The sequence below is a fragment of the Mesorhizobium sp. B2-6-4 genome, from assembly GCF_006441495.1.
Taxonomy (GTDB): Bacteria; Pseudomonadota; Alphaproteobacteria; order Rhizobiales; family Rhizobiaceae; genus Mesorhizobium.
Genome location: NZ_VFUE01000002.1, coordinates 281519 through 337663 on the forward strand (window position 1 = coordinate 281519; position 56145 = coordinate 337663).

Below are 56145 nucleotides of genomic sequence, written 5' to 3' on the forward strand. Positions count from 1 at the left end.
GTCGCGGAACACGGCCATCATGCTATCGGTCAGCGGCGTGCGCGCTCGCACGCCATCATGGGCAAGCAGGGTCTGTTCGAGCAGGTCGCGGCCGATGCGGGCGCCGCTGCCCTGGTCGCCGACCTGGAAGCCCCAGCCGCCGATGGCACGCGACTTGCCGTTCTTGCGCGCCATGTAGGCGGTGCCGGTGCCGAGGATCGCCATGGCGCCGTCGCCGGAACCGACTGCGCCTTCCAGCGCGATTTCGGCATCGGTTTCGACGCGGCTGGTGCTGAACGGCAGGATCGCCTCGAGCTGCTGCCGGTAGGTGCCGACATTGGCGCCGGCGAGGCCGAGAATGGCCGGTGTTTGCGGGATCAGGTCCGAATCCTGGCCAGCCGCGACAAAGGCTTGCCGCGCCGCCTCGACGATGTTCGACCGGGCGCCGGTCAGGTCGGTGCGGATGTTGGCGGCGCCGCTTTTGGCGCGGCCGAGCACCGTGCCGTCCGCCATTGCCAGGGCCGCCCTGCAGCTGGTGCCGCCGCCATCGATGCCAAGCACGAATTTCACGTGATTTCTCCTCCAGGCCGATAATACCAATAAAATACCAATAGCCAAGGGTTAATTTCCGCTGCAAAAAGGTTAGAGCGTATTTCACTGAAAACTTGGCCATTTACCTGCGCCAGCGATTTCGGTACCGCGAATTCGTTAATGCGTGTGGACAAGTGGTATTTTTTTGGTATTGTTTTTCGAATTGGAGGAATTGGGATGGCGGAAACGCGCACCGAAGCGCTGCACAGGAATGCCGAGGGGCTGGATATCCAGGCTCCCGAAGCCATCCTTGCTTCGCTGGCCGATGCGCAGGTCGAGGCGGCGAAGACCGTGCACAACGCCATTCCCTCCATTGCCAAAGCGGCCGAGATTATCGCCGGCAGCCTGAAGGGCGGCGGCAAGCTCGCCTATGCCGCGGCCGGCAGCTCCGGCCTGATGGCGCTTGCCGATGCGCTGGAGCTGCCCGGCACCTTCGGCATCCGTCGCGACCGCATCGCCATCCTGATCGCCGGCGGCGATGGGGCCTTCAGAGCCCTGGCCGGCGGCCCCGAAGACGATACCGAGGAGGCCGCGACAGCGGTCGCCAACGCCGGCATCGGCAAGGGCGACTGCCTGATCGCAATCTCGGCCAGTGGCACCACGCCCTATGCGCTACGGGCGATCGAGGAAGCCGCCCGTCGCGGTGCGGCCACCATCGGCATCGCCAACAACCGGGACTCGGCTCTGCTGCGTCTGTCCGGAACCGCCATCCTGCTCGAAACGCCGCCGGAAGTGATCGCCGGCTCGACGCGCATGGGCGCCGGCACGGCCCAGAAGATCGCCCTCAACATGCTGTCGACGCTCGCCGCTATCCATCTCGGCCATGTCCATGACGGCTACATGGTCAATCTCATGGCCGACAACAGCAAGCTGCGCGACCGCGCGGCGCGGATCGTCGCGGCCATCAGCGGCGGCAGCCGCGACGACGCGGCCCGTTTGCTCGAAAAGAGCGGCGGTGCGGTCAAGACCGCCATTCTGCTTGCCGCCGGCGCCGACAGCGCCGACACGGCGCAGAAGATACTGGAAGAGGCCGGCCAGAAGCTGCGGCCGGCCCTTTCCGCGCTGGGGCATGATCCCGAAAAGTGGAGACCGCTTCTCGGAAAAGATCATGCTCGAACAAAGAAATAGAGCCTGTTTCATCCCGGTGTCCATCGGGGTGAAGCAGGCTTGCGAGGGGAGCAAGGGGCGCAACGCCTCTGTTCTCATCAAAACCGAACCTGAAAAAGGTCAACAGGGAGACTGAGCATGACAACGAAACTACTGATGGCACTGCTTCTGGGCACCAGCATTCTCGGCTCCGCCGGGATGGCTTACGCCGAGGACGTAACGCTCAACATCGAAAGCTGGCGCGGCGACGACCTTGCCATCTGGAAGGACAAGCTGATCCCCGCTTTCGAAGCCAAGAACCCCGGCATCAAGGTGGTGTTCGCGCCCTCGGCGCCGACCGAATATGACGCGGCTCTCGGCGCCAAGCTCGCCGCCGGTTCGGCGGGCGACCTGATCACCTGCCGCCCGTTCGACAAGTCGCTCGAGCTGTTCAAGAAGGGCAATCTCGCGGACCTCTCCTCGCTGCCGGGCATGGACAACTTCTCGCCGGTGGCCAAGTCCGCCTGGCAGACCGACGACGGCAAGGCGACCTTCTGCGTGCCGATGGCGTCGGTCATCCATGGCTTCATCTACAACAAGGACGCCTTCGACAAGCTCGGCATCAAGGTGCCGGAGACCCGTGACGAGTTCTTCGCCGCGCTCGACAAGATCAAGGCCGACGGCACTTACATCCCGATGGCGATGGGCACCAAGGATCTCTGGGAAGCCGCGACCATGGGCTACCAGAACATCGGCCCCAACTACTGGAAGGGCGAGGAAGGCCGCGCGGCCCTCATCAAGGGCGAGCAGAAGCTGACCGACAAGGACTGGGTCGCGCCCTATGAGGAACTGGCCAAGTGGAAGCCCTATCTCGGCGACGGCTTCGAGGCGCAGACCTATCCGGACAGCCAGAACCTGTTCACGCTCGGCCGCGCCGCCATCTACCCGGCCGGCTCGTGGGAAATCGGCCTGTTCAACACTCAGGCCCAGTTCAAGATGGGTGCCTTCCCGCCGCCGGTCGAGAAGGCCGGCGACACCTGCTACATCTCCGACCATACCGACATCGGCATGGGTCTGAATGCGGGCTCCAAGCATGCGGATGCGGCCAAGACCTTCCTGTCCTGGGTCGCCTCGCCGGATTTCGCCACCATCTACGCCAACGCGCTGCCGGGCTTCTTCAGCCTGAACTCCTCGCCGGTGAAGATGGAGGACCCGCTGGCGCAGGAATTCGTCTCCTGGCGCGGCAAGTGCAAGTCGACGATTCGCTCGACCTACCAGATCCTGTCGCGCGGCACGCCGAACCTCGAGAACGAGACCTGGGTCGAATCGGCCAATGTCATCAACGGCACCGATACGCCGGAAGCCGCTGCCAAGAAGCTGCAGGACGGCCTCGACAGTTGGTACAAGCCCGCCAAGTAAGGCTCGGGCAATGAGCTGGGCCGTTCCAAGTGGACGGCCCAGCGTTTTTCGATAGCATCGACTGCGAAGGACGGCGCCGCCCCTTATCCGCCTGCCGGCACCTTCTCCCCGTACAGTGACGGTGAGAAAGGGAGTTGCCGCAACGCTGGCGACCTCCTCTCTCCGTTCTTCACCGGGAGAGGGTAAGGATGAGGGGCACCGCTGTTGTCGAAAGCATTTTCCCAGACCTGATCGGTGGGGACCGAACTCATGGCCGCACAAGCACGACCGAAAAGACCGATCCGCTGGCATATCGCCGTCTTCCTGGCGCCGGCGGTGCTCGTCTATACGGCGATCATGATCCTGCCGCTCGCCGGCACTTTGCAGCTGTCGCTGTTCCGCAACATCGAGCAATCCCAGGTCTTCGTCGGGCTGGCAAACTTCCGCACCCTGTTCGGCGATCCAAACTGGTCGGTGAATTTCTGGAACGCGCTGCGCAACAATGTCTGGTTCTTCATCATCCACATGCTGGTGCAGAACCCGATCGGCGTACTGCTGGCCGCACTTCTGTCCAGCCCCAGGCTGCGCTTTTCGGCCTTCTACCGCACGGCGATCTTCGTGCCGACCATCCTGTCCTTCGTCATCGTCGGCTTCGCCTGGAAGCTCATCCTGTCGCCGCTATGGGGCGTGGCACCGCACATGATGGACCTGGTCGGCCTTAAAAGCCTGTTCACGCCATGGCTCGGCAAGGAGCAGTATGCGCTGACCGCGCTTAGCCTGGTCTCGGTGTGGCAGTTCGTCGGCATCCCCATGATGCTGATCTACGCCGCGCTGCTGTCGATCCCCAATGAGGTCATAGAGGCGGCGGAATGCGATGGCATCACCGGCCTGTCGCAGTTCTGGAAGATCAAGCTGCCGCTGATCCTGCCCTCGATCGGCATCATCTCGATCCTGACCTTCGTCGGCAATTTCAACGCCTTCGACCTGATCTACACCGCGCAGGGCGCGCTCGCCGGGCCGAATTATTCGACCGACATTCTCGGCACCTTCCTCTACCGCGCATTCTTCGGCTTCCAGCTGCAGGTCGGCGACCCCAACATGGGCGCGACCATCGCCACGATCATGTTCCTGATCATCCTCGGCGGTGTCTGCGTCTACCTCTTCCTCATCCAGACGCGCCTGCGTCGATATCAGTTTTAGGGGGCGATATGTCGAGCTTGAGCACCCCCCTCTGTCCTGCCGGACATCTCCCCCGCAAGGGGGGAGATCAGCTGTTGTCACGGCCTTCGCCAGCCACCAGCGATGCAGGAGATGTGTCGGCGCCAAAGCTGCCAATCTCCCCCCTTGCGGGGGAGATGGCCGGCAGGCCAGAGGGGGGTGGCTGGGTGCTGTTCCTCGGCAAAGTAGCTCCTCAGGAGACCATCCAATGAGCACCGCCACCCGTTCGCTGCCCCGCACGATCGGCGCCCATGCGGTCCTGTTGACCTACACGGCGATCGCGCTGTTCCCGGTGATCCTGGTCATCATGAATTCGTTTAAATCCCGCGCCGGCATATTCGGCGCGCCGCTGACACCGCCGACGCCAAAGACCTTCGACCTGATCGGCTATACCACGGTGATCGGCCAGGGCGATTTCATCCACTACTTCCAGAACAGCCTCGTCGTCACGGTCGCCTCGCTGTTCTTCGTGCTGCTGTTCGGCGCCATGGCTGCCTTTGCGCTGTCGGAATACCGCTTTCGCGGCAATACGCTGATGGGCCTCTATCTGGCGCTGGGCATCATGATCCCGATCCGGCTGGCCACCGTCGCCATCCTGCAATTGATGGTGGCGAGCGGGCTGGTCAACACGCTGACGGCGCTGATCCTGGTCTACACCGCGCAAGGCCTGCCGCTGGCTGTCTTCATCCTTTCGGAATTCATGAAGCAGGTGTCCGACGACCTGAAGAACGCCGGCCGCATCGACGGCCTGTCGGAATACACCATCTTCTTCCGGCTGGTGCTGCCGCTGGTGCGGCCATCGATGGCGACAGTCGCAGTGTTCACCATGATCCCGATCTGGAACGATCTGTGGTTCCCGCTGATCCTGGCGCCGTCGGAAGAGACCAAGACTGTGACCCTCGGCGCGCAGCTCTTCCTCGGCCAGTTCGTCACCAACTGGAACGCCATCCTGGCCGCGCTCTCGCTGGCGATCATGCCGGTGCTGATCCTCTACGTCATCTTCTCGCGGCAGTTGATCCGCGGCATCACGTCAGGAGCCGTCAAGTGAATTCGCAATCGCCCCTTCGCGTCGTCGCCGCCGGCCTCGGCAATATGGGCCGCAGCCATGCGCTCGCCTATCACACCAATCCGGGCTTCGAGATCGCCGCGTTGATCAACCGCTCCGACGTGCCGCTGCCGGATGGGCTGTCGGGCTACGGCATCAGGCGCTCCTTCGACGATGCGCTGCGCGACGAAAAGCCCGATGTCGCCTGCATAGCCACTTATTCCGACAGCCACGCCGACTATGCGGTGAGGGCGTTCGAGGCCGGCTGCCATGTCTTCGTCGAAAAGCCCCTGGCGACGACGGTGGCCGACGCCAGGCGCGTCGTCGCGGCCGCCAAGGCCAATGGCAGGAAACTGGTGATCGGCTACATACTGCGCCACCACCCGTCCTGGATCAGGCTGATCGCCGAGGCGCGCAAGCTCGGCGGCCCTTATGTCTTCCGCATGAACCTCAACCAGCAGTCCTCTGGCCATACCTGGGAGACGCACAAGCAATTGATGCGCACGACCTCGCCGATCGTGGACTGCGGCGTGCATTATCTCGACGTCATGCTGCAGATCACCGACGCCAGGCCGGTCGAGGTGCGCGGCATGGGCGTGCGGCTGACCGAGGAGGTGGCGCCCACGATGTACAACTACGGCCACCTCCAGGTGCTGTTCGATGACGGCTCGGTCGGCTGGTACGAGGCCGGCTGGGGACCGATGATTTCGGAGACCGCGTTCTTTGTCAAAGATGTCATCTCGCCGACGGGCTGCGTGTCGATTGTCATGAAGGAAGGCGTTAAGTCCGACGACATCGACACTCACACCAAGACGTCGACCATCCGCCTGCACAGTGCGAAAACCGGCGCGGACGGCAAGTTCGCCAAGCCAGACGAGATGCTGTCGATGGAGGGCGAACCCGGCCACCAGGATCTCTGCGATCTCGAACAGGCTTTTGTCCTCAAGGCGATCCGCGAGGATATCGATCTCACCCGCCATATGGACGACGCCGTGAAATCGCTCGCCGTCTGCCTTGCCGCCGACGAGAGCGTGCGCAGCGGGAAGGCGGTGCGATTGTGAAAACGAGGCTAGCGGTAGGGGTTGCGGCCTACGGCGCCCCCCTCTGGCCTGCCGGCCATCTCCCCCTCAAGGAGGGAGATCAGCTGTCGGCATGGCCTTCGCCAATCACAAACGTCAACAAGAGTGTTTCAGCGTCAAAGCTGCCAATCTCCCCCCTTGAGGGGGAGATGTCCGGCAGGACAGAGGGGGGTGCCCTGGCGCCCACTCATCAATTTGGAGGACTGCCGTGGGCTCGCTGAAGATCGAGAATGTGAAGAAGGCCTTCGGCCCGGTCGAGGTGCTGAAGGGCATCGACCTCGAGGTGACGGATGGCGAATTCGTCGTCTTCGTCGGCCCCTCGGGCTGCGGCAAGTCGACTTTGCTGAGGGTGATCGCCGGGCTGGAGGATTTGACCTCGGGCCGGGTGGTCATCGATGGCGCGGATGTCTCGGCCACGCCGCCGGCCAAGCGCGGCATCGCCATGGTGTTCCAGACCTATGCGCTCTATCCGCACCTGACGGTGAAGAACAATATGGGCCTTGGCCTCAAGCAGGCCGGCACGCCGGCGCCCGAGATCGAGCGCCGCATCGGCATCGCCTCGTCCATGCTGTCGCTTGAGCCCTATCTGGAAAGGCGTCCCGCGGAACTCTCCGGCGGCCAGCGCCAGCGCGTCGCCATCGGCCGCGCCGTGGTGCGCGAGCCAAAGCTGTTCCTGTTCGACGAGCCTTTGTCCAATCTCGACGCGGCACTGCGCGTCAACACGCGGTTGGAAATCGCGCAGCTGCATCGCCGCCTCAAGGCGACGATGATCTACGTCACCCACGACCAGGTCGAGGCGATGACGCTGGCAGACAAGATCGTGGTGCTCAATGCCGGGAAAATCGAGCAGATCGGCGGACCGATGGAACTCTACAATTCGCCGGCGAACGAATTTGTCGCGGGCTTCATCGGCTCGCCGAAGATGAACTTCATCGACGGCGCCAGGCTTGGGGAAACCGCCAAGAGCATCGGCGTGCGGCCGGAGCATCTGACTGTCGACCCGAAATCCGGCGCCTGGAAAGGCACGGTCGTGCATGCCGAGCACCTCGGCGCCGACACCAATCTCTATCTCGACTGCGAGAAGGCCGGGCTGATCACCGTGCGCATTTTCGGTGTTTATGACGCCGAGCCGGGGGCGACACTTTATGCAACGCCGGATCCGGCGAAGACCTATCGGTTTGGCGCGGATGGGAAGGTGCTGAAGTAGTATCGCAACATAGTTGGCGCTGCCCCTCATTCGCCTGCCGGCACCTTCTCCCCGTATAGTGACGGGGAGAAGGAAGATAGCTCCAGCGCCGGCGATTGGCGAAAGCAGCAACGACAGCGTCCTTCTCCCCGTTCTACGGGGAGAAGATGGCGGCAGCCAGATGAGGGGCGGCGCGACTCGTGAAAGTTATGCGTCAGCCCTGAACGTCTGCTTCTGCTGGCCCAACCCTTCGATGCCCAGCTCCACCACGTCGCCGGCCTTCAAGAACACCGGCGGCTTCATGCCCAGGCCGACACCGGGCGGCGTGCCTGTCGAAATGATGTCGCCAGGATGCAGCGACATGAACTGGCTGAGATAGGACACAAGATAGGCGACGCCGTAGACCATGGTCTTCGTCGAGCCGTTCTGCATGGTCTTGCCGTTGACGGTCAGCCACATCTTCAGGTTCTGCGGATCCGAGACCTCGTCCTTGGTCACCAGCCATGGGCCGGTCGGGCCGAACGTGTCGCAGCTCTTGCCCTTGGTCCATTGGCCCTGGCGCTCGGCCTGGAAGGCGCGCTCGGAGACATCGTGCGCGACGCAGTAGCCGGCGACGTATTCGAGCGCATCGGCCTGGCTGACATATTTTGCCGTTTTGCCGATGACGACGCCGAGCTCGACCTCCCAGTCGGTCTTCTCCGAGCCGCGCGGGATCAGCACGTCATCGTCCGGTCCGACGATGGCCGAGCTGGCCTTCATGAAGATGATCGGCTCCGGCGGCACGGTGGCGCCGGTCTCGGCGGCGTGGTCGGAATAGTTGAGGCCGATGCAGATGAACTTGCCGGTGCCGGCAACGCAGGCGCCGAGCCGCGGCTTGCCGGAAACCGCCGGCAGCGACTTTGCGTCGAGCTTGGACAGCATCTCCAGCGAGGCCGGGTGAAGCGTGGTGCCGGCAATGTCGGCGACATGGGCGGAGAGGTCGCGGATCGTCCCATCCGCATCGAGCAGGCCGGGACGTTCGCTCCCCACCTCGCCATAGCGCAGCAGTTTCATTTAGACCCTTCTCCTGGTTGCGGCCTCGCGGCCTTTTGCAAACTCTTCACCGAAACGAATGGCTCCCGTTTGGGAAGCCGGCGGACCGTACCACCGGCCTGATCCAGGGCAAGCGCGGACACCATATAGTGATCGCCGGTGAGCGGGATTTTCAGACTCCTCGATCCGGTCAGATCGACCAGCCACCATCGATATTGTAGGCCTGCCCGGATGTGTAGGTGGCGCCGGCCAGATAGACGGCCAGATCGGCGATTTCCTCCGGCGTGCCGAGCCGGCCCATCGGCTGGCGCGCGATGAAGGCGGCGCGCGCGGCTTCATAATCGCCCTGCGCGTGCATGCGATCCTGCAGCGACGGGCTTTCCACCGTACCGGGGCAGATGGCGTTGCAGCGTATGCCCTTGCCGACATAGTCGGCCGCGACTGCCTTGGTCAGGCCGATCACCGCAGCCTTGGTGACACCATAGGCGAAACGGTTCGGCACGCCCTTCTGCGAACTCGCCAGCGAGGCCATGTTGATAATCGACCCGTCTGCGCGCTCCAGCATGCCGGGCAGCACGGCGCGGATGGTGCGGATCATGGCGCGAACGTTGAGGTTGAGAGCGAAATCGAGATCGCTGTCCTTCATCTCCAGGATCGAGCCGGAGTGGACGAAACCGGCGCAGTTGAACAGCACGTCGACGCGGCCGATCCCGGCGAAGGCGGTGTTGACCGCCTCGTCATTGAGCACGTCGACCTTGCGTGTCTTGATCCCGGCAGTCTTGGCGAGTTCCGCCAGCAGCGTTTCGTTGATGTCGGTGGCATGGACGGTAGCTCCTGCCTTGGCGAAGGCGAGCGCGCTTGCCTTGCCGATGCCTTGCGCCGCTGCCGTGATGACGACGACCTTGCCTGCCAGATCCGCCATGCTGTTCTCCTCCTGGGTTAACTGCCTTTATCGGCGGCCTGCGAAGGCGTCATGTGCCAGTCACAGGCCATGATGTGGCCTGCTCTGTCAGTTCACAGATAAAGATGTTTTTTCTCGTTAAAGAACATAAGCCCGAGCGTCAAGCCCGAACCCGATCTCCATCGTGACAGCATGGAACGTCAGTCGCCGTAGGGCACCCAGACGTTCTTCACCTCGACGGCGCGGCGCAGCAAAACATCGCCAGCGGCTTCTTCCGAGGCCCAGTCGAGGCTACGGCCATTGCCGCTCCAGATACGTTTGAGGTTGCCGACGGACTCGACCTCCGCCTTGGCGCAGGTGTCGGCATCGGCGAACAGCCAGAGCCCATCGACATCGTCATGCTTGGCCAGCACGCCGGCAAGTTCGGCCGTGCGTCCGGTGACGATGTTGATGGCGCCGGCAGGCACGTCGGAATATTCGATGACCTGATAGAGATCGGTGGCGAGCAGCGGATGGCGCTCCGAAGGCACCGCGACCACCGTGTTGCCCATTGCCAGCGCCGGCGCGACCAGTGAGATGAACCCGAGCAGCGGCTGATTGTCGGGCGCGACGATGCCGACGACGCCAACCGGCTCATGCAGCGCCAGCGTCACCGCCCGTGCCGGTGGCTGGTGCACGCGCCCCTCGAACTTGTCGGCAAGTCCGGCATAGAGAAACAACCGCTCGATCGACTGGTCGACCTCCTCGCGTGCCGCCTTGGCGGTCGCGCCCGTGAGCTGGACGAGACGGGCGGCGAACTCCTCCGCCCGGCCGGAGAGGTTTTCCGCCAGATAGTAGAGCACCTGTGAGCGGTTGTAGGCGGTCGCCTCCGGCCAGCTCTTGCAGGCCCGCGCCGCGGAGACGGCATCGCGTATATCCTTGCGGTTGCCCAAGCCGACTTCGCCGGCAAGCTTGCCCTTGGCGGTGACAACCGCCAGCGAGTAGTTGCCATCGGGCCGAACCTGTTTGCCGCCGATGAACAGTTTTGCCGTCCGGTCGATTGCTGCGCCATCGGCCTGTTCAACGGGTTGTGCCGAGACTGTCGCCGGCTTGATGACCGGGCCGAGCGGCAGCTTTGCCGTGAGATATTCGAACATGCCTTCGCGCCCGCCCTCGCGGCCGAAACCGCTCTCGCGGTAGCCGCCGAAGCCGCAGGCGGCGTCGAACATATTGGTGCCGTTGACCCAGATCACGCCGGCCTTCAATTGCGGTGCGACGTGCAAAGCGAGGTTGACGTTTTCGCTCCACACCGAAGCGGCAAGGCCATAGCGGGTGTTGTTGGCGAGCTCGATCGCTTCCTCGGTGTTGCGGAACGTCATGGTCGCCAGAACGGGGCCGAATACTTCTTCCTGGGCGAGAATATTAGCCGGCGAAACGCCGGTAGCGAGGGTCGGCAGATGGTAATAGCCGGATGAGGGCAGCGCCGCATCCGGCTGCCAGCAGACCGCCCCCTGTTTTGCGCCCTCGGCGACCAGGCCCTTGACGCGATCGAGCTGCGTCAGATCGACCAGCGGGCCGATATCGGTGTTCTTGTCCAGCGGGCTGCCGACGCGCAGCCGGCTCATCCTGACCTTGACCTTGGCGAAGAACGCTTCGGCGATGCCTTCCTGCACCAGCAGCCGCGAACCGGCGCAGCAGACCTGTCCCTGGTTGAACCAGATGCCGTCGACCAGGCCTTCGACGGCGCTGTCGAGATCGGCATCCTCGAACACGATGAAGGCCGACTTGCCGCCAAGCTCCAGCGACAGCTTCTTGCCCGAGCCGGCGGTAGCCTTGCGGATGATCTTGCCGACTTCGGAAGACCCGGTGAAGGCGATCTTCTGGATGCCGGGGTGTTTGACGATGGCCGCACCCGCTTCCGGGCCGCCCTGCACGATGTTGACGACGCCTTTCGGCACGCCGGCGCGTTCGCAGATTTCGGCGAACAGGATGGCTGTCAGCGGCGTGAACTCGGCCGGCTTCAGCACCACCGTGCAGCCGGCGGCCAGCGCCGGCGCGATCTTCCAGGCCAGCATCAAGAGCGGAAAGTTCCACGGGATGATCTGGCCGACGACGCCGACGCCCTTGTGGCCGGGGAAATCCCTGTCCAGCGCCTGCGCCCAGCCGGCATGATGGATGAAGTGGCGGATCGCCAGCGGCACGTCGATGTCGCGGCTCTCGCGGATCGGCTTGCCATTGTCGATTGTCTCAAGCACCGCGAGCAGGCGCTGGTGGCGCTGCATGGCGCGGCCGATGGCATAGAGCACTTTTGCCCTGGTATAGCCCGAGGAGGCCGACCATTTCGGCAGCGCCTTGGTGGCCGCCGCGACCGCCGCGTCGATGTCGGCGGCGCCCGCGTCCGAAACCTTGGCCAGCAGCTTGCCGGAAGAAGGCTCGCTGGTCTCGAAGGTCTTGCCGCCCCCAGCCGCCTTCCAGGTGCCGTCGATGAACAATGCCTTGGAAAAATCGCGCACGGCAAGCCAGGCGTCGGCCTCGTTGCGGGCTTCCGGCGCCGGACCGTATTCCATGGCGTGATAGCGTTCGAGAATGTTCATGGGGCCCTCCAGATAATTGCCTCGGCAAGCGCTCTGTCGCGCCCCCCTCTGTCCTGCCGGACATCTCCCCCACAAGGGGGGAGATTGGCAGTTTCAGCGTGTCGCTGCCCTTGCGACGTTGAAAATGGACGAAAACAAGGAAGCGCGTGATCTCCCCCCGTATGGGGGAGATGTCCGGTAGGACAGAGGGGGGCGCCGTAGGGCTCCACGTTCGAGCCCTGACTCAAGCCATCGCGTGGCGATGATTGGCCGAATAATGCCCGGTCAGGTGATGCTCGAGCTGCCTCTCGATATCGGTGAGAAGGCTCGAGGCGCCGAAGCGGAACAGATCCGGTTCCAGCCATGGCCGGCCGAGTTCTTCCTTCATCAGCACCAGCCAGTCGAGCGACACCTTGGCGGTAGAAATGCCGCCGGCCGGCTTGAAGCCGATGAGATAGCCGGTCTCCTCGAAATAGGCCCTGATGGCGCGCACCATGGCAAGGCCGACGGGCAGCGTGGCGTTGACGCTTTCCTTGCCGGTCGAGGTCTTGATGAAATCGGCGCCCGCCATCATTGCCAGCATAGAGGCCAGCATCACATTGCGCAGCGTGGCGAGGTCGCCGGTGCCGAGAATGACCTTCAGATGCGCATCGCCGCAGGCAGCGCGCATCGAGACGATCTCATTGTAGAGCTCGCGCCATTTGGCCCCGAATACCAGGCCGCGCGGGATGACGACATCGATCTCGTCGGCGCCGTCGCGCACCGAGGCCTCGATCTCCTGGAGGCGGGTCGACAGTGGCGCAAGACCATGCGGGAAGGCAGTGGAGACGGCGGCGACATGGATGCCGGTGCCGCGCACGGCGTCGACCGCGGTGGCGACGAACGGATGGTACACGCAGACGGCGGCCGGGCGGATGGGTTCGCCCGCAATGCCCAGGCCCTCGGCGATGTCGCGGCGCAGCGGATTGATCGCTTTGGCGCAAAGCCGGCGCACGCGCTCTTCCGTGTCGTTCGAGTTGAGCGTCGTCAGGTCCATGCAGGCTATCGCCCGCAGCAGCCAGGCCGCCTGGTTGTCGGCCTTGATCGAGCGCCGCTTGGTCAGGCTGGCGACGCGCCGTTCCAGCGCCGAGCGGTTGACGCTGCGCACCGACTCCAGAAAGCCGAGGTCGAGCTTCATGCCGGGATTGCGCGCGATGCGATGATCCAGCGGGAGGGCGGTGTTGGCGGCGGCGCGCGCCGGCAGCGGCATCACCTTGGCCTCGGCCTCGCGGATTGTGCTGCTCATCTCCTGCCCTTTCACTCAGCGACTGCGCTTATGTCTAGGTGTGTATCGTCTTCCCAAACCGCTCGGCACTTTTGGGCGACACGCACGAAGATAGCCCGCGAAGCCGCGCTTCACGAGTCCTCAAGCGAGGATAGCTGAAAAAGGCCGCGAAAGCAGCTAATTTTTGACCAGAAGGTCAAAAGCTCGATCGCCGGAGAAGAGCAGGCCTCAGCCGACGAAGGCGCGCTCGACGACAAAAGTCGAGGGATGGCTGAGCGAGCCTTCCTGGAAACCGAGGCTCTCGGCCATCTCCTTGACGTCCTTGAGCATATGCATCGAGCCGCAGATCATGATGCGGTCGGTCTCGGGATTGAGCTTCTCTATGCCGAGGTCGGCGTAGAATTTGCCGGAGCCGATCAGCGCGGTGATACGGCCCATGCGGGCCGACTCCTCGCGGGTCGTGGAGTTGTAGAGCGTGACACGGCCGCCGGTCAGTTCGCCGATCAGCGGGTCGCTTTCGAGCGCCGCCACCAGTTCCTGGCCATAGGTCAGCTCGGCATTGTCACGGCAGGTGTGGGTCAGGACCAGCTGCTCGAATTTTTCATAAGTGTCAGGGTCACGCAGCAGGCTGGCGAAGGGCGCGATGCCGGTGCCGGTGGAGATCATGAACAGCCGCTTGGCCGGCGTCAGCGCGTCGACCACCAGCGTGCCGGTCGACTTCTGGCGCATGATGACGGTGTCGCCGACCTGGATCTTCTGCAACTCCGAGGTCAGGGGGCCGTCCGGTACCTTGATGGAAAAGAATTCCAGCTCTTCGTCCCAGGCCGGGCTGGCCACCGAATAGGCGCGGAACACCGGCTTCTCGGCATTGGGCAGGCCGATCATGACGAATTCGCCGGAACGGAAGCGCAGCGACTGCGGACGGGTGATGCGGAACGAGAACAGCCGGTCGGTGTAGTGCTTCACCGAGACCACGGTTTCGGCATAGACATTGGCTGGAATCGGAAATTGCAGCGGGCGGGCGCCGGCGGTGTTGAACGCGGATGTGGTGTTCATCAAATCCAACCTTCTGGCCCAACTCACGAACGCGGGCGCCAAACCTTATTCCTGCGCGCCCGGACCGTTCAGGTTCCGGCGTGCTGCTCGCACACTCCAAAGCGGTAAGCTCTTGTGTCCGGAATTTATTAGTATACAAACGATATTTGCGTCAAGATGCCGCCGTAAAACACCTTTCCAAACTGTGACATATCCGTAGTCCCAGCATTTCGGGTTTCGACAATGAAAGAGAATTTTTCAGTGCAGCCGCCGGATTCCCTGGGCAGTGTCGTCGCCGGCATCGACGTCGGCGGAACCTTCACCGATCTGCTTCTGATTGATGGCAAGGATGGCGGGCGGGTACATATCGCCAAGACGCCCACGACCGTCGACAACCAGGCCTTCGGCGTCGTTTCGGCGCTCGATACCACCGGCTTTCCGATCGACGGCATCGATCTTATCGTGCATGGCACGACGACAACCACCAACGCGGTGCTCGAACGCCGGCTGGCGAAGACCGGCATGATCACCACGCGCGGCTTTCGCGACGTGATCGAGCTCGGCCGGCGCACGCGGCCGCAGCCCTATGGCATGACCGGCACCTTTGTTCCGGTCATCCCGCGCAACCTGCGGCTCGAAGTGTCCGAGCGCGTCGAGGCGTCGGGAGCGGTACGCATGCCACTCGACGAAGCCGAAATGCGCGAGGCGGTGAAGGCGCTGATCGATGCCGGCTGCGAATCCCTGGTCATCCACTTCCTGCATTCCTACGCTAACCCTTCGCACGAGCGGCGCGCCGCCGAGATCGCCGCCGAACTCTGGCCGAACGACTACATCACCGCGGGTCATGCGCTGCTGTCGGAAGCGCGCGAATTCGAGCGCGGCGTCACCGCCTCGGTCAACGCTTCGGTGCAGCCGATCCTCGAGCGCTATGTCGAGCGGCTGCGCAAGGAACTCGCCGACAAAGGCTACGCCCGCGACTTCCTGATCATGAACGGCAATGGCGGTATGATCTCGGCCCGCTTCGTCACACGTGAATCGGCCAAGACCGTGATGTCCGGCCCGGCCTCGGGCGTCATCGCCGCCGCCTACACGGGCAAGCGCGCCGGCTTCGAAAATCTCGTCACCTACGACATGGGCGGCACCTCGACCGACGTGGCGCTGATCCGCAACGCCGAACCGGCGGTTTCAAACGAGATCGAGATCGAATACGCCATGCCCATCCATGTGCCGATGGTGGCGGTGCACACGGTCGGGGCCGGCGGCGGCTCGATCGCGCGCGTCGACGCGGCAGGCCTGATCCAGATCGGCCCGGAAAGTGCCGGCGCCAATCCAGGCCCGATCTGCTACGGCCGCGGCGGCCTGCAGCCGACCATCACCGACGCCAATCTGGTGCTCGGCCGGCTGGCGTCGAAGAAGCTGCTTGCCGTCGACAATCCGGCCACATCAGAGCGTGTCACCGGCATTTTCGCCGACAGGATCGGCAAGGCGACGGGCTTGTCCGGCGTCGAAGCAGCCGGCGCGGTGCTCAGGCTCGGCAACATGAAGATGGCCGGCGCCATCCGCATGGTGTCGGTGTCGCGCGGTCACGATCCGCGCGATTTCGCGCTGTTCGCCTTCGGCGGCGCCGGCCCGCTGCACGCCACCGCTCTGGCGCGCGAACTTGGACTGCCCCGGGTGCTGGTGCCGGCACGGCCCGGCATCACCAATGCGCTCGGCTGCGTCGTCGCCGATCTGCGCCATGATTTCGTCAACACCATCAACCGGCCGGTAGGCGTTCTTGATGAAAGCCAGCTCCATCGGGTTTTGGAACGGCATCGAAACGAAGGCGAGGAGCTGATCGCCAAGGAGGCGGTGAAACCGCAGACCATCCGCGTCACCCATTCCGCCGACATGCAGTTCGTCGGCCAGACCCACATCATCAACGTGCCGCTGCCGTCCTCGTCGGTGACCCGGCAGGAGCTGCAGGCGCTGTTCGAAAAGGCCTATTTCGCGCGCTTCAAGGTCGAGCTGCCGGAAATCCGCGCCAATCTGGTCAACTTGAACACCTCGGTGACGGGTGTCAGGCCGGCGATCGATCTGTCGCGGCTGATCGACCCCGCCGGGCGGGCAAAGACGCTCGACGAGGCCCGGCGCGAGATCCGGCCGGTCTGGTACAGCGGGCGCTGGCATGACACGCCCGTATACGCACGCGAAGAACTGCCGCTCGATGTGATCATCGAAGGGCCCGCGATCCTCGAACAGATGGACGCTACCACGGTGCTCGAACCCGGCGACCGTGCCCGCTCGGACGCCGACGGCAACATCATCATCGACATTGGCGAGGCCTGAGATGCAAAAGCTCGACGCCATCACGCTCTCGGTTCTCCAGGCAGCCCTGCAGCAGGTCTGCGATGAGATGGACCTGACCTTTTCCCGCGCCGCCTTCTCACCTGTCATCGCCGAGGCCAATGACCGCTCCGACGGCATCTATTCGGCCGTCGACGGCTCGCTGATCGCGCAAGGCAGCCAGGGCCTGCCGGTATTCGTCGGCGTCATGCAATATTCGACCAGGACGGTGATCGAGATGATCGCCGACGGCCGCTGCCTGGCCCCGGAGCCGGGCGATATCTACATCGTCAACGACCCGTATCTCGGCGGCACGCATCTGATGGACGTGCGCTTCGTCATGCCGGTCTACCGGGACGGCAAGATTTTCTGTTGGCTGTCCAACACCGGTCATTGGCCCGACATTGGCGGTTCGGTGCCCGGCGGCTTCTCGGCTTCGGCGACGGCGGTCGAGCAGGAAGGCTTGCGGCTGCCGCCGGTCAAACTGTTCAAGAAAGGCGTACTCGACCCGGAGATCTACGCCATCATCTGTTCGAACATCCGCGTCGCCGACCAGCGCATCGGCGACATCAGGGCGCAGGCTGCCGCACTGCTGATCGGCCAGGATCGGCTCAATGGAATTCTGGATCGTTACGGAGACGAAACTGTTGTCGAGGCGATCGCAGAACTGCGCCGCCGCGCCGCCGAGCAGATGCGCGCCAACATAGCGGCCATTCCCGACGGGACCTACCGCTCGAAGGCCTTCGTCGATTCCGACGGCGTGGTCAACGAGCCGCTGACCATCGCGCTCGCCGTCGAGAAGAAGGGCGACACCCTGATTTTCGATTTCGCCGGCTCGTCAAAGCCCTGCGCGGGGCCGATGAACAGCGTGCTGGCGACCACCTTGTCCTCGGTTTATCTCGCCATGCGCCATATCTTCCCCGATGTGCCGATCAGCGCCGGCGCCTTCGAGCCGCTCGAGGTCAAGCGGCCGGAGGGTACCTTCCTGGATGCCAGATATCCCCGCCCGGTCTCGGGCTGCGCCGCGGAAGTGTCGCAGCGCATCGCCGAGGCGGTGTTCGCGGCCATGGTGCAGGCGCTGCCCGACAAGGTAACGGCGGCGCCCGCCGGCTCCAGCGGCAATTTCGCGCTCGGCGGCAACGATCCGGCGCGCGGCCGCGACTATGTCATGTACCAGATCTCTGGTGGCGGCTATGGCGGCAATGCCGGCCATGACGGGCTGACCAATGGCTGCTCGACCATCGGCATCTCCAAGTCGCCGCCGGTCGAGATCATGGAGCAGGCCTTTCCGGTGCTTTACCGTCACTATGCGTTGCGCGAGGGCTCGGGCGGCGCCGGCAAACATCGCGGCGGCTTTGGCCTTGCCTACGAGGTCGAGATCCTGCGTGGAGAAGCCCGCGCCTCCTTTGTCATGGACCATGGCCGCTTCGGCCCGCAAGGCGCGCTCGGCGGCCGGGATGGCGAGCCCAACACGGTGGCCGTCATCCGCGACGGGAAGGAACATGTGCCGCCGCACCTCTCCAAGGAGCAGGACATCGCGCTCAAGGCCGGTGACCGCGTCCGCGTCGGTACGCCGGGTGGTGGCGGCTACGGCGATCCGCGTGAGCGCGATCCGGAACTGGTGGCTCAGGACGTCAGGCTTGGTTATTATACGGCTGAACAGGCCAGGGATTTGTTCGGCGCCGCATGAACTCGCTGGCGCCTTGTTCGACCCGGAGGAGTAAGGCCGCGGCCTGGTCCGGCTTGCTCGGAAATCGTTTTGGCCTCTCCTGCGGGTCCATGATATGATTTGCGAATGAAGTATCTTAATTCAAGAACCGGCCGCTCAGCCAAGACGGGTCATTTCGTGCTGACGAGAGCGCATGGCGAGAAAATCAGCGCTGTCGAAGGTATGAAGTTGTCGTCCCGCATGGCGAAGATACTCAACCATAGTGTGCGGCAAGGGTTGTCCGGTGACGAGCGGCGCTCGCTGATCAAAGAAGAAATCCGCAAAAAGAAATAGGCCGTTGGTCTACGCTGCCGAGTTCGATCCACTCTGCTACCCCGGCACGACCGTGCTTATGAATCTGCTTGATATCCGCGAGCAGGCAGAGCTCGATGAGGTCGAGCTCGCCTTGTTCCTGACTCGCGCGGACGAGCCCCTTCCGGCAGGCGAACTCGACTACCGTCACTATCTCCACCTGCATCGGCACCTGTTCCAAGACGTGTATGCTTGGGCCGGTCAGCCGCGCACCATTCGGATCGGCAAGGGTGGCAGCTGGTTTTGCTATCCCGAGCACATCGCCAGCGAGATGGTTCGGGTGTTCCGTGAACTTGGCGACCCCGACTCCTTGGCAGACCTAGACAGCCTCGGTTTTGCGAGGCACGTGGCCCACGTCGTTGCGGAGGTCAATGCCGTTCATCCTTTTCGCGAAGGCAACGGCCGTACCCAACTCACCTTCCTTGCAATGCTTGCTGAACATGCGGGCTTCACATTCAACGCCGATATCCTGGAGCGAGATCGCGTTATTCAGGCGATGATTGACAGCTTCGGTGGTTCCGAGGCGCCGCTTCAAACGCTTATCGAAGACATCATCGCGTAGCTCAGCCGCTCACCCCCTCCGGTCCAGCTTCGCCACCAGCCGGTCGCCCACCCACTGGATGCCGCAGACCAGGATGATCAGCACGATCACCACGGCGATCATCACTGACGTCTCGAACCGCTGGTAGCCGTAGCGGATGGCGAGGTCTCCGAGGCCGCCGGCGCCGATCGCGCCGGCCATGGCGGAGGCGCCGACCAGCGTCACCAGCGTCACGGTGAAGCCCGCGACGATGCCTGGCAGCGCTTCCGGCACCAGCACCTCGCGGATGATCGTCCAGCGGTTGCCGCCCATGGCGCGCGCCGCCTCGATCAGGCCATGGTCCACCTCGCGCAGCGACACTTCGGCGATGCGCGCGTAGTAGGGCGTGGCGGCGATCGACAGCGGCACGATCGCCGCCCAGGTGCCGATCGAGGTACCGACGATCAGCCGCGTCACCGGGATCAGCGCCACCAAAAGGATGATGAACGGCACCGACCGGAAGCCGTTGATGACTGCGCCGAGCACGCGGTTGACCCACAGGCTTTCGGCGATGCCGCCGCGTTCGGTGGCGATCAAGGCGAGACCAAGCGGCAGGCCGAAAACCAGCGAGATGAGGCCGGAAGCGGCCGTCATCAGCACCGTCTCCCAGATCGACCGCAGCAGAAGCTCAAACAGGATCGGCGACATGGCCAAGCACCTCCACCCGCGCCTGGCGCGATTTCAGGAATGCGATCACTCGCGCGAGATGGCTTGCATCGCTGCCGGGGACAGACAGGAACAGTGTGCCCACCGGCTGCTGCTGGATATGGTCGATGCCGCCATGGACGAGGCGGAACGTGCCAGGCACGAGCGTCGCGAGATCGGACAAGAGCGGGCTTTGCGCGGCCTCCCCGGCCACATCCACGCGCAGGATCGTCTCCGCGCCGGTCGCGGGCAGCAGCCGGGCCAAGAGCTCGGCCGGCAGTTGCGGCCGGATGGCGCCAAGCAGGCTTTTCGTGATCGGCGACCGCGGCTCGGCAAACACCGACCAGACCGGGCCTTGCTCGACGAAGCGCCCGGCGTCGATCACCGCCACGCGGTCGCCGATCGAGCGGATCACCTCCATCTCATGGGTGATCAAAAGGATGGTCAGGCCAAGCTGCCGGTTGATGTCCCTCAGCAAGGCGAGGATGGACCGCGTCGTCTCCGGGTCAAGCGCGGAGGTGGCTTCATCCGACAACAGCAGCGCCGGCCGCGCGGCCAGCGCCCTGGCGATGCCGACGCGCTGCTTCTGCCCACCCGACAGCGATGCCGGATACGCCTTTGCCTTCTCCGACAGGCCGACCAGTTCAAGCAGTTCGGCGGCGCGGCGCAGCCGCTCCGCCTTCGGGCGGCCCTCGATCTTGAGCGGCAGCGCCACATTGTCCTCGACGGTCTTGGCCGACAAAAGGTTGAAATGCTGGAAGATCATGCCGATGCGCCGCCGCAGCGGCTGCAGGTCGCGCTCGCCGAGCCGGCTGATCTCGCGGCCTTCGATGAAAACCTCGCCGGAATCCGGCCGCTCCAGTCCGTTCAGGCAGCGGATCAGCGTCGATTTGCCGGCGCCGCTGCGTCCGATGATGCCGAGGATCTCCCCCTTGCGCGCCGTCAGCGAAATGCCGTCGAGTGCCGCCGTCGCGCCGAAGCGGCGCTTCAGGTCGACGAGCCGCACCACGTCTTGCGGCGGTGGGCCTGTGCCCTCCATGGCTTCTGCGGTTGCTGAGAAATGCTGGTTCATGCGCGGATCCCGAATACGATCGCGGCCCGCGCACCGCGCGGACCGCCTTTTCATATCAAATGCACTAACAGCCTCAATAGGCGCTGAGGCCGGTGCCCTTGTAGACCTTGTCGAACTCGGCTTTCACCGCCTCGTTCTGGTAGGAGGCGACCAGCGTCTTCACCCAGGGCTCGTTCTCATTGCCAACCTTGACCGCGATGAAGTTGCGGTAGGGGTTGTCGGCGATAGGCTCCTGCGCGATACGGTTTTCCGGTGTCAGGCCGCTCTTCAGCGCCCAGTCGGTGTTGACCACGGCGGCATCGAGATCCTCGACGGAGCGGCCGACAATGCCGGCGTCGAGCTCCTTGATCTCGACCTTCTTCGGGTTTTCCGCGATGTCGGCGGTGGTGGCGAGAATGCCGGTGCCGTCCTTCAGTTTAATCACGCCCTCGTTCTGCAGCACGCGCAGCGCCCGGCCTTCATTGGAGGGATCGTTCGGCACGCCGATCACCGCGCCCTCGGGCAGGTCGGCGATCTTCGTATATTTCTTGGAGTAGAGGCCGATCGGCCAGACGCCGGTATAGCCGACGCGCACGATGTGGTAGCCCTGTGTCTTGATCTGGTTGTCGAGATAGGGCTGGTGCTGGAAGGCATTGGCGTCGATCTCGCCGCGTTCCAGCGCCTCATTGGGCTGGGTGTAATCGTTGAAGACCACGGTTTCGATGCTGAGGCCCTTTTGCGCCGCCTGGGCGACGACGACGCGCCAGACATCCTCGTCCTCGCCGCTGATGATGCCGACCTTGATCGCCTTCTTGTCCTCGGCGAACGAAGCGCTGGGCGCAATCAGCCCGGCGACCGCGACCGCCGAAGCGAAAAGCAAGCCAAGACCCGCGCGGCGGTTGAAATATGACGAGAGGGAAGACGACAAGGTGTTCCTGAAATCGGACATGATGGATCTCTGCGGTTGCGAAGTCACAAGCCGGGCGGAACGCCAAGCCTTGTCCAGATCATCAGAAACTCTAGGGATATTATCAAAGAACCGCGTTCCCGGTTCGCCCGGAAGCCCGGAATATTCTCTCAAAATTTTCTGAACGGCGAGCACGGTAGCCTAGCCGCCGCGCCAAACGGGCCGCAGCGCCGCGGTTGAGCTGACGAACGCACTTTCCCGTAGTGTCCCGGTTGCGATCTGGCCGGTCTGCTGGCGCATTCCGCTCTGAATCCCTATATGCCTAGAGGAAAGCACAGGAGATTTCATGATAGCCAAATACACAACCGCTGAAGAAATGGCTCAAACCGTAGGCGTTGAGCCGACAGCATTCCGTGAAGCGCTACGCAGTGCTAAGTTTCCCCGTAAACGCGGCACTGACTGGGAAGTGACAATCGGCGGCCCGGCATACTCAGGAATGCGTACCGTCCTAGCATCTCTCATACGGCGCAAGGCGGCCTGATTCCGACCGGTCCAAAAGGTCACATGTTCTTTTCAATCGCGCCGCTTTTCCATAGGAGTTTGGCTAGGATCGCGACAAGCGCGGCGTCTAATTTCAAACTGAGACACTACCCACTTTCCCGCTTGACTGCGTGGTGGCACGGAATAGTTTAGGCTGAAAATACCGGCCCTGATCGCCGGGCGGCAAGAATGCCTCGTATGCCTCGCCCTCCGGCGGTGGCTGCGGGGCATTGTTATTTTGGGGATCTGTTTGAAACGGCGTATCGAGATCGGCATCCTCTATTCCCGCTCGGGAAGCTACCAGCTCGTCTCCGATGCGTGCCGGATGGGCGCCATGCGCGCCATCGCCGACACCAATGCCGACCGCGGCTCGGGTATCGAACTGATGCCCGTCGAGCGTGACCCGCAAAGCAATGCCGATCGCTATGCGACGCTCTGCGAGGACATCTTCAAGACCAGCAGCGCCCGCCATGTCGTCGGCTGCGTCACTTCCTGGAGTCGCAAGGAGACCATTCCGGTGCTGGAAAAAGCCGGCGGCATGCTCTGGTACGCCTGCCCCTATGAAGGCTTCGAGGCCAACGAGCACGTCGTCTACATGCACGCTTGCCCAAACCAGCATCTGGTGCCGCTGATGGCCCATGTCGTGCCCCGCTTCGGCGCCAACGGCTTCCTGCTCGGCTCGAACTACATCTGGGGCTGGGAGATGAACCGCGTGGCGCGCGACCTGATCGCGGATGCCGGCGGCAAGGTTCTGGGCGAGCGCTATCTGCGCATAGGCGAGACCGACGTGTCGCGGCTGATCGCCGAGATCCGGGCGACGCGGCCGAACTTCGTCCTCAACAACCTGATCGGCACCTCCTCCTACGCCTTCCTGGCGGCCTACCGCGACCTGGGCGTTGAGGACCCGGCCTTCAGCCCCGAGGTGTGCCCGATCATCTCCTGCAACCTCACCGAGGGTGAGCTGCCGGCGATCGGCGAAACCGGCAAGGGGCATTTGTCGGTCGGGCCGTATTTCGCGCCTCGCCCGGCGGCCTTCGCCTCGTCTTTCGAGGCCTCCGCCTATGCCTCCGTGCAAGTGATGGCCGACGTGCTCTCGCGTGATCCCGACGCCGGTCCGGCGGAATTTTCCAAGGCCTTCGCCGAACGGCGCTTCTCCACCCGGCTCGGCCCGATTGCTATCGACGCTCATTCCCAGCACGCAACGCTGCCGGTAATCATCGGCCGGATCGCCGACGGCTTCTTCGAGGTCGTCAGCCGGCAGCACGAGGTCGCGCCCGATCCGTACCTGTCACGCTACGACCCCGCCACGACATTCGGCCGGCCGCGCCTGAGGGTGGTGTCGTGACCAGGCCATCGCGCATCCCGAATCTCGGCGGCGCCAGGGCATTCATCCTGCATCGCCCGCACCCGACCGTGCAGGCCATCACCAGGCAGTTGTCCGCCATCGGCCTGGTCACCGTCGACTGCTGGCCCGAACTGCCGCCTGAAGCGCTGGCCGCCGATTTCGTGTTCTTCGACGCCGATCTCGGTTTCGACGAGCAATTCCCGTGGAAGGCCGGCGAGGCGCCGATGCCGCTGGTGGCGCTGATCGGTTCGGAGGCGCCCGGCCGCATCGAATGGGCTCTCTCGCACAAGGCCGATGCGCAGCTCCTGAAGCCGGTCGGCACTGCCGGCGTCTACAGCGCGCTGCTGATCGCAAGGCAGAGTTTCGAGGCGCGAAAACATTTGGCCGGCGAGATCGCCTCGCTGCGTCAGCGTGTCGCCGAGCGCCAGACCATCGTGCGCGCCGTCGCGGCACTGTCGAAAGGCGCCGACGACGATCGCGCCTACGCGCAGCTGCGCTCGCTGGCGATGAGCTGGCAGATCAGTGTCGAGGATGCGGCGCGCCGCATCGTGGCAATGACCAATGAGGAAGTAACGGGTGAGGAAGGCGGCGATGACCACTCCTATCGCGCCTGACCTCCCGGCGGCCGCACGCATGCCGGTCAAGTCGCGCGCCGGCGTCTGGCGCCGGCTGGTCAAACGCCGCCTGGCGCTGCTCGGTCTGTTCATCGTCGCCATCGTCCTTGCCGGCGCGATCCTCGCGCCATGGCTGACCGGCTATGACCCGAATGAGCAGATGTTCGACGGGCTGACGTTGGAAGGCTCGCCCTTGCCGCCTGACGCAAAATTCTGGCTGGGCACCGATCTGCTCGGCCGCGACCTGTTGACCCGCATTCTCTACGGCGCCCGCACCTCGCTGATCATCGGCATCGCCGCCAATGGCGTGGCGCTGTTGATCGGCACGCTAGTCGGCGTCACGGCGGGTTATTTCCGCGGCTGGATCGGCAGCGCTCTCATGCGCTTCACCGATCTGATGATGGCGTTTCCGGCGCTGCTGCTCGCCATTTGCCTGGCGGCAGTGTTCGAGCCAAGTCTCTGGATCGTCGCTCTGGTCATCGCGCTGGTCAACTGGGTGCAGACCGCGCGCGTCATCTACACCGAAACCTCTTCGCTCGCCGAACGCGAGTTCATCGATGCCGAACGCACCATCGGGGCGAGCGCGCCGCGCATCCTGTTTCGCCACGTCCTGCCGCATCTTCTGCCCACCATCATCGTCTGGGGCACGCTCGGCATCTCCACCACGGTGCTGCTGGAAGCGACGCTCTCCTTCCTCGGCATCGGCGTGCAGCCGCCGACGGCCTCCTGGGGCAACATCATCTTCGAGAACCAGACCTACTTCCAGGCGGCACCCTGGCTGGTGTTCTTCCCGGGTGCGGCGATCCTGGCGCTGGCGCTGGCCTTCAACCTGATCGGCGACGCGCTGCGCGACATCCTCGATCCGACGCAAAGGGGCCGGGCATGATCGCCTATCTCGGCCGCCGCCTGATCCAGTCGCTGCTCATCCTGCTCGGCGTCTCGCTGATCACCTTCGCGCTGCTTTATTTGCTGCCTGCCGACCCGGTGCGCCAGATCGCCGGCCGCAGCGCCACGCCGCAGACGGTCGAGAACATCCGCCAGCAGCTCGGCCTCGACCAGCCCTTCGTGGTCCAGTACTGGCACTATCTCACGAAGCTCGCCAGCGGCGATCTCGGCCGCTCCTACATCCAGCGCTCCGAGGTCACCGAGCTTATCGTCTCGCGGCTGCCGGCGAGCCTGCTCCTGATGGTCGGCGCCATCCTGTGCGAATTGCTGATCGGGCTCAGCATGGGCCTGATCGCCGCCGTCAAGCGCGGCACCGCCACCGACCAGACGCTGATGGTCGCCTCCTTCGTCGGCGTCTCGGCGCCGCAATTCGTCGTCGGCCTGCTTTTGCTTTACGTGTTCGCCGTGCGGCTGGGCTGGTTCCCGATCGGCGGCTACGGCACCTGGCGCCATCTGGTGCTGCCTTCGCTCACCATGGGCATACTCGGCGCCGGATGGTACGCGCGCATGATGCGCTCCTCGATGATCGACGTGCTGCGCCAGGATTATGTGCGCACCGCGCGCGCCAAGGGCCTTGCGCGCCGCGCCATCCTGTTCCGCCATGCGCTCCCCAACGCCATCCTGCCGGTCATCGCCATGATCGGCATCGACATCGGCATCTTCATGGGCGGCATCGTGGTGGTCGAAAGCGTGTTCGGCTGGCCAGGCATCGGCCAGCTCGCCTGGCAGGCGATCCAGCGCGTCGACATTCCGATCATCATGGGCGTCACGCTGGTGTCGGCCTTCGCCATCGTGCTCGGCAATCTCTTGGCCGACATCATCGCCCCGTTCATCGATCCCCGCATCAAGCTCAGATGAAACCAGAAAACCAACAGAGAAAGGGAACATAACAATGAAAAAGCTTCTCGCATCAACCGTGGCCGCATCGGCGCTGGCGCTGATGCTCGGCATGACGAGCGTCCGCGCCGAGGACGCCGTCGACCCCAACGCCAAGCAGGGCGGCGCCATCACCATCACCTACAAGGACGATGTCGCGACCCTCGATCCGGCGATCGGCTATGACTGGCAGAACTGGTCGATGATCAAGAGCCTGTTCGACGGGCTGATGGACTACGAGCCGGGCACCACCAATCTCAAGCCCGACCTCGCCGAAAGCTACGAGATCTCGCCCGACGGCAAGACCTTCACCTTCAAGCTGCGCCATGGTGTGAAATTCCACAATGGCCGCGAAATGACCGCCGAGGACGTGAAATACTCGCTCGACCGCGTCACCAACCCGAAGACGCAGAGCCCCGGCGCCGGCTTCTTCGGCTCGATCAAGGGCTATGACGATGTCGCCGCCGGCAAGGCGGAGACACTATCGGGTGTCACCGTGGTCGACCCCTATACCGTCAAGTTCGAGCTGACCCGGCCCGACGCCACCTTCCTGCATGTCATGGCCATCAACTTCTCGCATGTCGTGCCGAAGGAAGAGGTCGAGAAATATGGCGCCGATTTCGGCAAGCATCCGGTCGGCACCGGCGCCTTCAAGCTCGCGGAGTGGACGCTCGGCCAGCGCATCGTCTTCGAGCGCAACGCGGACTACTGGCATAAGGGACTGCCGCATCTGGACAAGATCACCTTCGAAATCGGCCAGGAGCCGATCGTGGCGCTGCTGCGCCTTCAGAAGGGCGAGATCGACGTGCCCGGCGACGGCATTCCGCCGGCCAAGTTCCAGGAGGTGATGGCCGATCCCGAGCAGAAGGCGCGCGTCGTGGAGGGCGGGCAACTGCACACCGGCTACGTCACCATGAACACCACCATGGCGCCGTTCGACAATGTGAAGGTGCGCCAGGCGGTCAACATGGCGATCAACAAGGCGCGCGTCGTGCAGATCATCAACAACCGCGCCGTGCCGGCCAACCAGCCGCTGCCGCCGTCGATGCCGGGCTACGACAAGGCGTACAAGGGCTATCCCTATGACGTCGCCAAGGCCAAGGCGCTGCTGGCCGAAGCCGGCCATCCCGACGGCTTCGAGACGCAGCTTTTCGCCATGAACACCGATCCCAATCCGCGCATCGCGCAGGCGATCCAGCAGGATTTGGCGGCGATCGGCATCAAGGCCAGCATCCAGTCGCTCGCCCAGGCAAACGTCATCGCCGCCGGCGGCGACAAGGCCGGCGCGCCGATGATCTGGTCCGGCGGCATGGCCTGGATCGCCGACTTCCCGGACCCATCGAACTTCTACGGTCCGATCCTCGGCTGCGCCGGCGCGGTGCCTGGCGGCTGGAACTGGTCGTGGTATTGCAACAAGGACCTCGACGCCAAGGCGGCCGAGGCCGACTCGGTGGTCGACCCAGCCAAATCAGGCGAGCGCGACAAGATGTGGAGCGCCATCTACGACAAGGTGATGGAGGACGCGCCCTGGGCGCCGGTCTTCAACGAGCAGCGCTTCACCATGAAGTCCGCGCGCATGGGCGGCGCCGACAACCTCTATGTCGACCCGGTCCATATCCCGATCAACTACGACAATGTGTACGTAAAAGATGTGCAATAACTGCGACTACACCATCCACGGACGCCATCACCATTTCGGCTGGGACAATTCCTTTGCCCCGGCGCAGCGCGTGGCGCCCGGCTCGACCATCGAGTTTCAGTGCCTCGATTCCTCCGGTGGCCAGCTCAAGCCCGACAGCACCGTCGCCGACATCGCCAAGCTCGACTTCGCCGGGATCAACCCTGTCACCGGGCCGATTTTCGTCGAGGGCGCCGAGCCGGGCGACGCGCTGAAGGTGACGATCGAGATGTTCAAACCGTCCGGCTTCGGCTGGACGGCGAACATTCCAGGTTTCGGCCTGCTCGCCGACGACTTCAAGCAGCCGGCGCTCAACATCTGGAAATACGATGCCGCCTCGCTGGAGCCGGCCTTGTTCGGCAAGAACGGCCGCGTGCCGCTGAAACCCTTCGCCGGCACCATCGGCAACGCGCCGGGCGAGATGGGCCATCACTCGGTGGTGCCGCCCCGCCGCGTCGGCGGCAATCTGGACATTCGCGACCTCGCCGCCGGCACAACGCTCTATCTGCCGGTGGAGGTGGCCGGCGCGCTGTTTTCGGTCGGCGACACGCATGCCGCGCAGGGCGACGGCGAGGTCTGCGGCACGGCGATCGAAAGCCCGATGGACGTCGTGCTCAAGCTCGACCTGGTCAAGGACGCCAGGCTGAAGATGCCGCGCTTCACCACGCCGGGCCCGGTGACGCGTCATCTCGACACCAAGGGCTACGAGGTGACCACCGGCATCGGCCCGGACCTGATGACCGGCGCGAAAGAGGCGGTCGCCCAGATGATCGACCTGCTCGCCGGCCGTTACCAGATCGATCCGGTCGAGGCCTATATGCTGGCCTCGGTCTGTGGCGATCTCAGGATCAGCGAGATCGTCGACATGCCGAACTGGGTGGTGTCGTTCTACTTCCCGCGCTGCGTGTTCGAATGATGTTCGGTCGGCGCTGCACCCCCACCCCGCTGCTTCGCAGCGACCCTTCCCACAAGGAGGAGGGTAAAAAACCGGCACCCTACCTCCCCCTTGTGGGGAGGTCGGACCGAAGGTCCGGGTGGGGGGCGCCACAGAATAAATCCCTTGCAGGTTTGCGTCTGCAATGACCTCAGCCACCGAAACAATTCTCGACATCGCCAATCTCTCCGTCTCCGTGCGTGGCGAGGACGGCGAGCGCGACGTCGTCTCCAACCTCTCTCTGACGCTTTCACGCGGCGAGACGCTCTGCATCGCCGGCGAATCCGGCTCCGGCAAATCGATGACCGCGCTGGCGATCATGCAACTACTGCCGCGGCCCGCCGCGCGCATATCTTCGGGCACGATCCGCCTTCTTGGCGGGGATGCGGGCGACACCGATCTCACAGCGCTCGACGAGCGCCGGATGCGCCGCATCCGCGGCGACCGCATCGCCATGATCTTCCAAGAGCCGATGACCTCGCTGAACCCGGTGCTGTCGATCGGCCGCCAGCTCACCGAATCCATCGAGGCGCATACCAGCCTCTCGCCCGCCGAGGCCCGAAGCCGCGCCAGCGAGGCGTTGAAGGCAGTGCGCATTTCGGAAGCCGAAAGCCGGCTGAAACAGTTTCCGCATGAGCTGTCCGGCGGTATGCGCCAGCGGGTGATGATCGCCATGGCGCTGGCGCTGGAACCCGACGTGCTGATCGCCGACGAGCCGACGACTGCGCTCGACGTCACCGTGCAGGGCGAGGTTCTGGAACTGTTGCGCGACCTGCAGCGCCAGCACGGCACCAGCGTCATTCTCATCACCCACGACATGGGCGTGGTCGCCGAAATGGCCGACCGCGTCATCATCATGCGGCATGGCCGCATGGTCGAGGAAGGCAAGACATCGGACATTTTCGCCAGGCCGCAAGCCGAGTACACACGCGAGCTGCTCGCCGCCGTGCCGCGCATCGGCACTGGCGCCGGCCGCCAGAAATCGAAAGAGATTGCCGAGCCGGCTGCGCCGGCGAACGTCGCCGATGTCACCGATCTGCATGTCCGGTTCGACCTGCGTGGCGGCTTCTTCGGCCGGGTCAACCGGCGCGTCCATGCCGTCGAAGGCGTCAGCTTTTCGATCGCGCCCAACGAAACGCTGGCGCTGGTGGGCGAGTCCGGCTGCGGCAAGTCGACCACCGCCAAGGCGCTGGCCGGACTGGTGCCTTATACCGGCGACATCGTCATCGGCGGACGCAACCTGTCGGGCCTCGGCCGCGACCAGCGCAAGGCGGTGCGCCGCGACGTGCAGATGATCTTCCAGGACCCCTACGCGTCGCTCGACCCGCGCATGCGCGTCGGCGATCTCGTCGCCGAGCCGCTGGTCATCCATGGCGTCGCCTCGAAGGAGGAGCGCAGAGAGCGGGTGGCGGCATTATTCGAGCGCGTCGGCCTGTCGGCCGGCCAGATGGAGCTCTATCCCCACGAATTCTCCGGCGGCCAGCGCCAGCGCGTCTGCATCGCCCGCGCCCTGGCGCTAAGGCCGAAGCTGATCATCGCCGACGAAAGCGTTTCGGCCCTCGACGTCTCCGTGCAGGCGCGCGTGCTCGACCTGTTGAAGGAATTGCAGCGCGAATTCGGCGTCGCCTACCTCTTCATCTCCCATGATATGGCCGTAGTCGAAAACATCTCCGACCGCGTCGCCGTCATGTATCTCGGCCAGATCGTCGAGATGGGCACGCGCGACCAGGTTTTCTCCAACCCGCGCCACCCTTACACCAGGCGGCTGATCGAAGCTGTGCCGGTGCCCGATCCGGCGAAGCGCAGGAGCCGGTTCGCAAGGCTGGACCAGGAGATTCCGAGTGCGACGCGGAGGCTGGGCGAGAGCCCGCAGAGGCTGGCGCTGAGCGATGTCGGAGGCGGTCACCTGGTGGCGGGGTGAGGGTATGCTGCTCATGTGGGGCGGCGCCGACGCTTCCTGTGGCAACTGCAGCCATATCCGGGCCGCGACGGCTGTCCCGATCCCATCAATACCCAAGCGCCATTCCGTCCTTGCGTGGGTCCGACGCCCCGGTCAGCGTTCCCTTTTCCCAGTCGATCAGCACCGCCTGGCCGCCGCCGAGCGGGTGGTGCGGCTGGGTGATGGCATGGCCGCGCCGGCGCAGGCCTTCGATTGCCTCTGCAGGCACATGACGCTCGGCCTCCACCATGCCGTCATTGTAGAACACCCGTGGCGCGTCGAGCGCCTGCTGCGGGTCCATGCCGAAGTCGAGCATGTTGGTCAAAAGATGGACATGGCCGAACGGCTGGTAGCCGCCGCCCATGACGCCGAACGGCATCACCACGCGGCCGTTTCGCGTCGCCATGCCGGGCATGATCGTGTGCATCGGCCGCTTGCCGGGCGCGATGGCGTTCGGATGCGCCGGGTCGAGGCGGAAGCTCGAGCCGCGGTTCTGCAGCACCACGCCGGTCTTCGGGCCGACGACGCCGCTGCCGAAGGAATAATAGGTCGAGTTGATGAAGGAGACCGCGTTGCGGTCGCGGTCGACGATGGAGATGTAGACCGTGTCGCTGCCGGGCAGCTGCACATCCGGCAGGTGCGTCATGGCACGCTGGCGGTCGATCTCGGCGCGCAGCCGCTCGGCATAGGCGGCCGACAGAAGCTCTTTTACCGGCACCGGCACATGGTCCTGGTCGCCGAGGAAACGGTCGCGGTCGCGGTAGGCCAACCGCCCCGCTTCGATCTCCAAGTGCAGGCGCTCGGCGCCGCCGGGGTCGAGCTCGCCGAGCCTGAGCCCCGACAGCACATTCAGCATCACGAGCGCCGTCAGCCCCTGATTGTTCGGCGGCATCTGGTGGATCTCGTGGCCGCCATAGGAGACGCTGACCGGCGCTACATAATCGCCCTTGGTCGAAGCGAAATCCTCAAGCGAATGCAGTCCGCCCAACGCCCTGAGCCGGCTCACAATGTCGTCGGCCACGGTGCCTTCATAGAACCCGGCGCGGCCATGCCTGGCAATGATGCGTAAGGTGGCGGCAAGCTCCGGCTGCCGGTGCACGTCGCCGGCCCTGGGCGCCTCGCCGCCCGGCAGGAAAATGCGCGCGGCGTGCTCGTCGGCCGACAGGTCGGTCTCCGGTTCGGCCCAGTCGAAGGCGACGCGGTCATGCACGACATAGCCGTTCTCGGCATAGTTGATCGCCGGCGCCAACACCTCTGCAAGGTCCTTGCTGCCATGGTCTTCCAGCAGCCTGCACCAGGCGTCGATCGCGCCGGGCACGGTCACGGCATGCGGTCCCTGTTTGGGAAGTTCGCTGAAGCCTTTGTCGCGATACCAGTCCACGGTCGCCTTGGCGGGCGCCCGGCCGGAGCCATTGAAAGCCAGCACGTGTCCCTGCCCCGCGGGGCAATAGAGGACAAAGCAGTCGCCGCCTATGCCGGTCGATTGCGGCTCGACCACGCCCTGCACGGCGGCGGCGCAGACAGCGGCGTCCATGGCATTGCCGCCGGCGCGCAGCATGTCAATGGCTGCAAGCGTCGAAAGCGGATGCGAGGTCGCGGCGATCGCTTCGGTGGCACGGACCGGCGAGCGGCCGGGAAACTGGAAATCACGCATTCTGTCCGAATATCTCCTGGTCACTTGAAGCCAATTGGTCCGGTGAAATCAATGCCGTCTGCCGAAGATCTGCGCCACCGACAAGAGCACGACCGACAGCACGATCAGGCAGGTCGAGATGGCAGCGATCGTCGGGTCTATCTGGTCGCGCAGGGCGTTGAACATGCGGCGCGTCAAGGTCGTCGTCTCGCCGCCCGAGATGAACAGCGAAACCACCACTTCGTCGAAGGAGGTGATGAAGGCAAACAGCGCGCCCGAGACGATCGAGAAGCGGATCTGCGGCATGGTAACTTGCCAGAAGGCGGCTACGCGTCCGGCGCCCAGGCTGCGCGCCACGCGCTCCTGGTTCATGTCGTAGGAGCGCAGGCCCGAAAGCACCGTCAGCACCACCAGCGGCAGCGCCTGCACCGTATGCGCGATGACCAGGCCGGTCAGCGTGTTGTTCAGCCCGATGCGCGCGTAGAGGAAGAAAGTGCCGATGCCGATCAGGATCACAGGTACGATCAGCGATGCCGTCATCAGTGCGTTGATGCTGCCGTTGAAGCGCAGCGTGCCGCGATTGATGGCGTAGGCGGCGGCCGTGCCGAGCGGCGTCGCCACCAGCGCTGTCATAACGGCCACCTTGACCGAGACGACCGTCGCGTCGCGCCACTCCGGCGACTGGAAGTAGGTCTGGTACCAGCGCAGCGACCATTGCTGGGGCGGAAACTGCAGCAGCGTCGAATCCGAAAACGACATGATGACGATGATGACCGACGGCGCGATCAGGAACAGCAGCACGAGGCCGCCCAGCGCATAGAGCCACAGACGTTGCCGGTGCGAGATCGGCAGGCCGACATCTCCACTCATCGCGAACTCCACACACCTGTGGCGCGCGCGCCGAGCAGCCACTGGAACAGGCCGAGCAGCGCCAGCGTGACCGCGAGCAGCACGACGCCGAGCGCCGCGCCGGCGCCCCAGTTGGAATAGAGACTGGTGGTCTGTTCCATGCGCATCGCCCACATGACAACCTTGCCGCCGCCCATCAGCGCCGGCGTGACGAAAAAACCGAGGCACAGCACGAAGACGATGACCACGCCCGAGGCGAGGCCGGGCAGCGACAGCGGAAAGAAGATCTGCCGGAAGGTGGCGACGGGGCCGGCGCCCAGGTTCATCCCGGCGCGCAGGCAGTCGGTGTCGATGGTCTTCATCGAGGCGTAGAGCGGCAGCACCAGGAACGGCAGCAATATATGCGTCATGCCGATGACGACGCCGGAAAAATTGTTGGCCAGCGGCAGCGGCTGGCTGATGACTCCGAGGTCGATCAGCCAGCTGTTGATCAGCCCCTTGCGCTGCAGGATCACCAGCCAGGCATAGGTGCGCACCAGCACCGATGTCCAGAACGGCAGGATGACGAAGATCAGGCAGATCGACGCCGCCCGGCGCGGCAATTGCGACAGCATATAAGCCAAGGGATAGCCCAGCAGCACGCAAGCGGCGGTGACGATGAAGGCGACCTTGAAGGTGGTGAGGAAGGTCTTGATGTAGGAGGTCTGCTCGAAAAAGCGCGCATAGTTGGCCGCGCTCAAGACGCCGGCCTCGTCGAACAGCGACAGCCAGAACAGCCAGCCGATCGGCACGATGATGATGGCAAAGACGAGGAACAGGCTTGGCGACAGCAGCGCCAACAGCCGAAACTGCTCGCGCCGCGCATCGGCGCGCAACGCATGCGCGTTCAGGTCCTGGGTCATGGCGCCAATTGCCTCGTCCATCGTGGCGGTTTGCACGCTCATCAGTCCGCCGCCACCAGGATCGTATCCTGCGCATCGAGGCCAAGCGCGATCGGCTGCCCGGAGGCCGGCAACCTGGCCAGCACGTCGCTGCGGCAATAGTCGCGCAATGTCAGCTGCCTGCCGTCGCGCAGCACGGCGTAGCAGACGAAGCTGTCGCCCTGATAAATCACGTCACTGAGCGTCGCGCTGAGCACGTTGACGCCCTTGGCCGGCTCTGCATTTGACAGCAGCCGCAGCTTTTCCGGCCGCACCACCATCAGCTGCTGGCCCGATGCCGGCGCCGGCGCCGCGGTGTGGATTTGCCTGTCCTCGTACCAGACCGAACCGCTGCGGCATTCGACGGGAATGAAATTCGATTCCCCGATGAAGCCGGCGACGAACCGGGTGCGCGGCGCGGCGTAGAGAATTTCGGGCTTGTCGAGCTGCTCGATGCGCCCGGCATTCATGACGGCGATACGATCCGACATGGTGATCGCCTCGCGCTGGTCGTGCGTGACATAGACAGTCGTCATGCCAAGCCGCCGATGCACGGCGCGCAGTTCGATCTGCATGTGCTCGCGCAAGCCCTTGTCCAACGCCGACAGCGGCTCGTCCATCAGCACGATGCGCGGCTCGAACACGATGGCGCGCGCCAGCGCCACGCGCTGGCGCTGGCCACCGGAGAGCTGGTCGACGCGCCGTTCGCCGAGGCCCTGCAACTTCACCAACTCCAGCGCTTTCTCGACGCGTTCCACCGTCTCGGCGGCCGGAACGCGGCGCTGCTTCAGCGGAAAGGCGATGTTGTGGAAGACGTTCATATGCGGGAACAGGGCATAGTTCTGGAACACCATGCCGATATTGCGCCTGTGCGGCGGCGTGGTGATGATCTCCTCGTCGCCGACCTTGATTGAGCCGGCATTGGCCCTGACGAATCCCGCCAGGATCATCAGCAGCGTCGTCTTTCCGGAGCCGGAAGGGCCGAGCAACGTCAGGAATTCGCCGGCCGCGACGTCGAGATTGAGGTCGCGCAGCACCGATACGGAGCCAAAACGTTTCTCTATCGCGCGCATGCCGATCGGCAGCGCGGATGGCGCAATGGACAAGATTGTTTTCTCCTGGGCAGGACTCCAAGAAGCAGGGCCAGGCGGCCCCGCAATGTCAGGGTTTCCGGTCTATTGCTGGATCAGATTGTTGAACTTCTCCGTCGCCTCGACGAGGTTGTCGCGCCAGAACTCGGCGTCCTGCAGCACCTGCTTCTTGACGTTCTCAGGCGACGAGTTGATGTCCTTGATCCGCTCCGGCGGGATCTTCCCGGTCTCGAACGCCTTCTCGTTGACCGGTCCGTTGTCGACATAAAGCGGCAGATTGGCCTGTAATTGCGGACTGACGAACATCGCCAGCGCCTTCATCGCGACCTCCTTGTTCTTGGCGCCCTTGGGAATGACCATGCAGTCGGCGGTGAGTACGCCCTGGTCGAAGGAGAAGCTGACCGGCGCGCCTTCCTTCTTCAAGGTGCCGGCGCGGCCGTTCCAGATGCTTGCCATGTCGACCTCGCCGTCCTTCACCAGTTGCATGGCCTGCGCGCCGGAAGTCCACCAGGCATCGACATGGCCACGGATCTTGTCGACCGATTTCAGCGCGCCGTCGATGTCGACAGGATAGACCTTGTCGATCGGAATGCCGTCGGCGAGGGCTGCAACGCTAAGCGTCTCCGTCGCCTGACTGCTGCTCAGTGCGCGCCGTCCGGGAAACTTCTCCACATTCCAGAAATCGGCCCAGGTCTTGGGGCCTTTGTCACCGAACACGTCGGTCCGGTAGACGAGTACCACGGAGGTGTAGGAGATGCCGACCCAGTCGTCATGCACGAGCTTGGGATCGATGCCGCTCTTGTCGATGAGGTTGTAGTCGAGCTTTTCGAAAAGCCCTTCCTTCGAGCCGCGCGCGCATTCGTCGGCGCCGAGCTCGGTGATGTCCCACTTCACCGCGTTGCCTGTCACCTGCAGGCGCACGTCATCGAGACCGTTGGTGGTGTCTTCCTTGATGGTGATGCCGAGCGCATCGGCGGTCGGCTTGAAGAAGGCCTTGGCCTGCGCCTCCTGATAGGTGCCGCCCCATGAGGCGACGGTAATGGTGTCGCCTGCCGCGGCGGGCGCCGTGACCGTGGCCATGAGGCCCGCTATGGCAACGACGCTAATGCCTTTGGTGCTGTTCATTTCGGTTCTCCAACCGGTGTTCCCATTGTTTTTGATTTCGCATGCGATTTTGTATACAATTTTGAGTGTAGCTCGGGGATCAGCGAAGTCAACACCGCTCGGCGGGGCCTTGGGGCCACCGACCCGGGGCCGGGGAATGGCAAAACGCGCCGATTTTGAATACAGCTACGCGCGAAACACATCGATTTCCGGCACGGACCGGAGACTGGATACGGAACTTGGCCAAGGAAACAAAAAACACGCTGCGCGACTCGGTCTATTCCGCGCTCAAGGCAATGATCGTGACCGGCCAGATCCCGCCGGGCGCGCGCGTCACCGAGAGCGACATTGCGGCAAAGCTGAATGTCAGCCGCACGCCCGTGCGCGAGGCCTTCAACCGCCTCGAGCGCGACGGGTTGGTCACCGGCCGGCCGCGGCAGGGCTACGCCGTCACCGAGTTCGACATAAACATGTTCCGCGAGGCCTTCGACATCCGCGAACTGCTCGACGGCCACGCCACCGAACTGGCGGCGGCTGCGGCCACCGAGAAAGACAAGGCGCGGCTGCGCGCCATGCTGGCCGAATGCGAGAGGCTGGCCGCCATTGCGGATCGAACCACAAGGGAAAAATTCCAGGAGCTTGAAGTCGGCATCGATCTGCACCGCGTCATCGCCGAAATCAGCGGCAATGCCATGCTGCACGGCATGCTGTGCGGCATCCTCGACAGGTGCCAGCACTATGTCTGGACGGAACTGCTGTGGCTCGACGAATGGAAGATCGCCCGCGACGAGCATGCCGAGATCGTCGAGGCGATCTGCGCCGGCGACGCCAAGCGCGCCGGCGCCCTGGCGCGCGCCCATGTGCGCGGCTCGCGCGAGAACGTGCTGCGCCTGCTGCAGGCCAAATCGGATTACCAGAGCTTTCTGGCCAAGGCGTCGTGAGCGGGGTTGGACTTGGCGCGAAGCAACGCGTTAGCGATCTCGACTGGGCAGCCATGGATATTGCGGGTGGCGATGCTACCATAGGCCGGACGAACCTCGACAAGGACACTCCAGGTGCTTCCCTCGACAGGGCTTGAGCGATTGAGCGCATTTTCGGATGGCGTGTTCGCCGTCCTTATCACCGTGCTCGTGCTTGACCTGCGTCCACCGGAGGTGCCGACCTTCACTGCGTTGCTGGCCTTGTGGCCGACATGGCTGAGCTACGGCGTGAGCTATCTCTTCATCGCCATCGTCTGGGCGAACCACCATCATCTCCTGCGCCATGCCACGGCGGCGACGACCAGCCTGATGTGGTACAATTTCGCGCACCTGTTCTCGGTGTCGCTGCTGCCGCTGGCAACCGCGTGGATGGCGGTCAGCGAGCTGGCCCCGCAGCCGGTAGCGTTCTACGCGGTCGTCTTCTTCCTGGTGAACCTGACCTACATTCTCCTGATCCGGGAACTCATCGACCCGATGCCGGCCGACGCCGTGCCGCTCAAGGTGCGCAAGGTCATGCGCATCCGCTCGATCGTGACGCTGTGCCTTTTCGGCTTGGCGGCGGTCGTCGCCCTGAAATACCCGATCGCCGGACTGGCGATCTGTTGCTGCTGCCTGACGGTCTATCTCCGGCCGGAAGCGCCGGGATCGCGTGCCGGCTGAGCGCAATGTCAGGTCATGCCGCCCGCGTCGGCTTTCGGCCTCGATCCGCCAGACCGCACTGAATTTGCCCTGGGCAGTTCTCCAGATGCTCGCCGCATTGCTACTTCGCGCTGCTCGAATGGAGAAGCCGTCACGGCCGAAAACGGTCAGTCGGCGGAGCGCTTCTCGAATACGGAGCGTGCGACCGGGGCTGCCGAGAAAGCGTTTGGCCATCCCGCGTAATAGGCGAGATGACTGATCACCTCCGAGGCCTCGGCGCGCGTCAGTCCATTATCCATGGCCCTGTTGAGATGATAGGGAATCTGCTCCACCTGACCGGCGGCGACCAGCGCGCTGACCGTCACCAGGCTGCGGTCGCGCGGCGCGAGATCGGGACGCAGCCACAGGTCGCGAAACAGCACTTCCGTCGTGTCGCGCACCAGGCCCGGCGACGCCGGTCCCGTGCCTTGCTCGACCCGTGCGGCACGATCGGCCTCCGCCTTTTCGTCGAGCGGCAGCAAATCGACGACAGCCTTGGGGAGCTGGTCCGACCCGATGCCGCGTGCCTCGAACACCGCTTTGGCGATCGCCGTGGCTGCCATCGCGTTGCCCCACCCGGCATAGAAGGCAAGATGCGTGATCATCTCCGAGATCTCGGCCGGCTTCACGCCACTGTCGAGGGCGAGGCTCAACTGCTCCGGCAGGAGTATGCCCTGGTTGCGGGTGACCACCGCCGCGATGGTGACGATGCTGCGATCGCGCCGCGACAGGCCGGGGCGCTTCCAAACGTCATTGGCAAGCTTGTCCGTCGCATAGCGCGCAAGGGCGGGCGAGACGGCCTGCACATCCTCTGGAGGCAGGCTGCCGGTCTGCGATCCCGTCTGCGCCGCAGCGTCGGCAGCCCCCATCGACAAAGCGAGTGCGAGAATGGTTGAAGGTTTCATGATGATGCCTTTCGTTCCTGCGTACGGTCAGCGGTATTGCTCGTCGGAGACAGGCTCCAGCCAGTCGACATTCTTGCCGTCATGCATGTAGCTCAACGCGATATGGGCCATCGGGCTGGTGGCGGTCGCGCCATGCCAGTGCTTCACCCCGGCGGGAATCCAGACGACGTCGCCTGGATTGATGACGAGGGCCTCCTTGCCGTCTTCGCGAATCCAGCCTTGGCCTGATGTGACGATCAGCAACTGACCGGCAGGATGGGTGTGCCAGACGGTGCGCGCTCCGGGAGCAAAGTTCACCAGCCCTGTGCTTGCGCCCGTTATCTCGGTGGCGGGAAACAGCGCAGTGATGACCGCTTGCCCGGTAAAGTTTTCTGCCGCTCCGATCATCGCCGGCGTGCTGCCGTTTGTCCGGATTTCGATGCCCTGCGCTTGCACGGGCATACCTCCCGCCACACTCGCGGCCGTTGCTGTCAGGATTTTCTTCATTTTGGTCTCCTTAAGGTTCGCTCCCCTGCATTTGTGGGCTGAACGCAGTGCGGCGCTTACAGACGAAGCAGCGTCTTGATCGCCCGCCTCTCATCCATGGCGCGGTAGCCCTCGGCGACATCGGCCAGCGGCAGGGTCAGGTCGAAGACCTTGCCGGGATTGATCTTGCGCTCCAGCACCAGATCCATCAGATGCGGAAGAAAACGGCGCACGGGCGCGGGGCCGCCGAGCAGGCTCTTCTGGGCGAAGAAGAGGCCCTGGCCGTCGAGCTGGACGCCATGCGGCACGCCGACGAAGCCGATCGAGCCGCCGGGGCGGGCACAGTTGATCGCCTGCATCATGGATTCCTGCGTGCCAACGCATTCCAGCACGGATTCCGCGCCGACGCCGTGGGTCAGCTCCTTGATCCGCGCCACGCCGTCATCGCCGCGCTCCGAAATGATATCGGTGGCGCCGAATTCGAGCGCGAGATCCTGGCGCGTCTTGTGGCGGCTCATGGCGATGATGCGCTCAGCGCCCATCTGCTTGGCCGCAAGCACGCCCATCAGCCCGACCGCGCCGTCACCCACGACGACCGCGGTCGCGCCGGGCTCGACGTGCGCGGCGTCGGCGGCATACCAGCCGGTGCCAAGCACATCCGATGCCGCCAGCAGGCTCGGGATCAGATCGTCCTCGGGCATGCCGGGGGTGGCGACCAGCGTGCCGTCGGCAAGGGGCACGCGCAGCATCGGCGCCTGCGCCCGGCTCATGAACTCGCGCTGCTCGCAGGACGAGGGGAAGCCGAAGCGGCAATGCGGGCAGGTGTTGTCGGAGGTGCAGAACGAGCCGACGACGAACTGGCCGGGCTTCACCGTTCTCACCGCGCTGCCCACTTCCACCACCACGCCGCAATATTCGTGGCCCATATGCATCGGTTCGTTCAGCGGCTGGAGCCCGCGATAGGGCCACAGGTCGGAGCCGCAGATGCAGGTGGCCGAGAGCTTGAGGATGGCGTCGGTGGGATGAAGGATTTCGGGCTCCGCCACTTCCTCGCAGCGGATGTCGCCGGCACCGTAGAGAACTGTTCCGAGCATGGTTTTCTCCTTGAGCCTATGTCAGGCGTTCTATGCGTATGTTGAAGCGTCCGCCGCGCAGCAGCGGTGCGATACCGCTGTCGAGCCGGCCGAGCCGGATCAGGCCGCGCGAATACCGGTAGGGGCCATAAAAGAAGATGAGATTGCCCCAGGGCGCGTAGTAGGCGATGTCGCCGATGGCCTCATTGTCGAACGGGCCGCTGCCCTCGATCCGCAATTTGCGCGGCAGGTAGCCGATCTTCTCGACGGATGCGTAGTCTTCCAGTGTCAGGTCGAGCGGCAGCATCGCGGCGAAATCCTGCGCGCTCGGATTGTCGAACAGGGATGCCGTCAGGCGCATTGCGTCCACTTCAATAGCAATCCTCATCAACGGTTTCTCCTGTCCGTCCGTTCCGCGGGCTTGGCTTGGTGCGGCGGAGGGCGCGAACGCGGCTGCCAGTGCGGCGGCAACCGCGGTGCGGCGCGTCATGTGGCTGCGTGTCATGGCGCGCCCTTGCCATGATCATGGGCGGCTGCCGCCGCGGCCAGCGCGGATCCCACAAGCAGCACCGCACCGAGTGCGAAGGGGCTTCGCCAGCCGAGCGTGTCCAGCAGCAGGCCGCCGCCCGCCGCGCCGAGCGTGATGGCGAACTGGATGACGGCGACCTGCAAGCCGCCGCCGGCTTCGGCATCGTCGCGTAGCGCGCGGCTCAGCCAGGTGCCCCAGCCGACCGGCGCCGCAGTTCCGAAAAAGCCCCAGCCGACGAGCAGCGCGGTGACGGCTACCGGCATCGATCCAAGCATGATCAATGCGACCGCCAACAGCGCCATGGCCAGCGGAATGATGATGACGATGCTGTAGAGCCGCGTCTTGAGCAGCCGGCCTATGGTCCAGGTGCCGGCGACGCCTGCAAGTCCCATCACGAGCAGGATCGCCGAGAGCGCCGAAACGCCGACACCGGTCACGGTTTCCAGGAAAGGCCTGAGATAGGTGAAGAGCGCGAACTGGCCCATGAAGAGCAACAGGATCGAGGCCATGCCGAGCGCGACCTGACGGCGCAGCAGTAGCCGGAGGACATTGCCCGACGCCTTGCGGCCGCGTGGCGGCAGCGCAGGCAGGCTGAGGCTTTGCCAGACAAGGGCAAAGAGGGCCAGCGGCACCACGAGGAAGAACGCGCCGCGCCAGCCGACATAATCGCCGAGCAGGCTTCCGAGCGGCGCCGATATGGTTGCCGCGACGGCGTTGCCGGCGTTGATCATCGCCAGGCCCTCGGGCACGGAGTCCTCCGGCACGAGGCGCATCACGATCGCGGTGGACATCGACCAGAAACCGCCGATGGCAATGCCGAGCAAGGCGCGGCCGATCATCAGCACGGCATAGTTGGGCGCAAAGGTCACCACCAGGCCGGACACGGCGAGCAGCAGCGAGAACGACGTCAGCACCAGCTTGCGGTCGATATGCCGCGTCAGGCCGGTGATGAAAAGGCTGGTGACGACCGCGAAGATGCCGGAGACCGAGATCGCCTGTCCCGCCCGGCCTTCGGTGATGCCGAGCCCGTCGCCGATCGGCGTCAGCAAGCTGACCGGCATGAACTCGGAAGCGATGAGGACGGCGACGCAAAGCGTCATCGAGAACACCGCACCCCATGCTGCCCGAGGCTTCACCAGCCTGTCGTCGTAAGTCGTTTCCATCAGCCGTCACCACGCACAAAAAGCCGGCCGCCGGAAAACGCATCGGCGGCGTGTTCGCGACAGGAGATAGCGCTGGACTATTGGAATGATTAGGCGCTGAAATTCGCTTGAACTTATCGATGTAGGCCATAAATAACGCCGGGCCGTATTCAGCGGGGCAGAAGGCCATGCGCGAAAACTTCAACGATCTTCTGTGGTTTCTTATGGTGGCCGAGGAGCGCAGTTTCACCAAGGCCGCCGCCAAGATCGGTATTACCCAATCGACCCTTAGCCACACCATCAAGCGGCTCGAAACCCGCATGGGCCTGCGGCTGCTGGCGCGAACGACGCGCAGTGTCTCGACGACCGAGGCGGGGGAGCGGTTGCGTCAATCCCTTGCGCCGCGCATCGTCGATATCGAAACCGACATCGCGGCGCTGACGGCCTATCGCGACAAACCCTCGGGGACCGTGCGCATCACCGTCTCCGATCACGCCCTCGAGCAGCTGGTCTGGCCGAAACTGCGGCCCGTCCTTGCCGACTATCCTGACATCAAGCTCGAATTCAGCCGGGACAACGGATTGCGCAACATTGTCGAGGATGGTTTCGATGCTGGCGTGCGGCTTGGCGAAAGCGTGGAGAAGGACATGATCGCCGTGCGCATCGGGCCGGACTGGCGGCTTGTTGCCGTGGGGTCGCCGGCCTACATCGCCGGACGTGGTGTGCCGAAGGCGCCGCAGGACCTGATCGGCCACAATTGCATTAACCTGCGCATGACCAGCGCCGGTGGCCTCTATGCCTGGGAATTCCAGAAGGCCGGCCAGGCTCTGCGCGTGCGCGTCGATGGCCAGCTCGTGTTCAACTCGACCCTGCCGATGGTCGACGCCGCCATTGCCGGCTACGGGCTTGCCTATGTGCCCGAGGATCTGGTCACGGCGCATGTTGCCGCCGGCCGGCTGCAACTCGTGCTCGACGATTGGTCGCCGAAATTCGCCGGCTATTACCTATACTATCCAAGCAGTCGCCAGAACTCGCCGGCCTTCAAGGTCATTGTCGACGCGCTTCGAAAACACAGCCAATGATGGCCACCACACAGAAGCCGAGGACGGGGCTGAGCACAACCGGGAATGGGAGCGGCGGACCTCAGATGATGCCGTGCTTCTTCAGCAGCGCCTGCTCATCGCCCGACACCCATCCGAATATCTTCGGCTCGCCGTCGAGTTTCCGGACAAGGTAGTGAACGTCGAAATCTATCTCGACGTCCGCTTGACCCTTGCGGGCATAGGTCGCGGTCCACGCAACATGGGCAACGCAATGATGCTCGTCGATCGGCGAGATGCCGATGTCGCGTATCCGCATCTCTTTCGTTCCGATTGCCCGGTAGTGGGCATAGCCCTGAGCCATGACTTGCTTGAGTTGATCGTCGTTCTTTCCGGTCACGACGCCGGCAGGCGAGGCGGCTATGAACTCCGACGTGTAGAGCGACGCGGCCTCATCCATATCCATGCCGCCGCCAAGCGACTCCTTGAAAAACCGCTGATAGCGTTCAAAAAATCTCTTTACGCTCATCTCCATGATTTCCGCTCCGGTCGTGTCCTCGGATCAGCGCTGTTCCCGCACGCTCCGGAGGAAATGGATCATCGCGGCGTTGACCTCGTCCGGGCGTTCCTGCTGGGTCCAGTGCCCGCAGCCGGGCAGCATCAACTTGTCGCGGAGTTGCGGGACGAAATTTCCGAGATTGGCCAGCAGCTGATCCATTCCGGGGAAGGCGACAACCAGATCGCGGTCGCCTGCTATATAGAGGGCGGGGACCTTGATCCGCGCGCCGGCAAAGGGCGCCATCAGCTCCCAGTTCCGGTCGATGTTGCGGTACCAGTTGAGACCTCCCGCGAAACCGGTGCGCTGGAACTCGCCGGCGTAGAAATCGAGGTCGCCTTGGCTGAGCCAGGGCGGTAGGCCCGGCGGTGCCTCGACGGCTTGCAGGAAACCTCCATCATGTGGAACCATGCCGATTCCACCCGCGCTCGTGCCCGAGGCATCCCCCGATGCGGCGTAAAGCATGGCCCGCACCGTGGTCCGGGGGTCCCGCTCCAGCTCGGCTTCTGCAATGCCGGGTTGCTGGAAATAGAGCTGGTAGAATTGCGAGTCCGTCGTTCGCGGCATCACGCTGGTTGGGCGCACCTTGGCCCGCGGCCGGAACGGCACGCTGAGGCCGATGACGGCTTGGAATCGGTCCGGGCGCATCAGCGCCGCGTGCCAGGCGACGACGGCGCCCCAGTCGTGGCCGGCGATGATGGCGGTCGGCGCTTCGAGGGCGTCGAGAAGGCCCACCATGTCGCCGACCAGATGGAAGAGCGTATACTGTTCGACCGCCTCCGGCCGATCGCTCCTGCCATAGCCCCGCATGTCGGGGGCGACGGCGTGAAAGCCCGCCGCCGCGAGCGCACTCAATTGATGGCGCCACGAATACCAGGATTCGGGAAAGCCGTGGCACAAGAGCACCAAAGGGCCATCGCCCTGCTCCGCGACGTTGAGGCGGATGCCGTTGGTCTCGACCATTCGCTGCGTCGGCTCGCTCACGGCTGCTTCTCACGCTCGTGTGTCAGTCTCTGTTTAACGGCTGGCGGCGGACGCCGCAACGAGTGGGTTGAGCGAACCGAATGCCTGTCTCGAAAGTCACGCATCTTTTGTCGCCGGTCTCAGGAATGATCGCGGCAATGAATATCCGAGATTTGGTCGGCGCCCGCTTTGCGGTTCCCGAACTTCTGCCCCAGCTTCAAACGCGATGAGCGCGCTTGCCTATTGTCATCCGGCTGTCATATGTCGGCCCTACGAAGCCTTAGTTCTGGATTTATAGATACGTGGATAAAAAATCAGCTCTCCTCGCTTTGGCGGCACTCGGCCAGGATACAAGGCTCGAGGTCTTTCGCCTGCTTGTCCAGGCGGGCGCCGGGGGGACCCCCGCCGGCGAGGTCGCTTATCGCCTCGACATCGTGCAGAACACGATGTCGGCGCACCTCAAGGTTCTTGACCATGCCGGCCTCGTCCGCGCCGAGCGCGATGGTCGCACAATCCGCTATGTTGCCGACATGACCGGATTCCGCGATCTGCTCGCCTATCTCATGGAAGACTGCTGCAATGGCGCGCCGGAACTCTGTCGGCCCGTGATCCAGGCGGTCACCTGCAAGTGTTAGAAGGAGGCATCCGCCATGAGCGAGCCATACAACGTTCTTTTCCTCTGCACGGGCAATTCGGCAAGGTCGATCATCGCCGAGGCGATACTCAACCTTCCGAAAGCCGGCTGAGCAAGGAAAGTATCATGAACGATCACGCTTTGAGCGCGGGCGGCGGCATTGGTTTCGTCGAGAAATACCTGACCGTGTGGGTGGCGCTGTGCATCCTCGCCGGCATCGCGCTCGGCCGTCTCATGCTAGGCGTCTTCCACGCCGTCGGCGAGGCCGAGATTGCCAAGGTCAACCTGCCGGTCGCGGCACTGATCTGGCTGATGATCGTGCCGATGCTGGTCAAGATCGACTTCGCCGCGCTCGGCCATGTGAAGGAGCATTGGCGCGGAATCGGTGTGACACTGTTCGTCAATTGGGCGGTGAAGCCGTTCTCGATGGCGGCGCTCGGCTGGCTGTTCATAGGGTATCTCTTTCGGCCTTATCTGCCGGCCGACCAGATCGACAGCTATATCGCCGGCCTTATCATCTTGGCGGCCGCGCCCTGCACGGCGATGGTCTTCGTGTGGTCGAACCTGACGAAAGGCGAACCGCATTTCACGCTGAGCCAGGTCGCACTTAACGACACCATCATGATCTTCGCCTTCGCGCCGATCGTCGGCTTGCTGCTCGGCCTCTCGGCCATCACCGTACCCTGGAATACCCTCGTCCTCTCCGTCGCGCTCTACATCGTCGTGCCGGTCATCGGCGCCCAATTCCTGCGTCGGCGGCTGCTCGCCGCGGGCCGCGAAGCCGCCTTGAAGCGATTTCTCGAGCGGCTTCAGCCGCTCTCGCTCATAGCCCTGCTTGCCACGCTCGTGCTGCTGTTCGGATTTCAGGGCGTGCAGATCCTGGCGCAGCCGCTGATCATCGCGCTGCTGGCCGTGCCGATCCTGATCCAGGTCTATTTCAATTCAGGGCTCGCTTACCTACTCAACCGTGTCTCGGGCGAACAGCATTGCGTCGCCGGCCCCTCGGCCCTGATCGGCGCTTCGAATTTCTTCGAACTGGCGGTCGCCGCCGCCATCAGCCTGTTCGGCTTTCAGTCGGGGGCGGCGCTCGCCACCGTCGTCGGCGTGCTGATCGAAGTGCCGGTCATGCTCACCGTGGTCTGGATCGTGAACCGCTCCAAAGACTGGTACGAGGGCGGCCGGGCAGTGTCCCGTGTTGCCGAAAACATTAATGCTCGACCCTGATCGAAAAATTGCGAAATAGCCGTTGATCCTCAGCCGGCCGGGCAGCCTGCTGGTGGACTGCTTTGCAGGAAAAGCTCGGGATGGCCGCGCGACGCACTCCCGTTAATTGCGCGGGTATCCGTCCGCTTGACAGTCTGCCTACTAGAAGGTAGACAGGGTGCATGAGCAACTTTTCAACGACATCTGACGAGATTTTGGCCTCCGCACAAAAGCTGATCATCGCCGGCGGTTATAATGGATTCAGCTACGCAGACATCGCGGCCGTGGTCGGCATACGCAAGGCCAGCATCCACCACCACTTCCCCAGCAAGGTCGATCTGGTGCGTACGCTTGTGTCGCGTTACCGCGAGAACGCCGAAGCCGGCATGGCCGATCTCGAGCGCAGCGTGCCTGAACCGCTCGAACTCGTTCAGGCCTACGCGGGTTATTGGGCCAGATGCATCGAGGATGCAAGCATCCCGTTCTGCGTATGTGCGCTGCTGGCAAGCGAACTTCCAGCGCTTCCGAACGAGGTCGTCTCGGAGGTACGGGCGTATTTTCAGTTTCTCTCGGCGTGGCTGACGTCGGTCATCGAACGCGGCGAACAGCAAGGCTCCCTGAAAATCTCTGGTCCGGCGCGGGTGGAGGCAGAGGCGCTCATGGCCACCGTTCATGGCGCGATGCTATCGGCTCGGGCATACGGAAAGCCTGGCGTCTTCGCTACAATTCTCGACCCGACCCTGCGGAGGCTGAAGCCCGAATGATATCAGTGCCGGGCGGCTAAGCGACAGGTCGCCCCGACAAGAGATCCACAAATGCGCCGCAGTAAACTACCAACTAGTAGGTAAGGAATTCCCCATGTTTCACAAACTCCTCTCGGCTCTCTTGGTCGTCGGTATCCCGGCGACCTTCGCCATCACGGCGCCCGCTCAGGCTCAAAGCCGGGAGGCCGAGCAGATCCACATCAGGGGCAGCGTGGTGACCTTCAGCGCTTCGACGCTGAAGGTCACCACGCGGGAAGGCGAGACTGTTGACGTTGTCCTGGCTGATGGCTGGAAGATATCCGCCGTCGCTGCTGCGAAGGTGGCCGATATCAAGCCAGGCGACTTCGTCGGAATTGCCTCGCTGCCGAAGGACAAGGGCGGTGACGGCGCGCTGGAAGTCCTGATCTTCCCGCCCGCGCTGAAAGGCGCAGGTGAGGGAAACTACGGGTGGGATCTGAGGCCTGACAGCAGCATGACCAACGCAACAGTCGCCGATGCCGTCAAGGACGTCGACGGGCGCACCGTGACCGTGTCCTACCAAGGCAAGGAAAAGAAGATCGCGATCCCGGATGGCACCCCCGTCGTGACCCTCGCTCCGGCAACTCAGGATGATCTGGTCCCGGGTGCCGTCGTCTTCATAGCAGGCGAGAAGGCCGCAAGCGAAACGATCGGTCATCAGGTCGTCGTTGGCAAAAATGGCGTGGTCCCACCCATGTGAGCCAGGTCGCCGCTCGTTCGCAGGCTGTCGGCCATCACGGCGGTGGCGAAAGATACGCTGAGCGGTTCGGCGCGGACGAACGCGACAGTGAAGGCCTACCGCTCGTCCGAAACGCCGGCAGCATTTCCCATGCACCGGAAGCGGCGCATTCGCCGACGGCTGTGGCCTGAACCTCGGCGCCGGCTCTCGGGCGAAATTGGCGGATAAATGAAGGCTACGAGGGTGAAACAGCCCTCTTTGACAAGCGCCTCGGCCACCTGTGGTGGCCGAGATCATCAGACACACATTGAACCATACCCGAAGGATATCCAATGAGACGCGATCGCGGTGAAGTTGTTTCAAATGACCAGGACAAGTGGCTCAAGCTGTATTACCTCGCCCGTGCGGCCTTTTCCGTCGTCTGGGTCGTGGCCGCTTTGACGGTCGGCCGGCAGTCGGCGTCCATCGCGGCTGTCTTGCTTGTTGCCTATCCTGCCTGGGATGCAGCCGCCAATTATGTCGATGCTTCCCGCAACGGCGGGCTTGCCGTCAATCGTACGCAAGCGTTCAACGTTGCAATCAGTTCGGTGGTCGCCCTTGCAGTCATCATGGCGCTGGCGATGAACATGAATTGGGTTCTCGGCGTTTTCGGCGTGTGGGCAATCTTCTCCGGTCTGCTGCAGCTTGGAACCGCAATCCGGCGCTGGAAAACCGCCGGAGGCCAATGGGCCATGATCTTGAGCGGAGGCCAATCGGCTGTCGCCGGCGCATTCTTCATCGCGCAAGCGCAGATGTCCGCAGCGCCCTCGATCGCCAACATCGCAGGCTACGCTGGCTTCGGCGCCTTCTATTTCCTCGTGTCAGCCCTTTGGCTCACCGTCTCGCATTCGCGGCGCCGGAAAGTGGCATCCGTACAGGCATGATCCACATTGTCGGCCTACGGCGTATCCGATCGTGGCCGGCGATCGACGGTTGTCCTGATCAGCAGATGAACCGCAGCGCATCGGGGCCGGTCAGGTCAGTACAACTCGGCTCGAAGTCGGCGGGATCGAGCAGTCGGCGTATGAGAGGAACAGACGGGATCGTATCGGCCACGGCCGCGTTCATCCGCAGGAGGGCACAACCTGCCGTTTTATCTGACGGCGCAAGAGGCCGAATCCATGCTTATCCAACCGATCGACTATTTTCTGGTCGCCTGGTTCGTGCTCGCCCTGGCCTCGACGCTCTATGTCGGCGTTGACCAGTACCGCAACAATCCTGAGCCGGTGGTGATGAAATGGGGCTTCATCCTGGTGACGCTCTATATGGGCCCGCTCGGGCTGCTGCTTTACGTGCTCGCCGACAAGGAGCCGCGCCCGGGCGAGCATGAAGCCTTCACCAGTCCGCTCTGGAAGCAGGGCGTCGGCTCGACCATCCACTGTGTCGCCGGCGATGCGACGGGCATCATCCTTGCCGCGGTCGTCACCGCCACGCTCGGCCTGCCGATGTGGCTCGATCTCATCGTCGAATATCTCGCCGGCTTCGCGTTCGGCCTTTTCATCTTCCAGTCGCTGTTCATGAAATCGATGATGGGCGGCAGCTATTGGGAAAACGTGCGCAAGAGCTTCCTGCCCGAGTTCATTTCGATGAACTTCATGATGGCCGGCATGGCGCCGGTCATGAGCTTCCTGATGATGGGCCGCGACATGCGCGCCATGGAGCCGACCGAGCTGCTGTTCTGGGGCGTGATGTCGCTCGGCGTCATCGCCGGTTTCGCGCTTGCCTACCCCGCCAATGTCTGGCTGGTTGCGCGCGAGTTGAAGCACGGCCTGATGACCGAGCGCCCGCCGGAGGCCGGGAAAGACAACCAGGAGCCCGCTGCCAGAAGGCAGCATGCGCAGACGCAAATGCGGCAGGCCGGTGGCCATGGTCATCGCGAGCATGGCCACGACACGGGTTCCCACAAAAGCAAGGGCGGCCATCAGACGCGGTCGGACGCGACCACGCCGCAGATCGCCGCGCTCGGCGTGGTGTCGCTGATTGCGCTTGGTGTTGGCATGGCCGCTCCGGCGAACTGGCTGAACCTCAGGCTTTCGGCCCGCGACGTCGGCGGGGTGATCATGCCGCAGGGCATGATCATGGACCGCGACACCCCGGCCGACGCCATGCGCGACATGGCGGCGGCCGATCCGCGCCTCGTCACCGCTTCATACGACCTCGCCACCAAGGGCGACCAGGATCTGCCGTTCCGAATGGAGAACGGCGTGAAGGTGTTCGAGCTGAGGCCCTCGGTGATCCGCTGGCAGATCCTGCCGGACGTCGCGGTCGATGCCTATGCCTATAACGGCCAGATTCCCGGCCCGCGCATCCACATCCGGCAGGGTGACCGCATCAGGGTCAACGTGACAAACGATCTGCCTGAGGAAACGACCGTGCACTGGCATGGCCTGATCCTGCCCAACCAGATGGACGGGCCGGCCGAGATCACGCAGGCCCCGATCGAGCCGGGGCAGACCTATTCTTACGAATTCACGGCCACCCAGCACGGCACCTATTTCTACCATCCGCACGCCAAGCCCGACCGCACCCAGGCACTCGGCCTCTATGGCGCCCTGATCATCGATCCCGCCAACCCCGCCGATGAGGTCGCCGCCGACCATGACTACGTCATCGAGTTGCAGGAATGGCTGGTGCGAGAGGGGCTGACCTATCCCTCGATGCCGATGGACGGCGGCATGCCGAACTTCTTCACCATCAACGGCAAGGCCTATCCCTCCACCGAGACGATCCGCATGAAGGTCGGCGAGACCCTGAAGGTTCGCTTCATCGGCACCAACAACGGCTTCATCCATCCGATGCACATTCATGGCGGACCATTCGAGGTCGTCGCGCGCGACGGCGAGACCATTCCCCCTTCGGCCCGCTTCCTCGCCGACACCATCAATGTCGGTCCGGGCCAGCGCTATGATGTCGTCTGGACGGCGCGGCGACCCGGCAAATGGCTCATCCACTGCCACATTCCGCACCACACGACGAACAACAATGTCGAGCAAAAGGGCGGCGGCGGGCTGATGGTCGTCATCGACGTCAGCTGACGCGGGCGCCGGAATTGGCGCTGTTGCGGCATCAGCGCCGCACTCGGCCCGGCGACGGCTGCCCAGAGGTTGGCCTCGACGCCGAGCGGCGCAGGCAGCCTCGGAACACGGGCGGGCCCTGCACGTTGATCCCGAACCGCTCGTGGAGTGCACCATGCCAGATTGGATCGGGACTTGGCGAAACCAATACGGCTCGACCGTCATCATCGAGGACGATGCGGAAGGCGTCATCCGCGGCACGTTCAGGACGGCGTTGGAAGACAGCAGTTTCTTTGGTCAGGAACTTCCGATCCATGGCGCTGCTTGCGGCGACGTAATCGGCTTCACGGCTGCGGGACAGGGCAAGGCCGGGCCTGCGGCCGTGAGCTACACCGGTATTCTGCGGGAAAGTAAGCTCGAGATGCTTTGGCATACCGTTGCAGGGCAGACCCTTACCGCATCGGCGGAAGGGGCGCCTGCCAGGATGGTCAGAGTTGGGGCATGGCGCGCCTTCGGGACCAGCCTGGATGTGTTCGAGCGCGTGGAATGACCCAGCCTCTCGGGCCGGCGTGGCTCCATCGGCGGCTACGGAAGGCCGCCAGGCCCGCATATGCGCGACTGAAGGCGGCCTGCCGATCCTGAGCGATTTCGGCGGCGCTGTGGTCGAGCCGACCGGAGGACGGATGGGATGGCGGAAGAAGGCAACGACGCGCGGGTAGTCCTGCAATGCATGACAACCGAGCATTTCGTGCTGCAGACCGCCCGCGCGGCCACCATTCAGGAGGCGAATCAGCGCGCCAATCTGTTCCTCACATCGGTCTCAAGCGCGGCGATCGCTCTGTCATTCGTGGCGCAGGTCACGAAAATGGGTACGCCGTTCGTGCTGTTCAGCCTGATCTTGCTGCCCTGCGTTTTCTTCATCGGCCTGGTCACCTTCGTCCGCGCCGTGCAGGTCGCCATCGAGGACATGGTGCACGCCCGTGGAATGGCGCGGATCCGGCACTACTACGTCGAAGTCGCGCCCGCCATGCAAAGCTACCTCGTTCATTCCACGCATGACGATCGCTCGGCGGTGCTCGTGGACAAGGGGCTCAGCCCATCGCCGTTGCAGTATTTCATGACCACGGCCGGAATGGTGAGCGTGATCAGCAGCGCCATCGCAGGTGTCTTTACGGGCATAGCCGCCACAGCGGCAGCCGGCGCCGGAATGGCTCTCGGTGTGGCAGCCGGGATGCTTGCCTTCGCTGCAAGCGTGTTCGTGCTGCGCAGCTACCACCTGCGGGCTTGGACGGCGGCCGAGCAAAGACTGACGGTTCTTTTCCCAGGCACGCGCGGGGAATGAAGCTCTGCGGAGCCAGGGATCGCTTGGCCGAGGTCCCATATACCATGCATGCCTTGTGACATCTTCTATTGCCGCGGCCCAAAGCCTCTATATGGCCGTAGCGGAACAATGGAGGCCGTTTCCTGCATGCCGCTTTTGAACAGCGGAAGGGCATTGAGCACCGAGCGAACCTCTTCCTCCGTTTCGGCCTCCATGAGAAGACAAGCGCCGCCCATGTCGCCGCGGTTCCAGATTTGTCGCACGGTGCTCGCCATGAAAAGTCGGCGAACGCCTTCGGCTTCGGCTTCCAGTCTCTCGGGCGTGTAGTCCGCGTCGTTGAAGCTTTCCGTCCGCCGACGTGTCAAGACCATGAACTGCATGTTCTTTCTCCTGTTGATGAAGGTAAGGCTTTCCGGTTTGTCCCGGTGGGTGCTTGATGCCTGTCATGGTTATTTAGCGACCATCGGCTGGAACAGGGCGGAAAGGATCGGTTTTCCAGTCTCGGCCGGCAACGTCGGCGCGAGAAAGACCGATGTCTTGCAATTGCGAGTCCGTGAGTTCCATCAGCATGCGGCGGCTCCGGCGCCTTTCCATACCGGCTTCGACCCAGACCAAGATCGCCGCGACGCGCGCCATCAGAATCTGTAGAGCCTCGACTCCACGCCGCTGCGGTGCACTCCTTGTTTCGGCCCGCTCCACGGCGGCGCCGTTGACGACTGCGTCCATCGCATTTCTCCTTTTTTTCGCGACCGGTCGAACCCCGAGGCGAAGGCGGCGAATGAGCTCGCTGCTTTGGGGGTTCGGCGGCCGGAGCCGGTGTCTAACGGTTGCCGAAAAGGTCCCGGCGATGCTCGACCGCCGGATCCCGCGCGATGGCCGCGTTCGAGCCCGCATTGAGCAGTTCGTAGACTGCACTATGCGCGATCGAGGACGTGTGGGTGCTGTCGAGCTGTTCCCGGGCAATCGCATTGATGTCGGAGCCGCCGACCTTCGGGTTCTCGGCGAGTGCGGCGTCAGTGATGGCCAGGAACGCGGCGGCGGCAAGAGCGATCTTTTTCATGGAAATCTCCTAAGGTTGAGTTCTGGACTTGGTTCAAGAACAGGTCCTTGCCCGTTCGCCAAGAAGATGCATCTTGGACCCACTCATGATAATCTTCGAATATTGGAAAGGATCATCCGCCAAGAGCGGATAATAGGATCATGAGCGGGCGCGCGGCCTCAGCGCTGGCCCTCCCGGATCGAGGGTTTTGCCATGTCGGTGCTGGCAATCGCTCCGGCCCTTGCCGGCATGTGGCCGGCCAGAGATCAGAAGGCACATCAGCCCGCCGACTTTCCGGCGGCGGACGGTGTAACCGTCGTTCAGTACTTCAATTCCATCCACCTGCGGTGTTCGGCAAAGCGCTCGGCCAACAGATCGATGAAAGTCCTCACCTTGGCCGAGACATGGTGACGATGCGGATAGAACGCGTTGATCGCGAACTCGACTCCTGAATATTCCTCCAGCACCCGGACAAGGCGCCCGGCGCTCAGGTCGTCGGCCACGAGGAAGGGCGGCGGTATGAACAGACCGCGGCCGTCGAGAGCAAGGCGTCTGAGCGTTTCCTGGCTGTTGGTCAATAAGTTGCCATCGACGCGGACGGAAACGGGCTCGCCGTCGGGGTCCTCGAAACGCCACTCGTTACCGAAAGGATATGACGCATGGCGCATGCAATTGTGGCGTGCGAGGTCATCGGGCCGACGCGGTGTTCCATGGCGTTCGAAATAGCCGGGCGAACCGCAGACGATGTTGCGCCATGAGGTCAGCCGCCGGACGATCAGGCTTGAATCGGGAAGCGGCAGCGAACGCACGTCAAGGTCGAAGCCCTCCTCCACCATGTCGACCATTCTTTCGCCGACGGTGAGATCGACCGAAACAGCCGGATAAAGGTTGACGAATTCGGAAACGATCGGCGCCAGAAAACGGATGACGCTCATGCTGGAATGAAGGCGAAGCGTGCCTTGCGGCGTCGCCTGAAGTGCTCCCGCGACGCGGTCCGCCTCCTCCAGATCGGCGAGGATCTGCGAGGAACGCTGGTAGTAAGCCTGGCCGATCTCGGTCAGGCTCACCTTGCGGGTGGTGCGGTTGAGAAGCCGGACGCCGAGCCTGTCCTCCAGCGCCTGGACGTGGTTGCTGACCATCGTCGTCGACATGTTGAGGCGTCGGGCTGCCGCGGAAAAGCCCCCGCATTCCACAACGCGGCCAAACACCGTCAAGCTCGTGAGCCTGTCCATTTCGATTATCCGCTCTTAATGGATGATCCTTCCGTTCTTTCCTCGATTATCACATCAAGATTGCCGTTGCATCGTCCTTGCACCAATCGGCCACTCGGCCCGACCGTGAGAGGAGATTACGATGACCGTAAGCGTCAACCCCGCCACCTTGGAATACCCGGTTGAGGTAAAACCCGCGCGGCGGTCCCGCAAGACGATGATCAAGCGCACCGTTGTCGGGTTGGGCCTGGTGGCCGGCCTGACCGCGGCTGCGCTCTACGGCTATGACTATTGGACGGTCGGGCAGTATCTGCAATCGACCGACGATGCCTATGTCAAGGCCGACTATACGACTGTCGCGCCGAAGATCTCGGGCCACATCGCCGAGGTGCTGGTCGAGGACAACACTCCCGTCAAGGCGGGCCAGGTTCTGGCCCGCATCGACGATCGCGATTTCAGGACCGCGCTAGACCAAGCGCAAGCCAATGTCGAAGCAGCCGAAGCGACGCTGCATAACCTCGACGCCCAGATCGGCCTGCAGCATTCGGTGGTCGAACAGCAAAAGGCCAACGTCGCCGCAACCGAGGCGAAGCTCAAATTCGCGCAGCAGGAGGGTGACCGCTATAAAACCCTGCTGAAAAGCGGCTACGGCACCAGCCAACGCGCCCAGCAGGCCGCGGCGTCCCTTGGCGAAAACGAAGCCCAACTGCAGAGGGATCGCGCCGCACTGGTTGCTGCCCGCAAAGCAATCGACGTGCTCACGACTGAGCGCGGCAAGGCGGAGGCCGAGCGCGACAGCAGCCAGGCCGCCCTGCGTCAGGCGGAACTCAATCTCTCCTACACCACGATCACAGCGCCCGTCGACGGCACTGTCGGGGCCCGTTCGCTTCGCGTCGGCCAGTATGTGCAGGCCGGCACGCTGCTCATGGCGGTGGTGCCGCTGAATGCGGTCTATGTCGTGGCCAATTTCAAGGAAACACAGCTCACTCATGTGCAGAGCGGACAGCCGGTCGAGATCGCCGTCGACGGCTTTCCCGGCGTGGCACTCAAGGGCCGTGTCGACAGTGTGTCGCCGGCCAGCGGTCTCGAGTTCGCGCTGCTGCCCCCGGATAACGCCACCGGCAATTTCACCAAGATCGTGCAGCGCATCCCGGTGAAGATCGCGATCAACGACGGCAGGCTCGCCGGCAAGCTGCGCGCCGGCATGTCGGCGGAACCGACGATCGACACGAAGGCAACCATCCTGGCCGAACGGGGTGAACCGGACAGCGGCCGCCGAATCATCGCCGGCTGGTAACTCGTAGCGGCTGCGCGAGGTTCTCCGAGACCTCGCATGGTGGCCGCCACGCCAGTGTCTCACGCGCGCTTCGTCAAACAAGGAATTCAGCCGTGCCCGCGATCTTCACCGCCAACCCCACGCCTGCGCCGATGGCAGCCAAAGCATCGAGCCTGGCGCCGACCGATGCCTCTTCCGCCCCGCTCAAGACCTGGATCGCCGTCATTGGCTCGACGCTCGGCGCCTTCATGGCG

General features: G+C 63.8%; 55 protein-coding genes and 1 pseudogene (2 of these 56 only partly in view). 31 read left to right on the plus strand and 25 right to left on the minus strand.

Translation table 11 applies throughout. From position 1 onward, the window contains the following. Nucleotides 1–549: the 5' portion of an N-acetylglucosamine kinase gene (locus tag FJ426_RS03765; protein ID WP_140559104.1), read on the minus strand. 330 nt of this gene lie to the left of the window's left edge; 549 of the gene's 879 nt are visible here — the first part of the coding sequence; the start codon lies at nt 547–549; its stop codon lies beyond the left edge, outside the window. A gap of 198 nt (nt 550–747) precedes the next feature. On the opposite strand from FJ426_RS03765, the gene FJ426_RS03770 reads away from it, so the two are divergent. The 6 genes from FJ426_RS03770 (at nt 748) to FJ426_RS03805 (ending at nt 7603) form a co-directional block, all read left to right on the plus strand. After that, nucleotides 748–1698, plus strand: a complete 951-nt coding sequence (locus FJ426_RS03770) for an N-acetylmuramic acid 6-phosphate etherase (RefSeq protein ID WP_140559103.1) — start codon at nt 748–750, stop codon at nt 1696–1698. 117 nt (nt 1699–1815) lie between these two features. Further along, a complete protein-coding gene (locus tag FJ426_RS03775) occupies nt 1816–3075 on the plus strand; it encodes an ABC transporter substrate-binding protein (RefSeq protein WP_140559102.1) in 1260 nt (419 codons plus the stop codon). Nucleotides 3076–3324: 249 nt separating this feature from the next. Then, nucleotides 3325–4254 (plus strand): sugar ABC transporter permease, encoded by a 930-nt coding sequence (locus FJ426_RS03780; protein ID WP_140524307.1) that lies wholly within the window; start codon nt 3325–3327, stop codon nt 4252–4254. Nucleotides 4255–4480: 226 nt separating this feature from the next. Beyond that, nucleotides 4481–5320, plus strand: coding sequence for a carbohydrate ABC transporter permease (locus FJ426_RS03790; protein ID WP_140551691.1), 840 nt, complete (start codon nt 4481–4483; stop codon nt 5318–5320). After that, nucleotides 5317–6378 carry a Gfo/Idh/MocA family oxidoreductase gene (locus tag FJ426_RS03795; RefSeq protein ID WP_140514220.1) on the plus strand — a complete coding sequence of 354 codons (1062 nt, stop codon included), beginning with the start codon at nt 5317–5319 and terminating at the stop codon, nt 6376–6378. Before FJ426_RS03790 ends, FJ426_RS03795 begins: the two co-directional genes overlap by 4 nt. Nucleotides 6379–6604: 226 nt before the next feature. After that, nucleotides 6605–7603 (plus strand): ABC transporter ATP-binding protein, encoded by a 999-nt coding sequence (locus tag FJ426_RS03805; protein ID WP_140559100.1) that lies wholly within the window; start codon nt 6605–6607, stop codon nt 7601–7603. A 186-nt stretch (nt 7604–7789) separates the two neighbouring features. Here FJ426_RS03805 and FJ426_RS03810 read toward each other — a convergent pair whose 3' ends face one another. The 5 genes from FJ426_RS03810 to FJ426_RS03835 all read right to left on the minus strand — a co-directional run bounded on the left by FJ426_RS03810 (nt 7790) and on the right by FJ426_RS03835 (nt 14387). Continuing rightward, complete coding sequence (locus FJ426_RS03810; RefSeq protein ID WP_140559099.1) at nt 7790–8635, minus strand: fumarylacetoacetate hydrolase family protein; 846 nt, start codon at nt 8633–8635, stop codon at nt 7790–7792. A 169-nt stretch (nt 8636–8804) separates the two neighbouring features. After that, nucleotides 8805–9536, minus strand: coding sequence for an SDR family oxidoreductase (locus FJ426_RS03815; protein WP_140514227.1), 732 nt, complete (start codon nt 9534–9536; stop codon nt 8805–8807). 179 nt (nt 9537–9715) lie between these two features. Beyond that, a complete protein-coding gene (locus FJ426_RS03820) occupies nt 9716–12088 on the minus strand; it encodes an aldehyde dehydrogenase family protein (RefSeq protein ID WP_140559098.1) in 2373 nt (790 codons plus the stop codon). A 223-nt stretch (nt 12089–12311) separates the two neighbouring features. Then, nucleotides 12312–13352, minus strand: a complete 1041-nt coding sequence (gene deoC / locus FJ426_RS03830; protein ID WP_140559097.1) for a deoxyribose-phosphate aldolase — start codon at nt 13350–13352, stop codon at nt 12312–12314. Nucleotides 13353–13559: 207 nt separating this feature from the next. Next, entirely contained in the window at nt 13560–14387 is an 828-nt protein-coding gene (locus FJ426_RS03835) for a ferredoxin--NADP reductase (RefSeq protein WP_140491577.1), read from the minus strand. A 222-nt stretch (nt 14388–14609) separates the two neighbouring features. Between FJ426_RS03835 and FJ426_RS03840 the strand changes: the two genes are divergently transcribed. From FJ426_RS03840 to FJ426_RS03855, 4 genes are all read left to right on the plus strand, one after another. Next, entirely contained in the window at nt 14610–16694 is a 2085-nt protein-coding gene (locus FJ426_RS03840; protein ID WP_140559096.1) for a hydantoinase/oxoprolinase family protein, read from the plus strand. 1 nt (nt 16695) lies between these two features. After that, on the plus strand, nt 16696–18381 hold the full coding sequence (locus FJ426_RS03845) for a hydantoinase B/oxoprolinase family protein (protein ID WP_140559095.1): 1686 nt from the start codon (nt 16696–16698) through the stop codon (nt 18379–18381). 105 nt (nt 18382–18486) lie between these two features. After that, nucleotides 18487–18693, plus strand: coding sequence for a hypothetical protein (locus tag FJ426_RS03850; protein WP_140491571.1), 207 nt, complete (start codon nt 18487–18489; stop codon nt 18691–18693). 4 nt (nt 18694–18697) lie between these two features. Further along, a complete protein-coding gene (locus FJ426_RS03855; protein ID WP_246675480.1) occupies nt 18698–19273 on the plus strand; it encodes a Fic family protein in 576 nt (191 codons plus the stop codon). 9 nt (nt 19274–19282) lie between these two features. Here the strand turns inward: FJ426_RS03855 and FJ426_RS03860 are convergent, their stop codons facing one another. From FJ426_RS03860 to FJ426_RS03870, 3 genes are all read right to left on the minus strand, one after another. Beyond that, entirely contained in the window at nt 19283–19939 is a 657-nt protein-coding gene (locus FJ426_RS03860) for a methionine ABC transporter permease (RefSeq protein ID WP_140491569.1), read from the minus strand. Beyond that, the gene (locus FJ426_RS03865) at nt 19920–21008 is read right to left on the minus strand and encodes a methionine ABC transporter ATP-binding protein (RefSeq protein WP_140491567.1); all 1089 of its coding nucleotides are present in this window, start codon (nt 21006–21008) and stop codon (nt 19920–19922) included. Before FJ426_RS03865 ends, FJ426_RS03860 begins: the two co-directional genes overlap by 20 nt. 73 nt (nt 21009–21081) lie before the next feature. Beyond that, a complete protein-coding gene (locus tag FJ426_RS03870; protein ID WP_140491565.1) occupies nt 21082–21936 on the minus strand; it encodes a MetQ/NlpA family lipoprotein in 855 nt (284 codons plus the stop codon). A 748-nt stretch (nt 21937–22684) separates the two neighbouring features. On the opposite strand from FJ426_RS03870, the gene FJ426_RS03875 reads away from it, so the two are divergent. From FJ426_RS03875 to FJ426_RS03905, 7 genes are all read left to right on the plus strand, one after another. Beyond that, nucleotides 22685–23779 (plus strand): transporter substrate-binding protein, encoded by a 1095-nt coding sequence (locus FJ426_RS03875; protein WP_140491563.1) that lies wholly within the window; start codon nt 22685–22687, stop codon nt 23777–23779. After that, nucleotides 23776–24393 (plus strand): ANTAR domain-containing protein, encoded by a 618-nt coding sequence (locus FJ426_RS03880; protein ID WP_140491561.1) that lies wholly within the window; start codon nt 23776–23778, stop codon nt 24391–24393. The genes FJ426_RS03875 and FJ426_RS03880 overlap by 4 nt, the downstream gene beginning before the upstream one ends. Before the next feature lie 19 nt (nt 24394–24412). Continuing rightward, nucleotides 24413–25279, plus strand: coding sequence for an ABC transporter permease (locus tag FJ426_RS03885; protein WP_210240533.1), 867 nt, complete (start codon nt 24413–24415; stop codon nt 25277–25279). Continuing rightward, nucleotides 25276–26196, plus strand: coding sequence for an ABC transporter permease (locus tag FJ426_RS03890; RefSeq protein ID WP_140491557.1), 921 nt, complete (start codon nt 25276–25278; stop codon nt 26194–26196). Before FJ426_RS03885 ends, FJ426_RS03890 begins: the two co-directional genes overlap by 4 nt. 34 nt (nt 26197–26230) lie before the next feature. After that, nucleotides 26231–27874: an ABC transporter substrate-binding protein gene (locus FJ426_RS03895; protein WP_140491555.1), complete on the plus strand. Its 1644-nt coding sequence runs from the start codon at nt 26231–26233 to the stop codon at nt 27872–27874. Then, the gene (locus tag FJ426_RS03900) at nt 27864–28808 is read left to right on the plus strand and encodes an acetamidase/formamidase family protein (RefSeq protein ID WP_140491553.1); all 945 of its coding nucleotides are present in this window, start codon (nt 27864–27866) and stop codon (nt 28806–28808) included. The genes FJ426_RS03895 and FJ426_RS03900 overlap by 11 nt, the downstream gene beginning before the upstream one ends. 163 nt (nt 28809–28971) lie before the next feature. After that, complete coding sequence (locus FJ426_RS03905) at nt 28972–30747, plus strand: ABC transporter ATP-binding protein (RefSeq protein ID WP_140559094.1); 1776 nt, start codon at nt 28972–28974, stop codon at nt 30745–30747. Nucleotides 30748–30832: 85 nt separating this feature from the next. Here FJ426_RS03905 and ggt read toward each other — a convergent pair whose 3' ends face one another. The 5 genes from ggt to FJ426_RS03930 all read right to left on the minus strand — a co-directional run bounded on the left by ggt (nt 30833) and on the right by FJ426_RS03930 (nt 36383). After that, on the minus strand, nt 30833–32419 hold the full coding sequence (gene ggt, locus FJ426_RS03910; protein ID WP_140559093.1) for a gamma-glutamyltransferase: 1587 nt from the start codon (nt 32417–32419) through the stop codon (nt 30833–30835). Between the two features lie 48 nt (nt 32420–32467). After that, nucleotides 32468–33268, minus strand: coding sequence for an ABC transporter permease (locus FJ426_RS03915; protein ID WP_140559092.1), 801 nt, complete (start codon nt 33266–33268; stop codon nt 32468–32470). Then, nucleotides 33265–34191, minus strand: coding sequence for an ABC transporter permease (locus tag FJ426_RS03920; protein WP_140524273.1), 927 nt, complete (start codon nt 34189–34191; stop codon nt 33265–33267). The genes FJ426_RS03915 and FJ426_RS03920 overlap by 4 nt, the downstream gene beginning before the upstream one ends. After that, nucleotides 34191–35273: an ABC transporter ATP-binding protein gene (locus tag FJ426_RS03925; protein ID WP_140559091.1), complete on the minus strand. Its 1083-nt coding sequence runs from the start codon at nt 35271–35273 to the stop codon at nt 34191–34193. Before FJ426_RS03925 ends, FJ426_RS03920 begins: the two co-directional genes overlap by 1 nt. A gap of 69 nt (nt 35274–35342) precedes the next feature. After that, a complete protein-coding gene (locus FJ426_RS03930; protein ID WP_140559090.1) occupies nt 35343–36383 on the minus strand; it encodes an ABC transporter substrate-binding protein in 1041 nt (346 codons plus the stop codon). A gap of 218 nt (nt 36384–36601) precedes the next feature. On the opposite strand from FJ426_RS03930, the gene FJ426_RS03935 reads away from it, so the two are divergent. Then, on the plus strand, nt 36602–37303 hold the full coding sequence (locus tag FJ426_RS03935) for a GntR family transcriptional regulator (protein ID WP_181168309.1): 702 nt from the start codon (nt 36602–36604) through the stop codon (nt 37301–37303). Nucleotides 37304–37444: 141 nt separating this feature from the next. After that, complete coding sequence (locus FJ426_RS03940) at nt 37445–38002, plus strand: TMEM175 family protein (RefSeq protein ID WP_246675481.1); 558 nt, start codon at nt 37445–37447, stop codon at nt 38000–38002. A gap of 146 nt (nt 38003–38148) precedes the next feature. Here the strand turns inward: FJ426_RS03940 and FJ426_RS03945 are convergent, their stop codons facing one another. The 5 genes from FJ426_RS03945 to FJ426_RS03965 all read right to left on the minus strand — a co-directional run bounded on the left by FJ426_RS03945 (nt 38149) and on the right by FJ426_RS03965 (nt 42155). Continuing rightward, on the minus strand, nt 38149–38889 hold the full coding sequence (locus FJ426_RS03945) for a carboxymuconolactone decarboxylase family protein (RefSeq protein WP_348640072.1): 741 nt from the start codon (nt 38887–38889) through the stop codon (nt 38149–38151). A 63-nt stretch (nt 38890–38952) separates the two neighbouring features. After that, the gene (locus FJ426_RS03950; RefSeq protein WP_140559087.1) at nt 38953–39411 is read right to left on the minus strand and encodes a cupin domain-containing protein; all 459 of its coding nucleotides are present in this window, start codon (nt 39409–39411) and stop codon (nt 38953–38955) included. Nucleotides 39412–39467: 56 nt separating this feature from the next. Next, nucleotides 39468–40484 carry a zinc-dependent alcohol dehydrogenase family protein gene (locus FJ426_RS03955; protein ID WP_140559086.1) on the minus strand — a complete coding sequence of 339 codons (1017 nt, stop codon included), beginning with the start codon at nt 40482–40484 and terminating at the stop codon, nt 39468–39470. A gap of 16 nt (nt 40485–40500) precedes the next feature. Continuing rightward, the gene (locus FJ426_RS03960) at nt 40501–40851 is read right to left on the minus strand and encodes a cyclophilin-like fold protein (protein WP_318013179.1); all 351 of its coding nucleotides are present in this window, start codon (nt 40849–40851) and stop codon (nt 40501–40503) included. A 113-nt stretch (nt 40852–40964) separates the two neighbouring features. After that, the gene (locus FJ426_RS03965; protein WP_140559085.1) at nt 40965–42155 is read right to left on the minus strand and encodes an MFS transporter; all 1191 of its coding nucleotides are present in this window, start codon (nt 42153–42155) and stop codon (nt 40965–40967) included. Nucleotides 42156–42322: 167 nt separating this feature from the next. Here FJ426_RS03965 and FJ426_RS03970 point away from each other — a divergent pair, with 167 nt between their 5' ends. Further along, nucleotides 42323–43216: a LysR family transcriptional regulator gene (locus FJ426_RS03970; protein WP_140491524.1), complete on the plus strand. Its 894-nt coding sequence runs from the start codon at nt 42323–42325 to the stop codon at nt 43214–43216. Nucleotides 43217–43277: 61 nt separating this feature from the next. Here the strand turns inward: FJ426_RS03970 and FJ426_RS03975 are convergent, their stop codons facing one another. Further along, a complete protein-coding gene (locus tag FJ426_RS03975) occupies nt 43278–43709 on the minus strand; it encodes a nuclear transport factor 2 family protein (RefSeq protein ID WP_140491522.1) in 432 nt (143 codons plus the stop codon). Between the two features lie 27 nt (nt 43710–43736). Then, on the minus strand, nt 43737–44714 hold the full coding sequence (locus tag FJ426_RS03980) for an alpha/beta hydrolase (RefSeq protein ID WP_140491520.1): 978 nt from the start codon (nt 44712–44714) through the stop codon (nt 43737–43739). Nucleotides 44715–44995: 281 nt separating this feature from the next. Here FJ426_RS03980 and FJ426_RS03985 point away from each other — a divergent pair, with 281 nt between their 5' ends. The 9 genes and pseudogenes from FJ426_RS03985 to FJ426_RS04025 all read left to right on the plus strand — a co-directional run bounded on the left by FJ426_RS03985 (nt 44996) and on the right by FJ426_RS04025 (nt 52386). Beyond that, a complete protein-coding gene (locus FJ426_RS03985) occupies nt 44996–45328 on the plus strand; it encodes a metalloregulator ArsR/SmtB family transcription factor (RefSeq protein ID WP_140554651.1) in 333 nt (110 codons plus the stop codon). A 15-nt stretch (nt 45329–45343) separates the two neighbouring features. Beyond that, nucleotides 45344–45421 (plus strand): annotated as a pseudogene (locus FJ426_RS03990) (arsenate reductase ArsC); the annotation flags it as partial. Between the two features lie 65 nt (nt 45422–45486). Next, nucleotides 45487–46551, plus strand: a complete 1065-nt coding sequence (gene arsB, locus FJ426_RS03995; protein WP_181176916.1) for an ACR3 family arsenite efflux transporter — start codon at nt 45487–45489, stop codon at nt 46549–46551. Nucleotides 46552–46712: 161 nt separating this feature from the next. Further along, nucleotides 46713–47294 carry a TetR/AcrR family transcriptional regulator gene (locus FJ426_RS04000; RefSeq protein ID WP_140559083.1) on the plus strand — a complete coding sequence of 194 codons (582 nt, stop codon included), beginning with the start codon at nt 46713–46715 and terminating at the stop codon, nt 47292–47294. Between the two features lie 94 nt (nt 47295–47388). Beyond that, nucleotides 47389–48012 carry a hypothetical protein gene (locus FJ426_RS04005; RefSeq protein WP_140559082.1) on the plus strand — a complete coding sequence of 208 codons (624 nt, stop codon included), beginning with the start codon at nt 47389–47391 and terminating at the stop codon, nt 48010–48012. 311 nt (nt 48013–48323) lie between these two features. Further along, nucleotides 48324–48914 carry a DUF308 domain-containing protein gene (locus FJ426_RS04010; RefSeq protein ID WP_140559081.1) on the plus strand — a complete coding sequence of 197 codons (591 nt, stop codon included), beginning with the start codon at nt 48324–48326 and terminating at the stop codon, nt 48912–48914. Between the two features lie 237 nt (nt 48915–49151). Then, nucleotides 49152–51065, plus strand: a complete 1914-nt coding sequence (locus FJ426_RS04015) for a DUF4396 domain-containing protein (protein ID WP_140559080.1) — start codon at nt 49152–49154, stop codon at nt 51063–51065. A gap of 154 nt (nt 51066–51219) precedes the next feature. Then, nucleotides 51220–51594 (plus strand): avidin/streptavidin family protein, encoded by a 375-nt coding sequence (locus FJ426_RS04020; protein WP_140514279.1) that lies wholly within the window; start codon nt 51220–51222, stop codon nt 51592–51594. Between the two features lie 138 nt (nt 51595–51732). Beyond that, nucleotides 51733–52386: a hypothetical protein gene (locus tag FJ426_RS04025; protein WP_140559079.1), complete on the plus strand. Its 654-nt coding sequence runs from the start codon at nt 51733–51735 to the stop codon at nt 52384–52386. Nucleotides 52387–52451: 65 nt separating this feature from the next. Here the strand turns inward: FJ426_RS04025 and FJ426_RS04030 are convergent, their stop codons facing one another. The 4 genes from FJ426_RS04030 to FJ426_RS04045 all read right to left on the minus strand — a co-directional run bounded on the left by FJ426_RS04030 (nt 52452) and on the right by FJ426_RS04045 (nt 54636). Continuing rightward, the gene (locus FJ426_RS04030) at nt 52452–52745 is read right to left on the minus strand and encodes a muconolactone Delta-isomerase family protein (RefSeq protein ID WP_140547678.1); all 294 of its coding nucleotides are present in this window, start codon (nt 52743–52745) and stop codon (nt 52452–52454) included. Nucleotides 52746–52818: 73 nt separating this feature from the next. Further along, a complete protein-coding gene (locus FJ426_RS04035) occupies nt 52819–53091 on the minus strand; it encodes a DUF1127 domain-containing protein (protein ID WP_246675483.1) in 273 nt (90 codons plus the stop codon). A gap of 94 nt (nt 53092–53185) precedes the next feature. Next, a complete protein-coding gene (locus FJ426_RS04040; protein ID WP_140559078.1) occupies nt 53186–53425 on the minus strand; it encodes a hypothetical protein in 240 nt (79 codons plus the stop codon). Nucleotides 53426–53724: 299 nt separating this feature from the next. Continuing rightward, nucleotides 53725–54636, minus strand: a complete 912-nt coding sequence (locus tag FJ426_RS04045; protein ID WP_140514286.1) for a LysR family transcriptional regulator — start codon at nt 54634–54636, stop codon at nt 53725–53727. A 121-nt stretch (nt 54637–54757) separates the two neighbouring features. Between FJ426_RS04045 and FJ426_RS04050 the strand changes: the two genes are divergently transcribed. Further along, entirely contained in the window at nt 54758–55912 is a 1155-nt protein-coding gene (locus FJ426_RS04050) for an HlyD family secretion protein (RefSeq protein ID WP_140559077.1), read from the plus strand. 131 nt (nt 55913–56043) lie between these two features. Then, nucleotides 56044–56145: the start of an MDR family MFS transporter gene (locus FJ426_RS04055; RefSeq protein ID WP_140824757.1), read on the plus strand. The gene runs 1482 nt beyond the window's last position; 102 of the gene's 1584 nt are visible here — the first part of the coding sequence; it begins with the start codon at nt 56044–56046; its stop codon lies beyond the right edge, outside the window.

What these genes read in the sequence shown, in the direction of transcription:
- FJ426_RS03770 (WP_140559103.1), top strand. Translation starts at nt 748, where the DNA reads ATGGCGGAAACGCGCACCGAAGCGCTGCACAGGAATGCCGAGGGGCTG.
- FJ426_RS03775 (WP_140559102.1), top strand. Translation starts at nt 1,816, where the DNA reads ATGACAACGAAACTACTGATGGCACTGCTTCTGGGCACCAGCATTCTC.
- FJ426_RS03780 (WP_140524307.1), top strand. Translation starts at nt 3,325, where the DNA reads ATGGCCGCACAAGCACGACCGAAAAGACCGATCCGCTGGCATATCGCC.
- FJ426_RS03790 (WP_140551691.1), top strand. Translation starts at nt 4,481, where the DNA reads ATGAGCACCGCCACCCGTTCGCTGCCCCGCACGATCGGCGCCCATGCG.
- FJ426_RS03810 (WP_140559099.1), bottom strand. Translation starts at nt 8,635, where the DNA reads ATGAAACTGCTGCGCTATGGCGAGGTGGGGAGCGAACGTCCCGGCCTG.
- FJ426_RS03815 (WP_140514227.1), bottom strand. Translation starts at nt 9,536, where the DNA reads ATGGCGGATCTGGCAGGCAAGGTCGTCGTCATCACGGCAGCGGCGCAA.
- FJ426_RS03820 (WP_140559098.1), bottom strand. Translation starts at nt 12,088, where the DNA reads ATGAACATTCTCGAACGCTATCACGCCATGGAATACGGTCCGGCGCCG.
- deoC (WP_140559097.1), bottom strand. Translation starts at nt 13,352, where the DNA reads ATGAGCAGCACAATCCGCGAGGCCGAGGCCAAGGTGATGCCGCTGCCG.
- FJ426_RS03835 (WP_140491577.1), bottom strand. Translation starts at nt 14,387, where the DNA reads ATGAACACCACATCCGCGTTCAACACCGCCGGCGCCCGCCCGCTGCAA.
- FJ426_RS03840 (WP_140559096.1), top strand. Translation starts at nt 14,610, where the DNA reads ATGAAAGAGAATTTTTCAGTGCAGCCGCCGGATTCCCTGGGCAGTGTC.
- FJ426_RS03845 (WP_140559095.1), top strand. Translation starts at nt 16,696, where the DNA reads ATGCAAAAGCTCGACGCCATCACGCTCTCGGTTCTCCAGGCAGCCCTG.
- FJ426_RS03850 (WP_140491571.1), top strand. Translation starts at nt 18,487, where the DNA reads ATGAAGTATCTTAATTCAAGAACCGGCCGCTCAGCCAAGACGGGTCAT.
- FJ426_RS03860 (WP_140491569.1), bottom strand. Translation starts at nt 19,939, where the DNA reads ATGTCGCCGATCCTGTTTGAGCTTCTGCTGCGGTCGATCTGGGAGACG.
- FJ426_RS03865 (WP_140491567.1), bottom strand. Translation starts at nt 21,008, where the DNA reads ATGAACCAGCATTTCTCAGCAACCGCAGAAGCCATGGAGGGCACAGGC.
- FJ426_RS03870 (WP_140491565.1), bottom strand. Translation starts at nt 21,936, where the DNA reads ATGTCCGATTTCAGGAACACCTTGTCGTCTTCCCTCTCGTCATATTTC.
- FJ426_RS03885 (WP_210240533.1), top strand. Translation starts at nt 24,413, where the DNA reads ATGCCGGTCAAGTCGCGCGCCGGCGTCTGGCGCCGGCTGGTCAAACGC.
- FJ426_RS03890 (WP_140491557.1), top strand. Translation starts at nt 25,276, where the DNA reads ATGATCGCCTATCTCGGCCGCCGCCTGATCCAGTCGCTGCTCATCCTG.
- FJ426_RS03895 (WP_140491555.1), top strand. Translation starts at nt 26,231, where the DNA reads ATGAAAAAGCTTCTCGCATCAACCGTGGCCGCATCGGCGCTGGCGCTG.
- FJ426_RS03900 (WP_140491553.1), top strand. Translation starts at nt 27,864, where the DNA reads ATGTGCAATAACTGCGACTACACCATCCACGGACGCCATCACCATTTC.
- FJ426_RS03905 (WP_140559094.1), top strand. Translation starts at nt 28,972, where the DNA reads ATGACCTCAGCCACCGAAACAATTCTCGACATCGCCAATCTCTCCGTC.
- ggt (WP_140559093.1), bottom strand. Translation starts at nt 32,419, where the DNA reads ATGCGTGATTTCCAGTTTCCCGGCCGCTCGCCGGTCCGTGCCACCGAA.
- FJ426_RS03915 (WP_140559092.1), bottom strand. Translation starts at nt 33,268, where the DNA reads ATGAGTGGAGATGTCGGCCTGCCGATCTCGCACCGGCAACGTCTGTGG.
- FJ426_RS03920 (WP_140524273.1), bottom strand. Translation starts at nt 34,191, where the DNA reads ATGAGCGTGCAAACCGCCACGATGGACGAGGCAATTGGCGCCATGACC.
- FJ426_RS03930 (WP_140559090.1), bottom strand. Translation starts at nt 36,383, where the DNA reads ATGAACAGCACCAAAGGCATTAGCGTCGTTGCCATAGCGGGCCTCATG.
- FJ426_RS03945 (WP_348640072.1), bottom strand. Translation starts at nt 38,889, where the DNA reads ATGGGGGCTGCCGACGCTGCGGCGCAGACGGGATCGCAGACCGGCAGC.
- FJ426_RS03950 (WP_140559087.1), bottom strand. Translation starts at nt 39,411, where the DNA reads ATGAAGAAAATCCTGACAGCAACGGCCGCGAGTGTGGCGGGAGGTATG.
- FJ426_RS03955 (WP_140559086.1), bottom strand. Translation starts at nt 40,484, where the DNA reads ATGCTCGGAACAGTTCTCTACGGTGCCGGCGACATCCGCTGCGAGGAA.
- FJ426_RS03960 (WP_318013179.1), bottom strand. Translation starts at nt 40,851, where the DNA reads ATGAGGATTGCTATTGAAGTGGACGCAATGCGCCTGACGGCATCCCTG.
- FJ426_RS03965 (WP_140559085.1), bottom strand. Translation starts at nt 42,155, where the DNA reads ATGGAAACGACTTACGACGACAGGCTGGTGAAGCCTCGGGCAGCATGG.
- FJ426_RS03970 (WP_140491524.1), top strand. Translation starts at nt 42,323, where the DNA reads ATGCGCGAAAACTTCAACGATCTTCTGTGGTTTCTTATGGTGGCCGAG.
- FJ426_RS03975 (WP_140491522.1), bottom strand. Translation starts at nt 43,709, where the DNA reads ATGGAGATGAGCGTAAAGAGATTTTTTGAACGCTATCAGCGGTTTTTC.
- FJ426_RS04000 (WP_140559083.1), top strand. Translation starts at nt 46,713, where the DNA reads ATGAGCAACTTTTCAACGACATCTGACGAGATTTTGGCCTCCGCACAA.
- FJ426_RS04005 (WP_140559082.1), top strand. Translation starts at nt 47,389, where the DNA reads ATGTTTCACAAACTCCTCTCGGCTCTCTTGGTCGTCGGTATCCCGGCG.
- FJ426_RS04010 (WP_140559081.1), top strand. Translation starts at nt 48,324, where the DNA reads ATGAGACGCGATCGCGGTGAAGTTGTTTCAAATGACCAGGACAAGTGG.
- FJ426_RS04015 (WP_140559080.1), top strand. Translation starts at nt 49,152, where the DNA reads ATGCTTATCCAACCGATCGACTATTTTCTGGTCGCCTGGTTCGTGCTC.
- FJ426_RS04020 (WP_140514279.1), top strand. Translation starts at nt 51,220, where the DNA reads ATGCCAGATTGGATCGGGACTTGGCGAAACCAATACGGCTCGACCGTC.
- FJ426_RS04025 (WP_140559079.1), top strand. Translation starts at nt 51,733, where the DNA reads ATGGCGGAAGAAGGCAACGACGCGCGGGTAGTCCTGCAATGCATGACA.
- FJ426_RS04030 (WP_140547678.1), bottom strand. Translation starts at nt 52,745, where the DNA reads ATGCAGTTCATGGTCTTGACACGTCGGCGGACGGAAAGCTTCAACGAC.
- FJ426_RS04035 (WP_246675483.1), bottom strand. Translation starts at nt 53,091, where the DNA reads ATGGACGCAGTCGTCAACGGCGCCGCCGTGGAGCGGGCCGAAACAAGG.
- FJ426_RS04040 (WP_140559078.1), bottom strand. Translation starts at nt 53,425, where the DNA reads ATGAAAAAGATCGCTCTTGCCGCCGCCGCGTTCCTGGCCATCACTGAC.
- FJ426_RS04045 (WP_140514286.1), bottom strand. Translation starts at nt 54,636, where the DNA reads ATGGACAGGCTCACGAGCTTGACGGTGTTTGGCCGCGTTGTGGAATGC.
- FJ426_RS04050 (WP_140559077.1), top strand. Translation starts at nt 54,758, where the DNA reads ATGACCGTAAGCGTCAACCCCGCCACCTTGGAATACCCGGTTGAGGTA.